58 protein-coding genes and 1 riboswitch (1 of these 59 running past the window's edge) are annotated in these 57,671 nt (G+C 36.1%); of the genes, 46 read left to right on the top strand and 12 right to left on the bottom strand.

Annotated features, from left to right (window positions below; all coding sequences use genetic code 11):
• Positions 1–788: the 5' portion of a methionine adenosyltransferase gene (metK, locus tag FJA49_RS09260; protein ID WP_140000700.1), read on the bottom strand. It extends 463 nt beyond the left edge of the window; the window shows 788 of its 1,251 coding nt (coding positions 1–788); it begins with the start codon at positions 786–788; its stop codon lies off the left edge, out of view.
• A 285-nt stretch (positions 789–1,073) separates the two neighbouring features.
• Here metK and FJA49_RS09255 point away from each other — a divergent pair, with 285 nt between their 5' ends.
• The 11 genes from FJA49_RS09255 (at position 1,074) to FJA49_RS09205 (ending at position 14,352) form a co-directional block, all read left to right on the top strand.
• The gene (locus FJA49_RS09255) at positions 1,074–1,679 is read left to right on the top strand and encodes a hypothetical protein (protein ID WP_140000699.1); all 606 of its coding nucleotides are present in this window, start codon (positions 1,074–1,076) and stop codon (positions 1,677–1,679) included.
• A 278-nt stretch (positions 1,680–1,957) separates the two neighbouring features.
• Complete coding sequence (locus tag FJA49_RS09250; protein WP_140000698.1) at positions 1,958–2,923, top strand: T9SS-dependent choice-of-anchor J family protein; 966 nt, start codon at positions 1,958–1,960, stop codon at positions 2,921–2,923.
• A 491-nt stretch (positions 2,924–3,414) separates the two neighbouring features.
• Entirely contained in the window at positions 3,415–3,837 is a 423-nt protein-coding gene (locus FJA49_RS09245) for an OsmC family protein (RefSeq protein WP_140000697.1), read from the top strand.
• 99 nt (positions 3,838–3,936) lie between these two features.
• A complete protein-coding gene (locus FJA49_RS09240; protein WP_140000696.1) occupies positions 3,937–4,461 on the top strand; it encodes a hypothetical protein in 525 nt (174 codons plus the stop codon).
• Positions 4,462–4,526: 65 nt separating this feature from the next.
• A riboswitch (SAM riboswitch) is annotated at positions 4,527–4,630 on the top strand.
• Positions 4,631–4,792: 162 nt separating this feature from the next.
• Positions 4,793–5,791 (top strand): homocysteine S-methyltransferase family protein, encoded by a 999-nt coding sequence (locus FJA49_RS09235; RefSeq protein ID WP_140000695.1) that lies wholly within the window; start codon positions 4,793–4,795, stop codon positions 5,789–5,791.
• 23 nt (positions 5,792–5,814) lie between these two features.
• Positions 5,815–8,499, top strand: a complete 2,685-nt coding sequence (gene metH, locus FJA49_RS09230; RefSeq protein WP_140000694.1) for a methionine synthase — start codon at positions 5,815–5,817, stop codon at positions 8,497–8,499.
• A gap of 73 nt (positions 8,500–8,572) precedes the next feature.
• Entirely contained in the window at positions 8,573–9,529 is a 957-nt protein-coding gene (metF, locus tag FJA49_RS09225; protein ID WP_140000693.1) for a methylenetetrahydrofolate reductase [NAD(P)H], read from the top strand.
• A gap of 59 nt (positions 9,530–9,588) precedes the next feature.
• The gene (locus FJA49_RS09220; protein ID WP_140000692.1) at positions 9,589–11,370 is read left to right on the top strand and encodes an RDD family protein; all 1,782 of its coding nucleotides are present in this window, start codon (positions 9,589–9,591) and stop codon (positions 11,368–11,370) included.
• Positions 11,371–12,471, top strand: a complete 1,101-nt coding sequence (locus FJA49_RS09215) for an acyloxyacyl hydrolase (protein ID WP_140000691.1) — start codon at positions 11,371–11,373, stop codon at positions 12,469–12,471.
• A gap of 17 nt (positions 12,472–12,488) precedes the next feature.
• Positions 12,489–13,580: an acyloxyacyl hydrolase gene (locus tag FJA49_RS09210; RefSeq protein ID WP_140000690.1), complete on the top strand. Its 1,092-nt coding sequence runs from the start codon at positions 12,489–12,491 to the stop codon at positions 13,578–13,580.
• Positions 13,581–13,602: 22 nt separating this feature from the next.
• A complete protein-coding gene (locus FJA49_RS09205) occupies positions 13,603–14,352 on the top strand; it encodes a head GIN domain-containing protein (RefSeq protein ID WP_158629475.1) in 750 nt (249 codons plus the stop codon).
• A 5-nt stretch (positions 14,353–14,357) separates the two neighbouring features.
• Here FJA49_RS09205 and gldA read toward each other — a convergent pair whose 3' ends face one another.
• Positions 14,358–15,254, bottom strand: coding sequence for a gliding motility-associated ABC transporter ATP-binding subunit GldA (gldA, locus tag FJA49_RS09200; RefSeq protein ID WP_140000688.1), 897 nt, complete (start codon positions 15,252–15,254; stop codon positions 14,358–14,360).
• Positions 15,255–15,597: 343 nt separating this feature from the next.
• Here gldA and FJA49_RS09195 point away from each other — a divergent pair, with 343 nt between their 5' ends.
• The 12 genes from FJA49_RS09195 (at position 15,598) to FJA49_RS09140 (ending at position 29,769) form a co-directional block, all read left to right on the top strand.
• The gene (locus FJA49_RS09195) at positions 15,598–16,428 is read left to right on the top strand and encodes a prephenate dehydratase (RefSeq protein WP_140000687.1); all 831 of its coding nucleotides are present in this window, start codon (positions 15,598–15,600) and stop codon (positions 16,426–16,428) included.
• 12 nt (positions 16,429–16,440) lie between these two features.
• Positions 16,441–17,625, top strand: a complete 1,185-nt coding sequence (locus tag FJA49_RS09190) for a pyridoxal phosphate-dependent aminotransferase (RefSeq protein WP_140000686.1) — start codon at positions 16,441–16,443, stop codon at positions 17,623–17,625.
• A 55-nt stretch (positions 17,626–17,680) separates the two neighbouring features.
• A complete protein-coding gene (locus tag FJA49_RS09185) occupies positions 17,681–18,763 on the top strand; it encodes a bifunctional 3-deoxy-7-phosphoheptulonate synthase/chorismate mutase type II (RefSeq protein ID WP_140000685.1) in 1,083 nt (360 codons plus the stop codon).
• Between the two features lie 97 nt (positions 18,764–18,860).
• A complete protein-coding gene (gene rsgA / locus FJA49_RS09180) occupies positions 18,861–19,823 on the top strand; it encodes a ribosome small subunit-dependent GTPase A (protein ID WP_140000684.1) in 963 nt (320 codons plus the stop codon).
• A 173-nt stretch (positions 19,824–19,996) separates the two neighbouring features.
• On the top strand, positions 19,997–20,449 hold the full coding sequence (dtd, locus tag FJA49_RS09175) for a D-aminoacyl-tRNA deacylase (RefSeq protein WP_140000683.1): 453 nt from the start codon (positions 19,997–19,999) through the stop codon (positions 20,447–20,449).
• A 49-nt stretch (positions 20,450–20,498) separates the two neighbouring features.
• A complete protein-coding gene (locus FJA49_RS09170; RefSeq protein WP_140000682.1) occupies positions 20,499–22,409 on the top strand; it encodes a DUF3857 domain-containing protein in 1,911 nt (636 codons plus the stop codon).
• Positions 22,410–22,419: 10 nt separating this feature from the next.
• The gene (locus FJA49_RS09165) at positions 22,420–24,369 is read left to right on the top strand and encodes a DUF3858 domain-containing protein (RefSeq protein WP_140000681.1); all 1,950 of its coding nucleotides are present in this window, start codon (positions 22,420–22,422) and stop codon (positions 24,367–24,369) included.
• 3 nt (positions 24,370–24,372) lie between these two features.
• Positions 24,373–24,699: a nucleotide pyrophosphohydrolase gene (locus tag FJA49_RS09160; protein WP_140000680.1), complete on the top strand. Its 327-nt coding sequence runs from the start codon at positions 24,373–24,375 to the stop codon at positions 24,697–24,699.
• Positions 24,700–24,708: 9 nt separating this feature from the next.
• A complete protein-coding gene (aroA, locus tag FJA49_RS09155) occupies positions 24,709–25,935 on the top strand; it encodes a 3-phosphoshikimate 1-carboxyvinyltransferase (RefSeq protein ID WP_140000679.1) in 1,227 nt (408 codons plus the stop codon).
• A 174-nt stretch (positions 25,936–26,109) separates the two neighbouring features.
• Positions 26,110–27,159: a tRNA preQ1(34) S-adenosylmethionine ribosyltransferase-isomerase QueA gene (gene queA, locus FJA49_RS09150; RefSeq protein WP_140000678.1), complete on the top strand. Its 1,050-nt coding sequence runs from the start codon at positions 26,110–26,112 to the stop codon at positions 27,157–27,159.
• 196 nt (positions 27,160–27,355) lie between these two features.
• Positions 27,356–28,636, top strand: a complete 1,281-nt coding sequence (kynU, locus tag FJA49_RS09145) for a kynureninase (protein WP_140000677.1) — start codon at positions 27,356–27,358, stop codon at positions 28,634–28,636.
• A gap of 44 nt (positions 28,637–28,680) precedes the next feature.
• Positions 28,681–29,769: an agmatinase family protein gene (locus FJA49_RS09140; protein ID WP_140000676.1), complete on the top strand. Its 1,089-nt coding sequence runs from the start codon at positions 28,681–28,683 to the stop codon at positions 29,767–29,769.
• 35 nt (positions 29,770–29,804) lie between these two features.
• On the opposite strand, the gene FJA49_RS09135 is transcribed toward FJA49_RS09140, so the two are convergent.
• Positions 29,805–30,452, bottom strand: coding sequence for an NAD(P)-dependent oxidoreductase (locus tag FJA49_RS09135; RefSeq protein ID WP_140000675.1), 648 nt, complete (start codon positions 30,450–30,452; stop codon positions 29,805–29,807).
• A gap of 192 nt (positions 30,453–30,644) precedes the next feature.
• Between FJA49_RS09135 and FJA49_RS09130 the strand changes: the two genes are divergently transcribed.
• From FJA49_RS09130 to FJA49_RS09085, 10 genes are all read left to right on the top strand, one after another.
• Positions 30,645–31,046 carry a GNAT family N-acetyltransferase gene (locus FJA49_RS09130; RefSeq protein WP_140000674.1) on the top strand — a complete coding sequence of 134 codons (402 nt, stop codon included), beginning with the start codon at positions 30,645–30,647 and terminating at the stop codon, positions 31,044–31,046.
• A 23-nt stretch (positions 31,047–31,069) separates the two neighbouring features.
• The gene (locus FJA49_RS09125) at positions 31,070–31,603 is read left to right on the top strand and encodes a Crp/Fnr family transcriptional regulator (protein ID WP_140000673.1); all 534 of its coding nucleotides are present in this window, start codon (positions 31,070–31,072) and stop codon (positions 31,601–31,603) included.
• A gap of 51 nt (positions 31,604–31,654) precedes the next feature.
• Positions 31,655–32,209 (top strand): DinB family protein, encoded by a 555-nt coding sequence (locus tag FJA49_RS09120; RefSeq protein WP_140000672.1) that lies wholly within the window; start codon positions 31,655–31,657, stop codon positions 32,207–32,209.
• A 149-nt stretch (positions 32,210–32,358) separates the two neighbouring features.
• Positions 32,359–33,051: a DUF4377 domain-containing protein gene (locus tag FJA49_RS09115; RefSeq protein WP_158629474.1), complete on the top strand. Its 693-nt coding sequence runs from the start codon at positions 32,359–32,361 to the stop codon at positions 33,049–33,051.
• Positions 33,052–33,282: 231 nt separating this feature from the next.
• A complete protein-coding gene (locus FJA49_RS09110) occupies positions 33,283–33,969 on the top strand; it encodes a nuclease-related domain-containing protein (RefSeq protein ID WP_158629473.1) in 687 nt (228 codons plus the stop codon).
• 86 nt (positions 33,970–34,055) lie between these two features.
• On the top strand, positions 34,056–34,493 hold the full coding sequence (locus tag FJA49_RS09105) for a hypothetical protein (protein ID WP_140000669.1): 438 nt from the start codon (positions 34,056–34,058) through the stop codon (positions 34,491–34,493).
• Between the two features lie 120 nt (positions 34,494–34,613).
• Entirely contained in the window at positions 34,614–35,183 is a 570-nt protein-coding gene (locus FJA49_RS09100) for a helix-turn-helix domain-containing protein (protein WP_140000668.1), read from the top strand.
• Between the two features lie 87 nt (positions 35,184–35,270).
• Positions 35,271–36,770, top strand: coding sequence for a serine hydrolase domain-containing protein (locus FJA49_RS09095; protein ID WP_140000667.1), 1,500 nt, complete (start codon positions 35,271–35,273; stop codon positions 36,768–36,770).
• Between the two features lie 142 nt (positions 36,771–36,912).
• Entirely contained in the window at positions 36,913–37,344 is a 432-nt protein-coding gene (locus FJA49_RS09090; protein WP_140000666.1) for a hypothetical protein, read from the top strand.
• 95 nt (positions 37,345–37,439) lie between these two features.
• Positions 37,440–37,634, top strand: coding sequence for a hypothetical protein (locus FJA49_RS09085; RefSeq protein WP_158629472.1), 195 nt, complete (start codon positions 37,440–37,442; stop codon positions 37,632–37,634).
• A gap of 54 nt (positions 37,635–37,688) precedes the next feature.
• Here the strand turns inward: FJA49_RS09085 and FJA49_RS09080 are convergent, their stop codons facing one another.
• Positions 37,689–38,567 (bottom strand): proprotein convertase P-domain-containing protein, encoded by an 879-nt coding sequence (locus tag FJA49_RS09080; RefSeq protein ID WP_140000664.1) that lies wholly within the window; start codon positions 38,565–38,567, stop codon positions 37,689–37,691.
• Between the two features lie 302 nt (positions 38,568–38,869).
• Here FJA49_RS09080 and FJA49_RS09075 point away from each other — a divergent pair, with 302 nt between their 5' ends.
• Positions 38,870–40,219: an FAD-dependent oxidoreductase gene (locus FJA49_RS09075; RefSeq protein ID WP_140000663.1), complete on the top strand. Its 1,350-nt coding sequence runs from the start codon at positions 38,870–38,872 to the stop codon at positions 40,217–40,219.
• 81 nt (positions 40,220–40,300) lie between these two features.
• On the opposite strand, the gene FJA49_RS09070 is transcribed toward FJA49_RS09075, so the two are convergent.
• Genes FJA49_RS09070 through FJA49_RS09055 form a run of 4 tightly spaced genes read right to left on the bottom strand, consistent with a single transcriptional unit; the run spans position 40,301 to position 43,865 of the window.
• Positions 40,301–41,569 carry an NAD(P)/FAD-dependent oxidoreductase gene (locus FJA49_RS09070; RefSeq protein WP_140000662.1) on the bottom strand — a complete coding sequence of 423 codons (1,269 nt, stop codon included), beginning with the start codon at positions 41,567–41,569 and terminating at the stop codon, positions 40,301–40,303.
• A gap of 41 nt (positions 41,570–41,610) precedes the next feature.
• Positions 41,611–41,973 carry a cupin domain-containing protein gene (locus FJA49_RS09065; RefSeq protein ID WP_140000661.1) on the bottom strand — a complete coding sequence of 121 codons (363 nt, stop codon included), beginning with the start codon at positions 41,971–41,973 and terminating at the stop codon, positions 41,611–41,613.
• Positions 41,973–42,341 (bottom strand): DMT family protein, encoded by a 369-nt coding sequence (locus FJA49_RS09060; protein ID WP_140000660.1) that lies wholly within the window; start codon positions 42,339–42,341, stop codon positions 41,973–41,975. The genes FJA49_RS09065 and FJA49_RS09060 overlap by 1 nt, the downstream gene beginning before the upstream one ends.
• A complete protein-coding gene (locus FJA49_RS09055) occupies positions 42,342–43,865 on the bottom strand; it encodes a helicase HerA-like domain-containing protein (protein ID WP_140000659.1) in 1,524 nt (507 codons plus the stop codon).
• A gap of 452 nt (positions 43,866–44,317) precedes the next feature.
• On the opposite strand from FJA49_RS09055, the gene FJA49_RS09050 reads away from it, so the two are divergent.
• The 9 genes from FJA49_RS09050 to FJA49_RS09005 all read left to right on the top strand — a co-directional run bounded on the left by FJA49_RS09050 (position 44,318) and on the right by FJA49_RS09005 (position 52,632).
• Positions 44,318–45,148, top strand: coding sequence for a MotA/TolQ/ExbB proton channel family protein (locus FJA49_RS09050; protein ID WP_140000658.1), 831 nt, complete (start codon positions 44,318–44,320; stop codon positions 45,146–45,148).
• A gap of 80 nt (positions 45,149–45,228) precedes the next feature.
• On the top strand, positions 45,229–45,843 hold the full coding sequence (locus tag FJA49_RS09045) for an ExbD/TolR family protein (RefSeq protein ID WP_140000657.1): 615 nt from the start codon (positions 45,229–45,231) through the stop codon (positions 45,841–45,843).
• Between the two features lie 22 nt (positions 45,844–45,865).
• Entirely contained in the window at positions 45,866–46,435 is a 570-nt protein-coding gene (locus FJA49_RS09040; RefSeq protein ID WP_140000656.1) for an ExbD/TolR family protein, read from the top strand.
• A 33-nt stretch (positions 46,436–46,468) separates the two neighbouring features.
• Entirely contained in the window at positions 46,469–47,287 is an 819-nt protein-coding gene (locus FJA49_RS09035; protein WP_140000655.1) for an energy transducer TonB, read from the top strand.
• Positions 47,288–47,533: 246 nt separating this feature from the next.
• Complete coding sequence (locus FJA49_RS09025) at positions 47,534–48,451, top strand: PstS family phosphate ABC transporter substrate-binding protein (RefSeq protein ID WP_140000653.1); 918 nt, start codon at positions 47,534–47,536, stop codon at positions 48,449–48,451.
• 20 nt (positions 48,452–48,471) lie between these two features.
• Positions 48,472–50,175 (top strand): tetratricopeptide repeat protein, encoded by a 1,704-nt coding sequence (locus FJA49_RS09020; protein ID WP_140000652.1) that lies wholly within the window; start codon positions 48,472–48,474, stop codon positions 50,173–50,175.
• A gap of 145 nt (positions 50,176–50,320) precedes the next feature.
• Positions 50,321–50,953 carry a 7-carboxy-7-deazaguanine synthase QueE gene (locus FJA49_RS09015; protein WP_140000994.1) on the top strand — a complete coding sequence of 211 codons (633 nt, stop codon included), beginning with the start codon at positions 50,321–50,323 and terminating at the stop codon, positions 50,951–50,953.
• Positions 50,954–51,005: 52 nt separating this feature from the next.
• On the top strand, positions 51,006–51,410 hold the full coding sequence (locus FJA49_RS09010; protein WP_140000651.1) for a DUF2059 domain-containing protein: 405 nt from the start codon (positions 51,006–51,008) through the stop codon (positions 51,408–51,410).
• 64 nt (positions 51,411–51,474) lie between these two features.
• Positions 51,475–52,632, top strand: a complete 1,158-nt coding sequence (locus FJA49_RS09005) for an aminotransferase class V-fold PLP-dependent enzyme (protein WP_140000650.1) — start codon at positions 51,475–51,477, stop codon at positions 52,630–52,632.
• Here FJA49_RS09005 and FJA49_RS09000 read toward each other — a convergent pair.
• Positions 52,629–53,348: a class I SAM-dependent methyltransferase gene (locus tag FJA49_RS09000; RefSeq protein ID WP_140000649.1), complete on the bottom strand. Its 720-nt coding sequence runs from the start codon at positions 53,346–53,348 to the stop codon at positions 52,629–52,631. The two genes, FJA49_RS09005 and FJA49_RS09000, sit on opposite strands and share 4 nt — an antisense overlap.
• A gap of 62 nt (positions 53,349–53,410) precedes the next feature.
• Between FJA49_RS09000 and FJA49_RS08995 the strand changes: the two genes are divergently transcribed.
• Together FJA49_RS08995 and FJA49_RS08990 are read left to right on the top strand one after the other, a co-directional pair.
• The gene (locus tag FJA49_RS08995; protein WP_140000648.1) at positions 53,411–53,905 is read left to right on the top strand and encodes a YkgJ family cysteine cluster protein; all 495 of its coding nucleotides are present in this window, start codon (positions 53,411–53,413) and stop codon (positions 53,903–53,905) included.
• Positions 53,906–53,916: 11 nt separating this feature from the next.
• Entirely contained in the window at positions 53,917–54,153 is a 237-nt protein-coding gene (locus FJA49_RS08990) for a hypothetical protein (protein ID WP_140000647.1), read from the top strand.
• Between the two features lie 10 nt (positions 54,154–54,163).
• Here the strand turns inward: FJA49_RS08990 and FJA49_RS08985 are convergent, their stop codons facing one another.
• Positions 54,164–54,388: a hypothetical protein gene (locus tag FJA49_RS08985; RefSeq protein ID WP_140000646.1), complete on the bottom strand. Its 225-nt coding sequence runs from the start codon at positions 54,386–54,388 to the stop codon at positions 54,164–54,166.
• 82 nt (positions 54,389–54,470) lie between these two features.
• Entirely contained in the window at positions 54,471–55,757 is a 1,287-nt protein-coding gene (locus FJA49_RS08980; RefSeq protein WP_140000645.1) for an exo-beta-N-acetylmuramidase NamZ family protein, read from the bottom strand.
• A gap of 6 nt (positions 55,758–55,763) precedes the next feature.
• Here FJA49_RS08980 and FJA49_RS08975 point away from each other — a divergent pair, with 6 nt between their 5' ends.
• Positions 55,764–57,017, top strand: coding sequence for an ABC transporter permease (locus tag FJA49_RS08975; RefSeq protein WP_140000644.1), 1,254 nt, complete (start codon positions 55,764–55,766; stop codon positions 57,015–57,017).
• Between the two features lie 226 nt (positions 57,018–57,243).
• Here the strand turns inward: FJA49_RS08975 and FJA49_RS18565 are convergent.
• Positions 57,244–57,671 (bottom strand): hypothetical protein (locus FJA49_RS18565; RefSeq protein WP_233590107.1); only part of this gene is annotated, 428 nt, incomplete at its 5' end.

Below are 57,671 nucleotides of genomic sequence, written 5' to 3'. Positions count from 1 at the left end.
CCGTAAGTATCAACAATAATTTTTCTTCCTGTCAATCCGGTATCACCGTGTGGACCACCAATTACAAACTTTCCAGTTGGATTAATGTGGTATTGAATCGAATCATTGAACAAGTGCGCATAGTGCGGGTTGTTTTTGATAATTCTTGGGATTAAGATTTCAATCAGGTCTTTCTTGATTTTAGCAAGCATGTTCGTCTCGTCGTCAAAATCATCGTGCTGAGTAGAAATTACAATAGCATCAATACGTACAGGTTTGTTGTTGTCGTCATATTCCAAAGTAACTTGCGACTTGGCATCTGGACGAAGGTATTTGATTTCGTTATTCTCGCGACGCAAAACAGCTAATTCCTGCAATAATTTATGAGAAAGATTCAATGCAAGAGGCATAAAATCTTCTGTTTCGTTTGTCGCATAACCAAACATCATTCCCTGGTCACCAGCACCTTGATCTTCTTTGCTGGCACGGTCAACACCTTGGTTGATATCTTGAGATTGCTCATGAATAGCAGATAATACACCACAAGAATTTGCTTCGAACATATACTCGCTTTTTGTGTACCCTATTTTTTTGATGACATCACGGGCTATTTGCTGTACATCTAAATATGTTTTTGATTTAACTTCTCCCGCCAGAATAACCTGTCCAGTAGTAACCAAAGTTTCGCAAGCCACTTTTGAATCGGCATCAAAAGCCAAAAAATTATCAATTAGTGCATCTGAAATTTGATCAGCAATTTTATCTGGATGTCCCTCACTCACAGATTCTGACGTAAATAAATAAGCCATGTTTTTTTATGTTTTTAGGAATCGGAAAAATTGCAGGGAAAGGCTAAAGAAGAGTTTTCTGCTTTAGCATTTTTATGATACTTAATCGTTAAGCATCAGAGGTTGCAATCAGTACAAATTTTTCCTCTTCTCGATTTGACTGCAAAGGTATAAAAGCATATTTAATTGACAAAATAAGGAAAGAGAGAAACAAAACTCTTATTGTACGATAAATCTTTCAAAAAAGTTTATATTTGAAATATGTATAACACTTTAAATTAAAAAACCATGAAAAAAATACTTTTAATGCTTTTGTTACCTTTTATGTTTTCTTGTACTAAAGAAGATGATACTACTGTTGCCAATGGCTCACAGAATAAAATATTAATGAAGAATAGTAATGATATTCAGAAATCTGCATTGAGCTGTTCGCAAATAGACGAACTTTCGGAAGAATTTTTGAATACATCTATTTGTACATTGACTCATAATGATCCTTTTGTCAATCCATTAAACACGTTCTCAATAGGAGGAAGCCCTAGTTATAAAAATTTTACAGAAGAACTAGTGCCCCATATTTTTTACGGAGTTAACGGATTGGTTAGGGATCAAATGCAAAGACCGCTAACACGAACATTAGTGAGTTCGTCTTCAGATAATATAAATTTAGCCCAGATTATCAATACCAGTGATATATATCCACAAATAACTTCTACTAAAGCAAATACAGTTTATTCGCATGTAGCTTGTAAATATAAAAATCAGATAGCCTCATTATACGCCTCTTCACCATTGACAAATGGAGGGTATTTTTTAGAAATAAATTATATTATGACTGATTTTTCAATGTGTGGTGGCCCTACTAATGCTGTCATGACGATAAACTATTCAATTTATATTTATACTTTTTAACGGAACACCCGTTAATTCTGCTTTATAACATAAGTGGCAGAATCTAACATTCCGAAAGTAATGGCAAGGATTGTTTGAAATTAATTAAGTTTTGTGAAATAAACATTTTTTTGTTATATTGCCTATGTATTAACTAAACTTTTATAAAGATGCTTTTGCTTGTAAGAGGCTAAACAATGAAAACTTTATACTTGAAAAAAGCCTACTTTTTTTAAGTAGGCTTTTTTTTGTTTTCTGATGCTTGAAGTGAACTTTATCTAATTTTAATTAATATACTTATGAAAAAAACGTTACTTTCAATTCTCTTTTTGTCGGCTGCATTAGGTTCAGCTAACGGACAAGTTGTATTTGGTTTTGGTTTTGATGGAACTGATCAGGCCATGGATGCAGCAGGTTGGTCAAGAACTAATCAAAGTAATCCCGCTACAACAGTAGTTTGGGGAAATGCAGACTATGACGTTCCATTGCCAGCTAATCAGGCAATTTTTGGTGGCACTTCACCTCAAGGCCAGACAGGTGGAGTAAACTCTTTTGCGGTTGTTAACTATGCAAGTACTGGGGTTTTTGACCCGGAAGAAGACGATTATGTTGGTTCGGGAAATATTAGCAATTGGCTAATAACACCGGCTATAACAGTTGCAAATGGTGATGTCGTGAGTTTTTATACCAGAAAAGGTACTGATGGGGCAAATGATTATGCTGATAGGTTAGAACTCAGAATGAGTACGGCTGCAACACATACAAACCCAAGCGGAGGAGCAACAGATGTAGGGTCATTTACAACAGTTGGAGTTACAGTTAATCCAACATTAGCAACTGGTTTTGTTTATCCTAAAACATGGACCAAATATAGTTTTACAGTAAGTGGTTTGTCAGGTGCAACAGCAGTTAAGTTTGCCTTTAGGTATTTTGTGACAAATGGTGGGCCTGAAGGATCAAATTCTGATATTATTGGAATTGATACTTTTTCTGTTGACAGAACATTAAGCACAAACGACTTCTTAGCAAATAACTTTTCAATCTATCCAAATCCAACAACTGGAATTATTAATGTGAATAGCAAGAATAATACAGCTATCAATTCAATTCAAGTTACGGATCTAAATGGTAGAGTAGTGAAAACTCTTGCTAGAGATGGTGTCCATGAAACCCAGGTTAACATTGCCGACTTAACATCAGGAATGTATTTCTTAAATGTTCAGACAGATTTAGGGTCAGGATCTTCTAAGATTATAAAAAACTAACTATCAATCAGTTATTTTTGAGAAAACGCCTGCTTTTAAAAGCAGGTGTTTTTTTGTTTCAAAATAAAATAAATGTTAAATTTTTATTTTAGGCATTGTCAATTCAAAAATAGTTCTGAAGTTTGTACCATCAAAAAGAAATAAAAATGAGAACTATTATTTGTCATACGTACTGTAAGATGTGGAAAATTTCCGCAGAGGGTACTATTGCCAAATTTTAAGTTTATTTAAAATATATAGCAAAAGCCTCTGTTGAATACAGAGGCTTTTTTTTTGAAAAAAATTCTTTTGAGAAATACAAAATAAAAAATGAACACGATAACAACGATTTTCTGTAAAAAACATATGTGGATGTATTGCCGCCTTAAACTCCATTGCCAAAAGCGAACGACATAATCTCTTTATATATTCAAGTGATAAGTCCTTTTGGTAAGCCGTCCAAAAGGACTTTTTTATTTAAATCTCAATTATCAATCTAAAAAAATAAAAATATGAAAACAATAAATGTTTTAGGATACTCAAGAAATAATGAGCAATTCGTAGTAAAGACACAGAATTCTGATGTCAGAATAAGTAGGAATGAAAAATTCCCGGAATTAGAAGGGCCAAGTCCATTCGAATATATCCTTGCAGGATTTGCAGGATGCGTAAATGCAGTGAGCCAGCAGGTTGCTGCAGAATTAGGTATAAACCTGAAATCATTACAAGTAGAAATAACAGGAGAAGCAAGTCTGGAAGAAAGAGTAGGTTTCAATAAAATCGAAATCGTATTAAAGCCAACAACTGACGCCTCGCTTTCGGTACTTCAAAAATGGTTACAATTAGTACAGCAAAAAAGTCCGGTTTATGACAATCTGGTCAATTCCACGCCGGTCGAGCTGATTTTATACAAAGAATATAATTATGCGGCATAAAGCCATATTTGTTTAGTTTGTTTTATTTGTTTGTTTGTTGAAAGACTGCTTTTGATCGCCAGTCAAAAGCAGTTCTTTTAATTTAAAATCTCCAAAATCATGTCCGTTAAAAAAATAAATATCATACTCTTTGGAATTGAAGAGATAGGAAGTTCCCTGATAACTGAAATACTTTCTAATCAGGAACCGCTTCTTGAAAACAGGAATTTCGATTTGAGATTACCCGTAATTACAAATTCCACCGTTGCTTTTTTTGAAAAGCCAACAGTAAGGAATTCTTGGGAGGCCAATTTTATCCAGTTTGCCGTTCCTTTCAAAGTGGAAGACATCATCAATTTTGTCCAAGAAAATGAACTCGAAAACCTTATCGCTGTCGACACATCAAACACAGAAGATATTCTTCCAGACTATTTCGACCTGCTCCAAAACGATTTTGATATCATTAGTGCCAATCCAAGAGTACAAGCGTTTTCAGCAGATTTTAAAATGGCACTAAATAACAGTATAAAAAAAACCGAAAAGGATTTTGTCTTTGTAAACTCAAAAGAGAAGAATCTTTCCCAAAAATTATTGGAAGAAATTCTAAGGATTGCAGCCAAGCAAAATTTCAGCATAGCGGTATAATTTCCACCGACTATTGCAAAAACCAAACATATTGCATTACTTTGCAGTGTTCTTAAAAATATTGATTGTTATCACGAAAGGCGGAGGGATTAGACCCGGTGAAGCCTTAGCAACCCTTTAAACTTTAAAGAAGGTGCTACATTCTACCATATAAATGGATAGATAACACACGGAAAAACCTCAATTTTCCCTCTCTTTTCCTGACAACATATCGATAGTATTTTTCAACCATTTATGGACTGGAATCGTTTTTTCTATACCATAGATTTTTGAAAAATACATTGGACTTCTGGATTCACCAGAATCTCGAATAATCTAATAGTATTAAAAAATGTCAGGCATACACAAAGCTATCAAAGAAAGAATCCTCATCCTTGACGGAGCAATGGGAACCATGCTTCAGCGGTATAATTTTTCTGAAGAAGATTTCCGAGGTGAAAGATTTAAAGATTTTCCTCATCCGTTGAAAGGAAATAACGATCTCCTTTCGTTAACTCAGCCCAAAGCAATACAAGAAGTACACCGCCAATATTTTGAAGCCGGTGCTGATATTGTTGAAACCAATACGTTTTCAGGAACTACAATTGGTATGGCCGATTATCATCTGGAAGAACTGGTTTATGAATTAAACTTTGAATCGGCCAGGCTGGCTAGAGAAATTGCAGACGATTTTACGGCAAAAAATCCCGATAAGCCACGTTTTGTAGCAGGTTCTATAGGTCCGACCAACAGAACAGCAAGCATGTCGCCCGATGTAAATGATCCCGGTTTCCGTGCAGTAACCTTTGATGAATTGCGCATTGCCTACAAGCAGCAGGTTGAAGCCCTGATTGATGGGGGTTCCGATATACTACTGGTAGAAACCATATTTGACACCCTGAATGCAAAAGCAGCATTGTTTGCAATCGAAGAAGTCAAAGAAGAAAGAAAACTGGATATTCCTGTCATGGTTTCTGGTACTATAACAGATGCTTCGGGCAGAACACTGTCTGGCCAAACTGTAGAAGCATTCCTTATCTCAATTTCTCACATTCCTTTATTGAGTGTAGGGTTTAATTGTGCTTTAGGAGCAGACCAATTAAAGCCTTATCTACAACGACTTTCACATAATACAACATTCAATATCTCGGCTCATCCTAATGCAGGGCTGCCAAATGCTTTTGGACAATACGATCAGACTGCAGAAGAGATGCAGAATCTGATTAGGGAATATCTTGAAGACAATCTTATTAATATAATTGGAGGATGTTGCGGAACAACACCTGAACATATTCGCCTCATTGCAGAAGTAGCAAAAGAATATTCACCAAGAATTGTAGAACCAGTTTAGATTGTAGCAAAAAGAAAAAGAAAATGGCAGATGTCGATTGTAAAAAACACTTAAAATTATCAGGTCTTGAACCTTTAATTATAACGCCCGAAAGCATTTTTGTAAATGTAGGAGAACGTACCAATGTTACCGGTTCCCGAAAATTCCTGCGTCTTATAAAAGAAGAAAAATATGAAGAAGCACTGGATATTGCCAGAGCACAGGTAGAAGGAGGAGCGCAGATTATCGATATTAATATGGATGAGGGAATGCTTGACGGTGTTCGGGCTATGACCATTTTCCTGAACCTGATAGCCTCCGAACCTGATATTTCCAGAGTTCCGGTAATGATTGACAGCTCAAAATGGGAAATTATTGAAGCTGGATTAAAAGTAGCACAAGGAAAAAGTGTTGTCAATTCCATTAGTTTAAAAGAAGGAGAAGAGAATTTTATCCGTCAGGCAAAACTGATAAAAAAATATGGTGCCGCAGTTATTGTCATGGCTTTTGATGAAGTAGGTCAGGCAGATACTTATGAAAGAAGAATAGAAATCTGCAAACGTTCCTATGATGTTTTGGTTGACAAAGTTGGCTTTGCGGCTGAGGATATCATATTTGACCCGAATATTTTTCCCGTTGCGACAGGAATGGAAGAACATCGTCAAAATGCGGTTGACTTTTTCAGGGCTACCCAATGGATTAAGGAAAATCTTCCCTACGCAAGTGTCAGTGGTGGTGTAAGCAATGTTTCATTCTCTTTCCGAGGTAACGACAGGGTTCGTGAAGCGATGCATTCCGCATTTCTATACCATGCTGTCAATCACGGTATGACTATGGGAATTGTAAATCCGGAAATGCTGGAAATCTACGACCAGATTCCTAAAGATTTGCTGGAGCATGTTGAAGACGTACTGTTGGATAGAAGAGAAGATGCCACAGAAAGACTTTTGGCATTTGCTGAAAATATAAAAGGAGATACCAAAGAAGTTTCAGAAAAACAATCACAAGAATGGCGTTTGCTTCCGCTTCAGGAGAGGCTGACACATGCTTTAGTGAGAGGAGTAGATGAATTTATCGATGCCGATATAGAAGAAGCCCGACAATTGGCCAAAAGACCTATAGAAGTTATAGAAATCAACCTGATGACAGGAATGAATGTCGTAGGAGATTTATTCGGAAGCGGAAAAATGTTCTTGCCGCAAGTAGTAAAATCAGCACGTGTCATGAAAAAAGCAGTTGCTTATCTGCTACCGTATATTGAAGCCGAAAAAGATGGAGCTTCCAGTTCTGCAGGAAAAGTTTTGATGGCAACCGTAAAAGGCGATGTTCATGATATTGGAAAAAATATTGTAGCAGTAGTTTTGGCCTGCAATAATTATGAGATTATTGACCTGGGTGTTATGGTTCCGCCAGAAAAAATCATTCAGACAGCAATTGAGGAAAAAGTAGACATTATAGGACTCAGCGGATTGATTACGCCTTCTCTTGATGAAATGGTCTATCTGGCAAAACAGATGGATAAGCAAAATGTCAAAATTCCGATAATGATTGGTGGAGCAACAACTTCAAGAGCGCATACTGCCGTGAAGATTGCTCCGGAATACAGCGAAACAGTCGTGCATGTAAACGATGCGTCACGAGCTGTTACCGTAGCAGGAAATCTTATTAATAAAAATACTAATCAGGAATATTTTAAAAGTCTTCGGACGGAATATGACGAGCTTCGTGAAGGCTATCTGAGCAGGAGTCGTGATAAAAATTTCCTAAGCATAGCAGAAGCCAGAAAAAACAAACTGCAATTGGACTGGACTAATTTTACTCCGGTACAACCCAATAACATTGGTGCAAAAGTCATCAATGTAAAATTAAATGAACTGGTCGATTATATCGATTGGACGCCATTTTTTAGGACATGGGACCTGCATGGAAGATTTCCCGACATACTAAATGATGAAATTGTAGGCGAACAGGCGAAAGTATTATTTGCTGATGCTCAAGAGATGTTGCGACAGATCATACAGGAAAATTGGCTGGAAGCAAAAGGCATTTATGGAATTTTTCCTGCTAACCAAATCAATGACGATGATATTGAATTGCGTGACGAAAATGGAAAATACCTGCAAACTTTCCTGACTTTAAGACAGCAATCAGCAAAAACAAAAGGAGCGCCAAATATTGCTTTGTCTGATTTTATAGCTCCAAAAGATTCGGAAATTACAGACTATATGGGCGCTTTTTGCGTAACGACAGGTTTTGGAGTGGACGAAAAAGCAGCTGAATTTGAAAAAAATCTCGATGATTATAATTCCATTATGATTAAGGCGCTGGGCGATCGTTTTGCCGAAGCTTTTGCCGAATATTTACATGAAAAAATCAGGAAAGAAATCTGGGGATATGCTTCTGACGAAGTGTTAAGCAATGAAGCCCTGATTAAAGAGGAATATAAAGGAATCCGTCCGGCACCGGGTTATCCTGCTTGCCCGGATCATTTAGAAAAACCGACAATCTGGAAATTACTAAATGTAGAGCAAAATATAGGTGTGACCTTAACAGAAAGTATGGCAATGTGGCCTGCTTCTTCGGTTTCCGGTTATTATTTCGGACACCCGGAAAGCAAATATTTCGGACTGGGGAAAATTAAAAAAGATCAGGTCGAAGACTATGCAAAACGCAGAAATGTCCCATACGAATATGCCGAAAAATGGCTGAACCCAAACATCGCAGATTAAATTAGTTGTAAAGTCTCAAGTCGAAAGTCATCAAGTCAAAATTCTGAGATCAAAAATCAAAAATCCAAAACAAATGAAAGTAACCGAACATATAGAAAAAGCCAATGGCAAATCGCTTTTTTCCTTTGAAATATTGCCGCCATTAAAAGGACAAAATATCCAATCGATTTTTGATAGTATTGATCCGCTAATGGAATTCAAGCCGCCATTTATTGATGTGACCTATCATCGGGAGGAATATGAATATAAGGAATTGCCTAGTGGTTTATTGGAAAAAAAGATTGTAAAGAAACGACCGGGGACAGTAGGTATTTGTTCGGCAATACAAAACAAATATCAGGTTGATGCGATTCCCCATATCCTTTGTGGTGGATTTACGAAAGAAGACACAGAAAACTTCTTAATTGATTTGGATTTTCTCGGAATTCAAAATGTAGTGGCCTTGCGTGGTGATGCTGTAAAAAATGAAACCTATTTCAAGCCGGAAAAAGAAGGAAACCACTATGCTTCAGAACTCGTAACACAGATTACTAATCTCAATAATGGTATTTATCTGGATGATGAATTGCAAAACTCTTCAGCCACAAATTTCTGCATAGGTGTGGCCGGTTACCCTGAAAAACACATGGAAGCACCAAGTTTGGATAGCGACATCTATTTCCTGAAGCAGAAAATAAAAAATGGAGCATCTTACATTATTACCCAGATGTTTTTTGACAACAAAAAATTCTTCGACTTTGTTGCCAAATGCAGAAAAGAAGGGATCACGGTTCCCATCATTCCGGGATTAAAGCCCATTTCAACCAAAAAACAATTGAATCTGGTACCACATCGTTTTAAGGTCGATATTCCGGACGAACTTATTATGGCTATCGTTCGGGCAAAAGATACAGAAGCCGTAAAACAAATCGGGATAGAATGGTGCATCAATCAAAGTAAAGAATTAATCAAACAAGGCATTCCGGTTCTACACTATTATTCTATGGGGAAATCAGAGAATATCAAAGCAATAGCAAGAGAAGTATTCTAAGCCAGGTCTTGCAAGATTGTTTTAATTGGTTATTTTTGAGTGTTATAAAAAAATAGTGTATGCTACAAAAATACCTTTCAGGAGCAAAAATTGCTTATTTCTCTATTATAATTGCACTTTTTGGGATTTTTCTTCCCTTGCTTACTGTCGATTTTCAAACGGCTCCAAAAGAAGCCGTATATACAATAGGTTTCATAAAATATATTTTTCAGTCATTACACCTTACTGTTTTTAATCTGGAAGATTGGTTTACATTCCAGATAGGAACGGGAAGAAACATGTATATATATTACAATGTTCTGAATACATTCTTTTATGTTTTGCTGATCCTGGGAGCGATATTCTATTTGAGAAGTAAGCAGAAAGAAACACGCCTCCTTCGTTTTGTTTATTCCTTAATATTCATAACGAAAATTTCTTCTTTTATCATTGGTCTTTTTTCTATCATTTTTAGGGAAAGCGCTGAACAATCCTTGGGTGCTTTCTTTTATGTATTATGGTTCTTGGATTATGCAGTTTTAGCATTATATGTTTATCTCTCTTTTTCGATACTCAAATACATTGAAAAAGGAAAAACATTCGAAACGATTGAAAGAACTTATGAAACGCATACCAGCGTTACTTTGGTTGAGTCAGGACGTTGGAGAAGATTTTTCCATCTGATTATGGATGACTTCATTATGATTCTTGTCTTTTCTGCCTCATTCGAATTTCTTATCAAGAATGAAAAAATACGACCTTTTATAGATGCTTTAGAGAGTGGATTTGGTGATAGAGGAGCTTTTATTGTAATTGTTGCGATTTTTAGGGTGTTCTATTACGGTATTTTTGAGTTAGTTTTAGGAGTGACCGCCGCAAAAACGCTTTCAGAAACCAGAGTTGCAGACGAAGAAGGAAATAAACCAGCAGTAAGTGCTGTACTAAAAAGAACATTTTTAAGATTGGTTCCATTTGAAGCGCTTACTTTTTTTATGCCTAGGGGACTTCATGACAGATGGTCGGAAACCTATGTAATTAAAGAAAAGAGAACAGGGGCACAGGGAGCATGGTATCTCTTAATCGTTCCAGCTACAATCGTAATAGGATTACTCATAGCCTTTGGGATTCATAAATATGATTCCATACAGGCCGAAAGAAAAGCGCAAGCTGTTGCGCAACAGAATAAAGAAATTTTTGCAGACAAACTGAAAAAACTATCCACAAATGATTTTATACATTTGGAACCACTTGAATATTCCTATTCTGATATCTACCTGAAAACGGAAGAAATAAAACCAGATGGAATAACATTCATAATTCTGGATGCCAAAAAAGATTATTCGCATATAAAAATAAATGGCAAAATTCTCAATGAATATAACATGCCAAACTTTTTGGAAAAGATATACGCTATTGAAAAAGAAAGTGCAAAAAAAGTTACAATTTCCAGAAGCCAGCTTCAAAAGGCAATGGAATTAAATTCAACATATAACTATTCCAATCAGGATACGATTGGCGCTTTAAATATTGGTGACTGGCAAAAATATTCTATAAAAGATATTGAAACCTATTTTATGCCGCGATTAGTTGTCCTTGACAATTATTCAGTCGATCAAATAAAAAATGTTGTGTTGGCAAACAATGGCTGGAAGGCAGAATTGATAAATGTTACAAACGCACAATTATATTCCGGGCAGCAGCTGCCAATGCCTTTAGATAAACAGGCCAACGCTATAATTACTGTTCCAAGTGATGAGAATTTTAAATTTCAGGTCAAGATAAAAGATACTTTAGGCAGAATGTTTTCTTATGAAGTATCCAAAGAAAAAGAACTAGACGCCATAATTAAAAGAACAGAGTAAGTGCTTAAGAGATTATATTTTTATATTCTTTTTATTCCTGTCACCGTTTTTTCCCAGGAAATAAATGGGAAATATACTGTTGATGTCAATTATTTTTATGGAAACATTTTACCCCACAATAATACTATTAAACACCTCATTACAGAACATCCGGAAGGCGCTCTGATAAGCTTTAACAGAAAGACATTTGGCGATAAAGAATGGGAGTCGGAATATAATTTTCCGGATTATGGAGCCTCTTTTCATTATGAAACCACTAAAAATCCCATTTTAGGTGATTTGTATGGATTGTATGCGCATTACAATTTTTATTTTTTGAATAGAAACCTAATGTTTCGAGTCGGAGAAGGAATTGCCTATATTACTAATCCCTACGATAAGGAGACTAATTTTAGGAACTTGGCTTATGGAACCCGATGGATGACTTCCACCTATCTGATGCTAAATTACCACAAAGAAAATCTTTATAAAAATATAGGTTTGCAGGCAGGTATCGGCTTTTTTCACCATTCCAACTCCAATATGGCCTCACCCAACACCAGTACAAATACATTGGCCGTAAACGTTGGAGTTAATTATTCTTTTGAAAAAAATGAAAACTTGCAAAGGCATACCAAAATATTTGATACGATTCCAAATTATAAAGAGCCTGTCAAGTATAATATTGCGTTCCGTTCTGGATTCAATGAAAGTGATATTATAGGAAGCGGAAAGTTTCCGTTTTACGTACTATCGGCATATGCTGACAAACGCCTTTCCAGAAAAAGCGCAATCCAGTTCGGAGCCGATTTTTTTATGATGAAATATCTCGAAGAATACATCAGATATAAATCGGTTGCTTATCCTAACGAACATATTGATCCTGACACTGATTATCGAAGAATAGGTGTCTTTATAGGACATGAACTTTTTATCAATAAGCTTTCTCTCGAAGCACAGGCAGGATATTATGTATATGCTCCTTTTGGATTTTTAGGCCCATTTTACCAAAGAGTCGGTATGAAATATTATTTTAGCAAAACTTTTTTTACGTCATTGACATTGAAAACTCATGCTGCTAAGGCAGAAGCCATGGAAATAGGTGTCGGTATAAGGCTATGATACATTTTTACAACTACATGAAAAACAATTTTTTTTACCTGCTTTGCCTATTGCCAATGTTATGTTTCTCACAAGAGCAAAACAGCAGATATACTCTGGATGTCAATGGTTTTTATGGCAGGATTTTAAAACATACGGAAGAAATTTCACAATTCACGGACAGAAATCCTAGTGGCTTTTTTGTAAGCCTTAATAGAAAAACCTATGGCGAAAAATCATGGGAATCGCTCTATAATTATCCGGATTATGGTCTTTCGTTCCAATATGAAAATATGAAATATGATGCTTTAGGGCATTTTTATGGTTTGTATGGTCACTATAATTTCTATTTTTTTAAAAGAAATTTGATGTTTAGAGTTGCACAAGGTGTTGCCTATAATACGAATCCGTATGATGCAAAGACCAATCCCGAAAATCAGGCTTACGGAACACATTGGATGCCGGCTACCTATTTTATGCTGAACTATAAAAAGGAAAACATCTGGAACGGATTAGGTGTTCAGGCAGGATTGTCTTTTTTTCACCATTCTAATGCCAATTTGCGAACGCCCAATAAGAGTACGAATACCTTGGCTTTTAACGTAGGAGCAGTCTATGATTTTGAAAGCAAAGAACCGCTTCATTATATTGAACATAAAGATACTGTCAGATTTATGGAACCGATACGCTATAATATGGTTTTCAGAACCGGTTTTAATGAAAGTGATTTGGTAGGCAGTGGCCAACATCCTTTTTATGTGTTTTCGGCCTATGCTGATAAGAGATTAAACAGGAAAAGTGCAATCCATGTTGGGGCAGAACTCTTTGTTTATAAATATTTGAAAGAGACCGTAAAACGGATTGCTGCAGATCCAACTTTAACAGTCAGTCCGGATACAGATTATAAAAAGGTAGGAATATTTGTTGGACATGAACTTTTTGTCAACAGGCTCTCCCTTGAAACGCAGTTTGGATATTATGCCTATGCTCCGCTAGACTATTTACCTTCAATTTATCAGAGATTGGGACTTAAATATTATTTTACGGATGATATTTTTATGGGTGTCGCTTTAAAAACACATGCGGCAAAAGCAGAAGCATTGGAATTTGCACTCGGAGTTCGTTTATAAGAGAAAAATTAATACAATCGCAATGGAAGCAAAAATGATCAAAAGAATAATTATCCTGTTTTCGATAGCTTTTTTGTCATGTGATTCAGAAAATGCAAATGATTGTTTTCAGACTTCAGGCACTCCAACGGCTAAAGAATTTACTGTTGATGACTTTAAAAAAATCAACATATCCGAAGGAATTGAATTAATCATAAAACAAGGTACAGAAAAAAAAGTAGTTGTAAAAACAGGAAAAAATCTCATCAACGGAATTACTGCTGAGGTTGTGAATGAAGAGCTTTTCCTTCGAAATTCCAACGGCTGTAATTGGGTTCGTGATTATAATACGACCCGGGTCTATGTAACAACACCTACATTAATAAACGTATATTCTTCATCACAGTTTGGAGTAAAATCCGATGGTATTTTGGATTTCCCGTCACTAAGTTTGCAATCCGGAATGTTTAATGATACGGCTTCCGGCACTTTTGAGCTTCAGGTAAATTGTAACCAACTAACAATAGAAGACAATAAGGCTTCCTATTTTGCTGTTTCAGGGACCGCTCAGGCTTTATATGTTGGCTTTTATAATGGCAATGCCAGGTTTGAAGGTTCAAATCTGACGGTAAAAGAAGTCAATGTGTTCCAGAGAAGTTCCAACGACATCATCGTAAAACCTACAGATAAAATTTCAGGGACAATATACAGTACTGGCAATGTCGTTCTAAAAAACGTGCCACCAGTAATTGAAGTTACGCAACTCTATCGAGGGCATTTAGTATATCCGTAAGAATATTATTTCTTAGTAACATCTCTGAAAATAGTTTCCAGATTTTTGTTCTTTAGGTTGAGTTGCAACGTTTTTAGTCCGTTATCATGAGCGAAGTCAAAAATTGCAGGACGCATATCTTTTGAAGTCGAAAATGTCAGCTCCCAGGTAGTATCGTGCGTATTGGTTAAAGCAGTTAAATTTGGCAACGATTTCAAAAGTTGCTCTTCCACCGGATGGTCAAATTCAACCTCAATAACCTGCTCTTCTTCATTTTTAAGATTCGTCAGTTTTTTATCGGTAACAATCTTTCCGTGGTTAATGATAATCACACGGTCGCAGATTGCTTCCACTTCCTGCATAATATGGGTTGACAAGAAAACGGTTTTGTCTTTCCCTATGTTTTTAATCAGCTCTCTGATTTCTACCAATTGGTTTGGGTCAAGCCCCGTAGTTGGTTCATCTAAAATTAAAACATCAGGATTGTGAAGTAAGGCTGTAGCCAGTCCAACACGTTGGCGGTATCCTTTTGATAGCTGTCCTATTTTTTTATGGCTTTCAGGAGTCAATCCGGTCATCGTAATCACCTCTTCAATTCTTGATTTGGCTACTTTATATACATCAGCATTAAAAGCCAGATATTCTCTCACATACAAATCAAGATACAAAGGATTGTGCTCCGGAAGGTAACCTACAGATTTTTGTACTTCCTTTTGGGCCGTAGCAACATCATTTCCATTTACAGAAGCATTGCCTTCATCAGCAGTAATAAAAGTAGTAAGGATTTTCATCAACGTTGATTTTCCAGCACCGTTTGGTCCCAGAAAGCCTACAATCTCACCTTTTTGGATAGAAAATGAAATGCTATCCAAAGCTTTTTGATCTCCGTAATTTTTTGAAATGGAAGTGACTTCGATTGACATGGTTCTTGATTTTGAACAAAAGTAATAAAATGAATAATTAAAACGCATATATGGTATTCGAATTGCATCACAAGAAAATTAATCTCCTATTATTGGATTACGAAAACGTTATAGCTGAAATTTTTCTTAAAAAAGCATCGGTTTATAAAATCGTAAAACAAAATTTTCTACTTTAGCCGAATAACAAAACAAAAAAATGCAAAACAACCGTTTTTATTTTAGCAACTCTTTTTATTTCTGGAAACAGGAAAGGGATTGTTGTGTTGTTATGTAAATAGAAATTATTTAAAATCAATATATAGTAATCCCGATGTAAATCGGGATTTTTTTTTGCCTAAAACGTATGGAAACAAAAATTGCAATACAGGGAATTCGAGGCTCATTCCACCATCAAGTGGCTAGAGAATATTTCAGTGAAAATTTCGAGCTGGATGAATGTATGTCGTTTGATGCTCTGGTAAACAGCTTGATAGAAAATAAAACACAGCAAGCTGTCATGGCTTTAGAAAACTCGATTGCAGGTTCAATCATACCTAATTATGCTTTGATTGATAGGAATGATCTTCACATTATAGGAGAGCATTATCTGAATATCAACATGAACCTGATGGTATTAAAAGGTCAAAAAATTGAAGACATAAAAGAAGTTCATTCACACCCAATCGCCTTGTTGCAGTGTAGGGAGTTTTTTAAAAAATATCCGCATATAAAATTAGTAGAAAGCAGCGATACGGCCGAAACTGCACATCGGATTCAAGAAAACCAATTGAAGAAAATTGCTGCAGTAGCAAGTCCGATTGCCGCAGAAATGTTTGGACTGGATATTTTGGCTTCGGGAATTCATACCATAAAAAGCAATAAGACCCGATTTGTGATTTTAAAAACCCAGAACAAAGTTTTGCCAAAATCGGAAATTAATAAAGCCTCGATAAAATTTGAATTGGACGATACGCCAGGCAGCTTGGCAACGATTTTAAATGTAATGAATAATTGCAAACTGAACCTGACAAAAATCCAATCAATGCCCATTATTGAAACACCATTTCAATATTCCTTTTTTGTTGATGTGACTTTTGAAAAGTACAAACATTATGAAAAAGCAAAATCGATTGTAGAATTGATGACCACACATTTTAAAGTTTTAGGAGAATATAGGAGAGGAGATACAATTTAAATCGCAAAAAAAATGATAGAAGAGATTTTAACCCTGGAGAAAGTAGGAAATAAAGGATTCGCTAACCGATTGACAACGGTGGAAGAATATTATTTTTCTACAAAATTGCGACAAGTCCGCCAAATGATTTCTGAAGGAAAACCAGTACTCAATATGGGAATTGGTAGTCCGGATTTAGCACCACCTACAAGAGCAATCGAAGCAATGGTGCAAGCCCTTGGAGATGAAAAAGCACACGAATATCAAAGCTATCAGGGATTGCCGGAATTAAGAAAGGGAATTGCGGATTTTTATAAATCTCAGTTTGATGTTGCGCTGGATGTGAATTCTGAAATCTTGCCCTTGATGGGTTCAAAGGAAGGCATAATGCATATTTCGTTAGCCTTCTTAAATGAAGGAGATGAGGTGCTGATACCGAATCCGGGTTATCCAACCTATGCTTCGGTTACAAATCTGGTAGGAGCAAAATCTGTTTTTTATGACCTTAAGGAAGAGAATAACTGGATGCCGGATTTTGAAGCATTAGAAAATAAAGACTTGTCTAAAGTTAAGCTGATGTGGATTAATTATCCTCATATGCCTACCGGAACGAATGGAAATCTGGAATTGTTTGAAAGATTGGTTGCTTTTGCAAAAAGACACCAGATTATTTTGGTCAATGATAATCCATACAGTTTTGTGCTGAATGAAAATCCGATTTCTATTTTCCAGATTGAAGGAGCAAAAAATATTGCTTTAGAGTTAAACTCTTTAAGCAAGACTTTTAATATGTCTGGCTGGCGAATAGGAATGGTTTCCGGAAAACAACAATTCATCGAAGCCATTTTGAAAATAAAAAGCAATATGGATAGTGGTATGTTTTATGGAATCCAAAAAGGAGCAATAGAAGCCTTAAAATTGGGGCAGGAATGGTTTGATTCTCAAAATAGAGTATACAAAAGAAGAAGAGAACTGATTTTCCAATTGGCCGAAAAATTGAACTGTACGTTTGATAAAGACGCTGTTGGAATGTTTGTATGGGCAAAATTGCCATTTGAAATTGTGTCATCTGAAGAATTTATCGATGCGTTTTTAATCGAAAAAAACATCTTTCTTACGCCGGGAACCATTTTTGGAAGCAACGGCGAGGGTTACATACGATTTTCATTATGTATCAAAGAAGAAAAAATTCAGGAAGCAATTGATAGGCTGGACTGATAAGCTTGAAAAATAAAATAACTAATTTTGGCATGAGCCGAAAAACTCAATAAAAATGAAAAATTCAAAAGAATTAAGAACATGGTTGGATGATTTCAAATTGTCACATCCATTAGTAATTGCGGGGCCTTGTAGTGCAGAAACGGAAGAACAGGTGTTGAAAATAGCTCATGAGCTAAAAGATTCTGACGTGAGTATTTATAGAGCAGGAATCTGGAAACCCAGAACACGCCCGGGAAGTTTTGAAGGTGTTGGAGCAGAAGGGTTAAAATGGATGCAGAAAGCCAAAGCCGAAACAGGTCTTTTGATGGCAACAGAAGTTGCAAATGTAGCACATGTCCAATTGGCTTTGGAACACGATATAGATGTTTTATGGATTGGAGCAAGAACCACCGTAAATCCTTTCGCAGTGCAAGAAATAGCAGATGCTTTAAAAGATACGGATAAGATTGTGTTGGTAAAAAATCCGGTAAATCCAGACTTAGCCTTGTGGCTTGGAGGAATTGAACGCCTTTACAACGCAGGAATCAAAAAACTGGGTGTTATCCATAGAGGTTTCTCCACTTATGAAAAAACAAAATACAGAAACATACCGGAATGGCAGCTGGCAATCGAATTGCAGAATCGTTTTCCGGATTTGCCTTTAATCTGCGATCCGTCACACATCACAGGCAAACGCGAAATGATCCAGGAAGTTTCACAACAAGCATTGGATTTAAATTACGATGGACTAATTATTGAAACCCATACAGATCCTGATAATGCATGGAGTGATGCCGCACAACAGGTAACACCAGAACAGTTAAAAGAAATCTTCAAAAATCTAAGAGTAAGAAAAGAAACAGAAGACGGTTCAGATTACAACCAGAAACTGGACAGATTCCGTGTCGAGATAGACGAATATGATGCAAAAATCATTGAGATTTTAGGAAAGAGAATGAAGGTAGCCGATAAGATTGGAGCATTGAAAAAAGAAAAAAATGTGGCAGTACTACAAAACAAAAGATGGAATGAGATTCTTGGTAAAATGATTCTTGAAGGCGAAGAAAAAGGACTGAGCGAAGAGTTTATTTTAAAGATATTCAAAGCAATCCATCAGGAAAGTATCAGCCATCAGGAAAAAATTATTAACGGATAAGCGAGACTTCTAAATTTAGATGATGAAATTACATTGTTCCATTGTAAAACAGTAATTTTGTCATCTAAATTTAATAAAATCAGGAAATCTGAAGTGAATGACAGGAACCGTTTATAAATCTACTGGAAGCTGGTATACCGTAAAATCCGAAAGCGGAGAGTTTATCGAATGCAGGATCAAGGGCAAATTCCGTATGAAGGGAATCAAAAGCACGAATCCTATTGCAGTAGGCGATATTGTAGAGTATGAACTCGATAAAAGTTCAGATAAAATTACAGGAACGATTCACACTATACAAGAGCGAAAGAATTATATAGTCCGAAAATCGGTTAACCTGTCAAAGCAAGTTCACATTATCGCATCCAATATCGATCAGGTTTTTTTGCTGATTACGATAAACAACCCTCCTACAACAACAAGTTTTATAGATCGGTTTTTGGTTACTGCAGAAGCCTATGGCATAGAAACGGTTTTAGTTTTTAATAAAATTGATACCTATGATGATGCCATGCTTGATGAGCAGCTTTATCTGCAATATGTATATTCTAATATAGGATATCAGTGTCTGAGAGTATCTTCAACAGAAGGAAAAGGAGTCGAAAAGCTGAAAGAGATGATGAAAGGCAAGGTTTCGATGTTTTCCGGACATTCTGGTGTTGGAAAGTCAACTCTTGCTAATGCCTTAGAACCATCGCTACATCTTAAGACATCCATAATTTCGGAACAAAGCAGGCAAGGGCAACATACCACCACATTTGCAGAAATGTATGATTTGTCGTTTGGAGCCAGGATTATCGATACACCGGGAATCAAAGGCTTTGGGATTGTAGATATGGAGAAATCAGAAGTAAGCGGCTACTTTCCTGAGTTTTTTGCGTTGCAGGATCAATGTAAATTCAACAATTGCCTGCATAAAGAAGAACCGCATTGTGCTGTCAAAGAAGCTCTGGAAAAAGATGAAATTGCCTGGTCACGCTACAGAAGCTATCTTCAAATACTAGAAGGCGACGAAGAGCATTATCGTACTGACGACTACGCCGACGAGAAAACAGGAAACTAAATAGTGGATAGTTGAAAGTGGATAGTCGATAGTTATGAAGTCGATTGGACATAACTTATAAAATTTCAAAAGAGTCACTTGTCATGAGGATAAAATTATCAACTACCAACTATCCATTTTCAACTATAAGCTATTCCCAACTATAAACTATCCATTATCAACTATAAACTAAAATGAAGGTTGTTATTCAAAGAGTTTCCCAAGCCTCAGTAACTATTGAAGGAGAAAAAGTAAGCGAAATACAATCAGGATTGTTGATCTTGGTTGGGTTTGAAGATTCCGATACTCAAGAAGACATCCAATGGCTTTCGGCAAAGATTGCTAACCTTCGGATTTTTGGGGATGAAAATGATGTTATGAATCTTTCGGTAAAAGATGTGAATGGAGAGGTTATTATTGTCAGTCAGTTCACACTTCATGCCTCTACTAAAAAAGGAAATCGACCATCCTATATAAAAGCATCCAAGCCGGATATAGCAATTCCTTTATATGAGAATTTTATAAGCCAGATGGAAGCAGATTTGGGCAAAAAAGTACAGACAGGAAGATTTGGTGCAGACATGAAAGTTGCATTATTGAATGATGGTCCGGTAACGATTGTTATTGATACAAAAAGTAAAGAATAAGCTAGGAAATCAGTTTTATTATTTTATTTTTGGAAAAATTTAACATTTAATGAAAAATTTGTTGTTCCCCCTCGTTATTGTTTTATTCTTCTCAACAATAGCTACTGCACAAGACATCGAGTATACTGTTGCAAACATTCCTGCCGAACTTAAAGAAAATGCAAACGCAGTTGTACGTTTAGACCAAAAAAACATTGTCATTGCTTCCAGAAAGTCAATGATAACAACGACTAAAAGCATAGTAACTGTCCTTAATGAAAACGGATTGTCCTATATGAATCTTTCCGAGTATTTTTCCGGCAGAGAGCGTATCAAATCCATTGAGGCCCAATTCTACAATGCTTTTGGAAAAGAAATAAAAAAAGTCAAAAGAAAAGATTTTAAGGAAAACTCAGTTTCTGGAAATTCAATCATTTCAGATGGAAAAATACTTTATTATGATTATACCCCTATAGAATATCCTTTCACGGTCGTTTTTTCAAGTGAAACAGAAACCTCTAATACTGCTTTTATGCCTAGATGGTTCCCAGTGCCAGGTTTTTCTGTAAGCGTAGAAAAATCGAATATAACTATAAAAGTACCCTCCGATTTAGGCTTCAAATACAAAGAGTTCAACATGCTTGACAATCCAAATATCACAAAGGAAGTTAAGAGCGATGGAGTTTCTTTTACGGCAAATAATATGGTGACTTACAAAGCAGAAGAGTATTCGCCTTCATTTGATTCCTATTCTCCTAATGTAATGATGGGATTGGATTTTTTCAATTTGGAGGGAGTTGACGGAACTGCAAAAAGTTGGGCAGAAATGGGTAAATGGTTTTCGGATAAAATTTTGGCAGGTACATCTGAATTGCCAGAAGAAACAAAAGTTAAAATTAAAGCTTTAATAGGAGATGAGAAAGATCCATTAAAAAAAGCCAAAATAGTGTATGGATATGTCCAGGAAAAAGTTAGATATATTAGTATTCAAGAAGGAATTGGCGGTTGGCGGCCAATGTTGGCAAAAGATGTAGATAGGTTAGGATACGGAGATTGTAAAGCTTTGACTAACTATACAAAATCACTTTTAGATGCAGTAGGAGTTCAGTCTTATTATGTGCGATTATATGGAGATAGAAATAAAAAAAGCGTTATTCCTGATTTAGTTTCTATGCAAAGCAATCATGTTATTTTGGCTATTCCAGACAAAGAGAAATATGTTTGGTTAGAATGTACGAGTCAAACGTTGCCTTTTGGTTTTCAAGGTGATTTTACAGATGATAGAAATGCGCTTGTTCTTAAACCTGAAGGAGGAGAAATTGTTAGGACAAACGTATATGAAACGAAAGATAATACTCAAATTACGAAAGGGAATTATAGTGTTTCAGATGACGGAATGATTTCTGGAAAATTAGAAATCAAATCCAAAGGAATTCAGTATGATAAAAAATTAAATATTAATGAGAAGTCTGTTGACGATTTAAAGAAAATTTATAAAAACTATTTTAGCCACATTAATAATTTAAAAATAATAAAGACTGATATCTTAAATGATAAAGATAATATTGAGTTTACAGAAAAGATTTCTTTAGAAGCAGCTGGATATGCAAACAAGACAGGGGATAGGCTGATTTTTGCATTGAATGCTTACAATCCGTCATCATCTGTTCCACAACGCTATCGAAATAGAACTAATCCATTTGAAATTTCAAGAGGATTTTATGACTATGATGAGGTTACTATAGATTTACCAAAAGGATTTGTTATTGAAGCAAAGCCAGAAAACACCGAAATTAAAAGCGCTTTTGGAGATTATAAAACTGAATATGTCATTTTGAATGAAAATCAATTAATCTACAAAAGAACATATCAAATAAATTCCGGGCAGTTTGACAAAAAAGACTACGAAAATTTCCGAAAATTCAAAGAGCAGATAGCAAAAAACGATAACGCAAAAATAGCACTAGTAAAAAAACAATAGACCTCCAGCCATGAAAAAAAACCTTTTAACCATTTGTTTCTTTCTCCTTACATTAAGCCTATATGCGCAAAAAAAATATGAACTGGGAAAAGTAACTGTAGAAGAATTAAATGAGAAAGCACATCCAAAAGATTCATCAGCAGTAGCAGCAATCCTGTTTAAAAAAGGGAATACCTATTTTGATTATGATTCCGATGGAAGTTGGGCGGCTATCACAGAAGTGGTAACAAAAATCAAGATATACAAAAAAGAAGGTTATGCCTTTGCAACCGAGCAAATTCCATACTATACCGGAGGTAAGCAAGTAAGACTGTTTTTTGATGATGCCGTAACCTACAATCTGGTTGGAGATAAAATTGAAAAGACAAAACTGAAGAGTGATGGCGAGTTTACAGAAAAAGTCAATGAAAACTACAGTTTGAAAAAAATAACGATGCCAAACGTCAAGGAAGGAAGTGTAATCGAATATAAATATACGATAAGAACTCCTTACCTGACTTCGCTTAGTGACTGGTACTTTCAATATCCTATACCGGCAAATTTCGTAGAATATAAAATTGCCATACCACAATACTTTAACTACAGTGTCTTTATGAAAGGCTATTTGGCGGTTTCGAAGAAACCTTCGACAATTTTAGCCGGGGCAGCTAGGAAGTTCAATGAGCTGATAACGATTTATTCTGTTGAAAACGTAAAAGCACTAAAAGAGGAATCGTATGTTAATAACATGGAAAATTATACTTCCATGTTGCAATTTGAACTTGCTTCTACAGACTTACCAAATCAAGGCCTAAAGCATTATGCCGCAGATTGGGAATCGGTAGTGAAAAATATTTATGATGATAAAGATTTTGGCGACGAGCTAAACTATAAATCGTATTTCGAAAAAGATCTTGAACCAATATTGAAAGGTATTACATCAAGAGAAGAAAAAATTAAATTGATTTTTGACTATGTAAAGACTCGAATGAATTGGAATGAAAAGTATGGCTACTATTGTAAAACAGGAGTGAAAAAAGCATATGCTGAAAAAGTAGGGAATGTAGCAGAAATCAACCTGATGCTGGTTGCGATGTTGAGATATGCTGAGCTCAAAGCCAATCCTGTTTTGATCAGTACACGTTCAAACGGTATTGCCGTATCTCCAAATAGAACAGCCTATAATTATGTTATTGCAGGCGTTGAACTCGATAACAAACAAATGGTTTTGTTAGACGCTACTTCTAAAAATGCTTTGCCTAACATTTTGCCATTCCGAACACTGAATTGGATTGGAAGGATGATTCGAAATGATAAGACATCTATAGAAGTAGACCTGATGCCACAAAATAATTCTAAAGAAATAGTCAATGTAGTAGCGGCTATAGATGAAGAAGGTAAGGTTAATGGAAAAATCAGGGGTCAATATTTTGACTATAATGCATATGGTTTTAGAGAGATTCACTTAAAAAAGTCAAAAGATAAGTATCTTGAAGAACTCGAAAAGAGATATACCGGGATTGAAATTGACGAGTATACAACCACTAATGACAATGATTTATCAAAAGCAATGATAGAAACCTTTAGTTTTGTCAATACTAATTTAGTAGAACGTATAGGAGATAAGATCTATTTCTCGCCATTGCTTCATTTTGCAAGACAGGATAACCCGTTTAAGGATGAAGTAAGAGAATATCCGGTGGATTTTATGTATCCGTCTCAGGAGAAATATTCTTATACCATTACAATTCCTAAAGGATATGAAGTAGAATCGATGCCTGCGCCTCTTGCGGTTGCTATGGAAGGCAATATCGGAATTTTCAAATATAACATCGTGAAAACGGCAAACCAGATCCAGGTGACGACACAGTTGGATATGAATTATCCTATTATCCCACCGGATTTTTACTATACGCTGAGAGATTTCTACAAAAAGATGGTAGACAAACAAAATGAAAAAGTAGTACTTAAAAAAGTATAACAAATGGAAATAAAAAACGCACAACTTCAGGTTGACAACTGGATAAAAGAACACGGAGTTCGTTATTTCAATGAGCTTACAAATATGGCACAGCTTACAGAAGAAGTTGGAGAAGTAGCCCGTATCATAGCTCGCCGCTATGGTGAACAGTCAGAAAAAGAATCAGACAAAAACAAAGATTTGGGAGAAGAATTAGCCGATGTGGTTTTTGTGGTTTTGTGTTTGGCAAACCAAACAGGAATCAATCTTCAGGAAGCCTTTGATAAAAAAATGGACCTAAAATCAGACAGAGATAAGGACCGACACAAGAATAACGAAAAACTCAAATAGCAAAACAAAATGAATCTAAGTTTAAAGCCTGCAACCTGCCATATCAAATCTGAAATTTCGATAACAGGATCCAAATCAGAAACCAATAGGTTACTGCTGCTACAGGCTTTATATCCTGCCATTACTCTCAAAAACACTTCAAATTCTGATGACTCAGAAGTGATGGATAAAGCACTTAAGACTAAAGATTCAGTAGTAGATGTACATCATGCCGGGACGGCAATGCGATTTCTTACGGCCTATTTTGCAACGAGAGAAGGACGGGAAGTTATCCTGACAGGTTCGTCAAGAATGAAAGAGCGTCCCATTAAGATTTTAGTGGACGCCTTAAACCAATTGGGAGCTGCTATCACCTATGAAGAAAAAGAAGGATTTCCGCCAATAAAAATCAAAGGACAGCAACTTTCCAAAAATAAAGTTTCACTTCCGGCTACTATCAGCAGCCAGTATATTTCAGCTTTGTTATTGATCGCTCCAAAACTTGAAAATGGACTGGAACTCCAGTTGCAAGGAAAAATAACATCAGTGCCCTATATCAAAATGACTTTGGCACTACTGGAGGAAATTGGCGTTAAAACAGATTTTAAAGAAAACACAATACATATTCAGCCAAAGAAAGAAGTTCAATCGAATCAACTCACTGTAGAATCCGATTGGAGTTCAGCATCTTATTTTTATTCAATAACGGCTTTGTCAAAAATTGGAACAGAAATAAAGCTTTCCAGTTATAAGCAGCATAGCCTTCAAGGCGATTCGGTATTGGCTGAAATTTATAAAGAATTGGGTGTAGACACTAGTTTTGATGGAAACGCTATTATTCTTAGAAAAAACTCAGACACTATTAATGAAAATCTGGTCTTGAATCTAAATGATTCGCCAGATATTGCCCAGACAATTGCTGTGACCTGTTTTGGATTGGGAATAACATGTCACTTATCGGGACTTCATACGCTTAAAATCAAGGAAACAGACCGTTTGGAAGCTTTAAAGACCGAACTTCAAAAACTGGGCGCTGCAATAAAAGTAACCGAAGATACCTTAGAATTAGGAGTGTCGGGAGAAATAAAATCAGATATTTCAATAGCCACTTATGATGATCATAGAATGGCGATGGCTTTTGCTCCATTGGCAATAAAAGTTCCAATAATCATAAAAGATGCAGGAGTCGTATCAAAATCCTATCCTGGTTTTTGGGAAGACTTAAAGAGCATTGGTTTTCAGATGGACAAAATCTAAAAACCCAATGTTTATAGGCTTCAACACTTTGCGTTATAGCCAACATAAAAATTTCTGACTAAATAAAAGCCAAAACACTTGACAACGCCTATCGCACCATCGTATATTTGCAGCCGGTTTAAAATTTAGGGCTTACCGGAAAGCCGGGTTTTTACCTCAAATCAAAATTCTATTATGAAATTATCACACTTCAATTTCAATTTACCGAAAGAACTTCTAGCGGAATATCCAGCAGAAAACAGAGACGAATCTCGTCTGATGGTTGTAAACAGAAAGACTAAAACGATTGAACATAAGATGTTCAAAGACATAATCGATTATTTCGAAGAAGGTGACGTAATGGTGCTGAACAATACCAAGGTTTTCCCTGCAAGGCTATATGGAAATAAAGAAAAAACAGGAGCCAGAATTGAGGTTTTCTTATTAAGAGAACTAAATGCAGAGCAAAGATTATGGGACGTTTTGGTTGATCCGGCACGTAAGATAAGAATTGGAAACAAACTGTATTTTGGTGACGATGATTCATTAGTTGCTGAGGTTATTGATAATACAACATCACGTGGAAGAACGTTACGTTTCCTTTATGACGGTTCTTACGAAGAATTCAGAAACAAGCTTACAGAACTTGGAGAAACTCCAATCCCGAAATACATCAACCGTGAGGTAACTCCGGAAGATGCAGAGCGCTACCAGACAATTTATGCTAAAGAAGAAGGAGCAGTAGCTGCACCAACAGCTGGTTTGCACTTTTCAAGACATTTATTGAAAAGATTAGAAATTAAAGGAATCGATTTTGCTGAAGTAACATTGCATGTTGGATTAGGAACCTTCAACCCAGTTGAGGTAGAAGATTTATCTAAGCACAAAATGGATTCTGAAGAATTGAAAATTACTCAGGAAGCTTGCGATATCGTGAATAAGGCAAAAGTAAACAAGAAAAAAATATGTGCTGTTGGAACTACTTCTATGCGTGCCATCGAAAGTTCAGTTTCTTCTGCAAAAACATTAAACCCATACGATGGCTGGACGAATAAATTCATCTTCCCTCCACATGATTTTAGTATTGCAGACTGCATGATCACAAACTTCCATACGCCAAAGTCAACACTGTTGATGATGATCTCGGCCTTTACAGGACACGATCTTATGAAAAAAGCATATGAAGAAGCTATCAAAGAAGGATACAAATTCTATTCTTATGGTGATGCCATGCTGATTTTGTAATCAGAGCTATAACATAACAAATCAAAATCTCGTCAGCAATGGCGAGATTTTTTATTTCCACCTAAATCCGCACAATCACCCTAATCTGTGGCTAAAAAAACACTTCAATTTCTATCCAAACAAATCCCCGTTCTCTTCAAGCTCTTTCCAAAATCAATCTTTTTTCCTATTTTTACGGCCATCTAAAAAACAACCAATGACCTTTCAAAATACCCGCGAATTTGCACAAGAACTAGATTCGCAAGACAAACTGCACCATTATAGAAATGAATTTCTTTTCCCACAAGTAAACGGAAGAAAAGTAATTTATTTTACAGGAAACTCTTTAGGGTTGCAGCCTAAAAGAACCAAAGCCTATGTAGATGAAGTGATGGATGATTGGGCTAAGCTGGCTGTCGAAGGTCATTTCTATGCTGAAAAACCATGGTGGGATTATCATGAAAGATTTGCCGCACCGCTAAGCAAAATCGTAGGGGCGCTTCCATCTGAAGTATCGGTAATGAATACCCTGACGGTAAATCTTCACCTATTGATGGTTTCTTTCTATCGTCCAACCGAAAAAAAATATAAAATCCTTTGTGAGGCAAAAGCTTTTCCAAGTGACCAATACATGCTGCAAAGCCAAGTGCGTTTTCACGGATATAATCCAGAGGACGCTATTGTAGAATTGCAAAGAAGGGAAGGAGAGCACAACATCCGTTTGGAAGATGTGCTTGCTAAAATTGAAGAATTGGGTGATGAAATTGCCTTGGTATTGATTGGTGGAGTAAACTACTATACCGGACAAGTTTTCGATATCAAAACCATAACCGAAGCTGGACATAAAGTTGGAGCCTATGTAGGCTGGGACTTAGCACATGCTGCAGGAAACATAAAATTGGAATTGCACGACTGGGATGTAGATTTTGCAGCCTGGTGTAGTTATAAATACATGAACTCAGGACCTGGAAATGCTTCCGGTTGTTTTGTACATGAAATGCACCACGATAATTACGAACTCAATCGTTTTGCCGGATGGTGGGGACATAACAAAGAAAGACGCTTTCTGATGGAACCAAAATTTTCTCCGGAAGCAGGAGCAAACGGTTGGCAGATAAGTAACCTTCCTATATTGTCTTTAGCGCCCTATTTAGCCTCGGTAGAAATGTTTGCTGAGGTTGGAATGGACGCCTTGATTGAAAAACGAGACAAAATCACTTCCTATTTGGAGTTTATCTTGCATGAAATAGACAAGGAAGTCGACAGTACATTTGAAATAATCACTCCTGAAAATGCTGTAGAAAGAGCCTCGCAATTATCGGTGTTCCTACATGGAGAAGGACGTGCTTTGTTTGACTATCTTATGAAAAATGGAGTTATAACCGATTGGAGAGAGCCAAACGTAATTCGATTAGCTCCGGTTCCGTTATATTGTTCTTTCGAAGATATGTACGAATTTGGACAGATATTGAAAGAAGGAATACTATCACACAAATAATAAAATAAAGAAATCGATTCGTTTCGGTTCTCAAAAAATAAATCATGACAAAAGAACAAATTATAAAAAACTTTGATCCAAGCCAGCCAGGTTTGGCAGATGCCAGCATCTTTGGACTTCCATTTTCTGCCGAAGACAGCGAAATTATTATCATTCCTGTGCCTTGGGAAGTAACCGTAAGTTATGGTTCTGGAGCTTCTGAAGGCCCTGATGCCATTTTGGATGCGTCGTTTCAGGTAGACTTGCACCATCAGGAATTTCCAGAATTATGGAAATTGGGAATCTATCTCGATACTAACGAACAGACCGAAAAATGGGCAAAAGAAAGCGAAAAATATAAAAGCTTGGCACAGCCTATTATTGAAGCCTTGGAAAATGGAGAAGTTATCGAAAGCCTTCCGGGACTGCAATCTGATTTGGACAAAATCAACAAGGTTTGTAAAAACCTGAAAGAAGAAGTAAAGGAAAGAGTATTATACTGGACTAAAAAAGGTAAAAAAGTTGCCCTTTTAGGTGGTGATCACTCTACACCATTAGGATATTATGAGGCGTTGGCTTCACAGCATAGCGAATTTGGTTTGTTGCACTTGGATGCTCATATGGATTTGAGAATTGCCTACGAAGGATTTACTTATTCTCATGCTTCTATTATGTACAATGCGTTGCAGATTCCGCAGCTTACTAAAATCGTACAGGTAGGAATTCGTGATTTCTGCCAGCAGGAAGTTGAAACTGCTTTTGAACATGGAAACCGCGTGTTAGTACATACAGACATGGATCTAAAAGCTGAAACTTATACGGGGAAAACTTGGGAACAACAGTGTGAAGCAATTATTGCAGCGCTTCCGCAAAAAGTTGCCATCAGTTTTGATATTGACGGGATGTATCCTTGGTATTGCCCAAATACAGGTACACCGGTTCCTGGCGGATTCTCTTTTGAACAAGCCGCTTACCTTTTAAGCAAGCTAGGTGAAAGTGGAAAAGAAATCATCGGATTTGATTTAGTAGAAGTAGCCCCGGGTGATGATGATTGGGACGGAAATGTCGGAGCCAGAATGCTTTTCCACATGTGTGGAGTTTTGGCAAAAAACAATGGTCTTCCGGTAGGAGAAAAGATTAAATTCAACAGATAATAATTGAAAAGCGGGCTTAATAGCCCGCTTTTTGTTTAAGGTAAATTCGCAATAAAAGGCGATTTTTTAATAAACGTATGGTCGTTAATCTGTTTGATAAGAAAATGTGCCAGAGTCGTAGCACTGATTTTGTCACCCGGACAATCTTCAAGGCTTATAGCAATTGGACATTTTTCATCAACGAGTTCAATCTGAGGAAGCCGTACCAAAGTCCAGTCGACCGCACTCTGGGTTAAAATATCATACTCCAATTGTTTGTTTGTTGTCGAAACCGGAAAGTTTTCATACATCCAATTGGTAGCAAAAGTCGCTTTTGGACCTTTTTGATCCTGCGGAGTGTTGACATTCAATCCGGTTGTTACAATATAACGTTGAACATTCCATTGTTGCATGGCCTGAAGAATGTTAGTTGTCGCTTTGCTGAATAATGTGGGTTCGCTGGGAGGAATACCCAAGCCCAAAGTGCTGATTATAGCATGGCAACCTTCTATTAGCTTCGCTATGGAATCATAATCAGAAGCATCGCCAAAGACGACTTCTACATTTGCATAATCTGATTGGAAATTTTTAGGATTTCGTACCAAAAGCTTGAATGTAAAACCTTGGTTGATTAATTCTCTGACGAGGTATTGGCCAGATTTTCCGGTACCGCCAATGACGGCAATTTTTATATCTTGTTTCATTTTGTTCTTTATAAAATTATTGAAAATAGTATCTTAGTCCTGATTTACTTGATAGAAGTAAATTGGACCGGCAGAAGCTTGAGGCTTTTGCAAAATCAATATTTTTATAAAGAGATTTTAATAAGACAAATGTAAAAGGTAGCGATAACTTATACAAGTAAATTAAAAACTTTTGCCCTAATACTCAATAAAATGGAAATCATAGAAAACAATATCCCATTAGAAATCTACAGAGAGCTTCGCACAAAATCAGGTCTTTCCAGTAAAGACATAGAAGCCGCCACAATAGGACTTCAAAATTCGGTTTATTCGGTAATGATAAAAAAAGGAGGAACAATTGTAGGAATGGGACGCATTATAGGTGATGGAGGATGCTTTTGTCAAGTTGTCGATATTTGTGTGCTTCCGGAAAACCAGGGACTGGGTATCGGAAAAGTGATCATGCAGCAAATATCCAATTTTATACAAACCAAATTGCCAAAATCGTGCTATGTAAGTCTATTAGCCGATGGTGATGCCAACCACTTGTATGAAAAATTTGGTTTTAAGGATACTTTGCCACATTCCAGAGGCATGGCTCTAAAAGTTGTGTAGTACTACCATTTTTGCAGTATAGCATGAGTAAAGCAATAATCATAAATAAGTTCGATATAGGCAGCCTGTTTGAAAAAACGATGACCGTCGAAAGAAACCAATTTTTAAAAACAGGTGGTAGTATTGATAGTAACATCTACTTTGTAGAAAACGGAAGCCTGAGGATTTTTATCACAGATGGTCACGAAGAACGCATTATTCGTTTTGGATACCAGAATAATATTATTGTTGCACTCGATTCCTTCTTTACACAAAAGGCATCGGATTTCTACATACAGGCAATAAAGAAATCCACAGTCAGAGTTATTTCTAAAGAAACGTTCATGACCTATATTAATAACAGTCCCGAAAACCTTAAGATTTGGCTTGAGATATTGGAAGATTTAGTACTGCAGCAAATCGAAAGAGAAAAAGACCTTTTGATTCAATCGCCACGAGAGCGCTATGAAAGGGTTCTGAAACGAAGCCCGCAACTCTTTCAGGAAATTCCCAACAAGCATATTGCAAACTACCTGCGCATGACACCTGAAACCTTATCCCGACTCAAAAAATCTTGAGTTCAATCAAGGATTTTTTTTCTGATTCGTGAGAACTTTGCAAGAAAAAAAATGAAGATTGAATCACAACTGTTGCTACAAGAGCTCACTACACAAGTAAAAAGCCATATCGAATATGCAACATCACTTGAAAAACAAACAGAAAAACCGCTTAATGCCAGAATAACACCAGATAGTTGGAGCGTCCTGGAGTGTATCGAACATCTTAACCGTTATGGCAATTTCTACCTGCCTGAAATTGAAAAACAAATCAATTCATCAAATTCTAAGTCGGAAGCAGAATTTAAAAGTGGCCTGTTAGGAAATTATTTTGCAAAAAGCATGCTCCCAAAAGCCAAGCTGAACAAGATGAAGACTTTTAAAAACATGAATCCCATTAATAGCAAGTTAGACAAAAGTGTACTTCAAACATTTATCAGCCAACAAAATAAACTGCTCCTATTGCTTGAAAATGCGGGAAAGGTCAGCCTTAATAAGACTAAAACCAGTATCAGTATCTCAACTTTGATTAAGTTAAAATTAGGTGATACGTTTCGATTTCTTATTTATCACAACGAAAGACATATCCAACAGGCGCAAAGAGTTTTAAAGGCCACATGGTTCTAAATTTTGATTTTTGGAAAAGTTATAAAAAAGTATAATAAAAAGTTAAAATCAATATTTTTTCATTTGCTGTGAAATTACGGTATGAAGTTTGCCTTAAGTGTTGCAAAATAATATAAACAGTTATGAAAACATTTAAAAGCTCAAACAAAATGAAACAAATTTTCTCTCTAAAAGCACTTATGCTATTGATAGGATTCACTTTCCTTTCAACGCAAGCCAATGCAGATACGGTACGAATGACGATAAAAGAAGAATTGGCTGGCTGCACAGGTGTTGCCCCACAAAATTGCTATCAGGTAAAATATAAAAAGAGTAAAGACTGGGAATTTTTCTACAGTCAGATCGAGGGATTTGAATACACGCCTGGTTACCGATATGTAATTGACGTTAAAAGAACCAAAAGAAAAAATATTCCGGCTGATGCCAGCGCCTATACCTACAAACTAAAAAGAATCATCAAAAAGGAAAAAATAGCGAATGAAGCAGCCACAGAATTGGCCTTCATCACAAAATACAAATGGAATCTGATCCAAATAAATGGAACTATGCCATCGGCTTCGTCAGCCTACCTTATTTTTCAGGCCGATGGTAAAAGAATGGCAGGTTCTGGAGGCTGCAACCGAATAGGAGGTGGATTTGAATTGACAAAAGACAAAATCTCTTTCTCAAAAATTGTAAGCACGATGATGGCATGCCCGGACGAAAACAAAACCAAATTAGAAGGAACTTTGCTGAAAATGCTGACTGATGGTACTTTCAGATATGATATAGCAGACCAAACCCTAAATTTATACCAAGGTGATAAACTGGTATTGATGTTTGGATTGTCACCACTAGAATAACAAACCCTTTTTGCACAAATACGATATAAACCTCCTGGAGCTTAAGTTCTAGGAGGTTTTTTTATTGGAAGGATTCCATTGTGTGATTTTGTGTATAACGACACTTAATTTCTAGAATTAACTGCCTATGCGGAAAGTCGTAATGAACTAGAATGAATTACTTATATGTTTGTTCTGAAACAAATGCTTGCAAACAATTATAAATGTTTGTAATCAGAAATGGAATGCTTTATGGAAATTCTTATAATTCTATTTTTCGTTGTAGTCTTTTTTGTTGCTTTTATAAGAAAAGGCAGTAGCACATTTGAAATAAGTCCGGAACCTAAACGAGGCACAAGAGCAGAAAGGAATTTAGTCTCCATACTCAAACATTCGGGAATACCGGAACAGGCTATTTTTCATGATCTGTATGTGAAAAAGCACAATGGTAATTTTTCTCAGATTGATTTGGCTGTTACAACCAAAGCCGGAATTATTGTCTTTGAAGTACATGATTATAACGGCTGGATTTTTGGCACAGGTTATCAGTCACAATGGCTCCAGATATTAGCAAACGGGCAAAAGAAATACAGATTCGATAATCCTATTCTGCAAAACAATAAACATATTTCTGACCTAAGAAAAAAACTCAAGCAGTTTGAATATATACCTTTTTATTCCATAATTGTATTTTATGGCGACTGCGAATTAAAAGATATCAGTTTTGTGCCCAAAGGAACGTTTTTGGTAAAACCAGAACGTGTAATCGAGGCCATGCGAATCATTATTGCAAACAATGAATCAGCACCCTATACTGATAAACACGAAGTGGTAAGAATTCTGGAAGAAGCTGTACAAAATGGAGAAAGCCCGGAAGTTCAATGGCAGCATATTGAAAATGTTCGTGATATGTTGGGTAAGGATAGGATATTCGAGTGAAAGGAGACTACTCTTTATGGCAAACCGTAAAGAATTGGCAAAGATTACATAATATGTTTGTTTAACCATTGATAAATAAACCTACTATGCAAACATTTCCAAGTGAAAAAATACTGATGATTTCGGATGATAATTCCGTTACGCTTACTACGCATCGGATATTTCAAAGAAAAGCAGATACAAATAAAGATTTGCTTCTTAAACATATTATTACGCATCAGGTTATTAAGCGTAGAAAATTGTACTACAAACTTCTTACCGTCTTTTTTCTGATAATGACATTTATAGCTTATCAGAATTTAGATCCGAGATATGATGAAAAAGTGTTTGTTATGGTGCTTATTCTGGTTGGTTTAAGTGTAATTTCGGCTTGTTTTTTATTTGTGGTTCAAAATAGATATTTAAAAATTGTTAGCTGTTTTGGTGAAATAGAGTTTTCATTGTCTAAAATGGATCAGAGCAGCCTGAATAAATTTTTGAATAAAATGTATGACGAAATAGAAAAACGTAAAAAAGAGGAGTAAAGAAATTTTATTATAAAAACTTTCCGAAAATCCTAAATCTCCTATTTTCAATTTGCCTGATCACATGTCATGTCTGAAAGTTAATTATATTTATCGGCGCTTATATAATTACTAAATGATATGCCAAACCTAAAACTCATACGAGAAAACCAAAATCTCACCCAGGAAGAACTTTCTGAAAAATCAGGAATCTCTGTCAGAACCATACAACGTATCGAAGCCGGGACTTCACCCAAAGGTTATACGCTGAAAACATTGGCAAAAGTTTTAGATGTTCAGGAAAGTGAATTGACAGATAAAAGCACAAAAACGGAAAAAGTAAGCGAAGAAGAAAAAACACCAGTTCCCCAGGAGTTTACTATTGACTATTCCAAAATCAAAATAGTGAATCTTTCTTCCATACTATTTATTGTGCTTCCGCCTTTAAATATTTTGGTGCCTTTAATTTTGGCAGGCATTTTTAAGCAGAAAAGCACATTAGTTAAACAAATCGTTTCCGTCCAGATTCTTTGGACTATTGTAGCGCCTATTGTTTTTATGTTGGGCATATTTTTAAAACTAGGCAGGAAATTCACTTTGATACTGATAATTGCAATTGTGCTGTCAAATGTATTTATCATACTTCGTAATGCGGCAGAAATTGATAAGAATAAGAAGTTGTATTGTCGTCTGAAATTCAATATGATATAATATTGTCAGGTAGATTGTCGGGTTTTTGACGGGTTGATTTTTAGGGCATAATGCAACTAAATCCAATCTTTGTCAAAAATTTCTACAATGACCAGATCCATTTATTTTCTATTCTTTTTTCTAGGTGCCTTTTTGCAAAAAGGACAAGCGCAGGTTGAAAAAAACAGCGAGTTGTATAAGACCATCATGTCAAAAGACAGCCTGCTGTTTAATGTAGGTTTTAATACCTGCGATATTTCACAATTTGAAAACCTGATGAGTGAAAAATTAGAGTTCTTTCACGACATCGATGGAATGTCTGATAAAAAGAAATTTCTAAAAGATTTTAAAGGCGGTTTATGCCGTGACACAAAAAACTATCAGGCAAGAAGAGAACTACTCCCAGAAAGCACAGAAGTTTATGCCTTGTATGACAAGACAAACGGAGGAAAAGTATATGGAGCGCTTCAGGTCGGAACACATCAGTTTTTTGAAAAACAAACCGGACAACCTGAAAAGTTTGGCAGTTCTGCCCGATTCAGTCATCTCTGGCTTTTGGAAAATGGCGAATGGAAATTGGTAAAATCCTATAGCTACGAACATGTTACTAAGCAATTGGAATCGGTTACTGCTCCAACATTCGACAATGATATGGCTATTGAAAAGTGGCTAAAAGAAAACAAAGTGCCTACGCTTGGCCTTGGGATAATCGAAAACGGGAAACTACAACAAGTAAAGGTTTTTGGAGAAATTAAGCCGGGTGTTTCAGCACCTTACAATACCATCTTTAATGTCGCCTCCTTAACCAAGCCAATGACGGCAATAGTAGCACTCAAATTAGTCAGTTTAGGGAAATGGGATTTAGACAAGCCAGTTTACAATTATTGGACTGACCCTGATATTGCTAAGGATCCGAGAAGTAAAAAAATCACGACCCGCCAGATTTTAAGCCATCAGACAGGTTTCCCGAATTGGCGTTGGATGAATGCTGATAAAAAATTAAACTTTCAGTTTGATCCGGGTACAGCTTATCAGTATTCTGGTGAAGGATTAGAATACCTGAGAAAAGCCTTAGAAAATAAATTCCATAAAAGTCTTCAGCAACTGGCTTCTGAATTGATTTTCCAACCGCTGAAGATGAATGAGACCAGCTATGTTTGGAATAAAAATAGTGACATTTCAAGATATGCAATAGGCTATGACAAGGATTTAAAGCCCTACGAAGTTGAAAAGAATACTACACCCAATGCTGCAGATAATTTGTTGACGACTATTGAAGATTATGGGAAATTCTTGGTAGCTGTAATGAATGGTGAATTACTACAGGAATCCGTTTTTAAAGAAATGACCAGACCGCAAATAGCCAGTGAAAGAGGCAAGCATTTTGGCTTGGGATTTGAAATCTATACTCTGGAAAATGAAGAATATGGCTTGTCACACGGTGGAGCAGATGTGGGTGTTCGGACTATTACATTTATTCTCCCAAAAACAAAACAAGGACTTTTGATTTTTACCAATTCCGATGTTGGCGGTAATGTTTATGAAGCCTTAGTAAAACATTATCTTGGCAAAAATGGAGAAAAAATTATAGATATTGAGACGAAGTAAATCAGTTTTTTGCAGAAATAAAATTCCAAAAATTTTGCGGCTCTGCGTCTTTGCGTGAAAATAGTTGCTCGCAAAGGCACAGAGTCGCAAAGGTTAAATCTGTGTAATTATTCTAATCTGTGGCCAAAATAAAAAAATGTTTTTGAGAGAAAAGACAACAATAATCTCCGGTAAAATATATCTTTGCTTTGAAATGAATTGGAAACAGCTTAAATATCAAAAGAATAGACTGCTTAGAGCCGCATTGGCAATATTGTTATTGTTTACGGTTTCTTTTAGTCATACTTATGCAGACACGGTTAGGCAAGCCTTCCAGTCTGAAGCATTCTATTCTAAAAATAATAATTCCGAACGTAAGGCAATTTCATATAAAGGAGCCATACGATTTGGTGTTTTAGATATCAAATCCGGGACAGGTATTGTCAGCAGCACAGATTTTAGTGCGGTTCATACTGCCCAAGCCAAAGTAAAAGCCAATCAAAAACACAAAGAATATTGTTCGTTCAAATCAAACGTTCAATTTTTTAGAACAGAGTCAATTCCTGCCTTCGCAGAAGAAATTCCTATATCATAAACTGCCAGGCTTTTACTGCCTATATTCCTTAAAGATTTAATTTATTAAGTAAGCCATTGTTTTTAATCCAATGGCATAAAAGCATGCAGTAAATTATGAAAAGTTTCATGAAAAAGTTGAAACTTCTGGGCTATGTCATATTGATAATTTTAGCCTCCTTAGCAGCAGGAATTAGTGGAGCTCCAGTTCCAATGCGAGGTAAAAAAGAAGAACGCAACGAGATAAATATTGAAATGGTTGATTTAAAAGAGGATTCAACCGAATCAGAAAATATAGAAATTAAAAAATAAAAATCCTGCAGCAATTTGTGCTGCAGGATTTCTTTTTTAGGGAAAAACAGTGTATTATTTTTTCGCTAATTTGATTGTATTTAATTTACGTCCTTCAACTTCAGGAACTAAAAGATAAATCCCTTGCTGCCATGAAGAAGAATCGATAATGATATTTTGCGAAACATCATTGGCGGCATACGATTGGGTGAAAACTTCCCTGCCATCAATTGAATAAATATGCAATGCAGTATCACCAGGTTCATTCAGCTTTAAAGTCAACGTTTCTGTAAACGGATTTCCTAACACAGAAATTCTTTTAGTAAAAAGAAAATCTTGGGTGTCAAGGTCAAAACCTGTACTAAAAATAATTTGCCATGAATTTAAGCTTCCCGTATCTTCTTCTCCATTGTCATATAAGGTCATTGTCCAATTGCCATTCACAGCCACACCATTCAAAAAAGTAGTGAGGTTGCATAAAGGAATGTCGGTTGGGAAAGAGGAGGTGGTGCCGCCAGTTGGGGCATAAGATCCTGCAGGAATACTTTGAGTAGAGCCAGGAGTGGCAAAGTTGATAGTTGTTGTATTGGCCGAATTAAAGCTCAGGATATTACCTGAAGCAAAATCCGAACTATCTCCACAGCTAGTATCACTAGTGGCGCCCAATCTTTTAATTAATGCACAAGAAGTACCGCCCGGAGTTCCTAATTTTGCCACAACATCACCAAGCCAGGTGTGTACCAAATCCAGGTTGATTGTCACCTTGGTAGGATCCGTAATTGCTGCTGTAATTGGTACATTAATGGTTGTTACTACGTTACCAACAGATGTAGCGCCTGAAGCGCAGCTTGATCCGACTCCATCAGGGATGGGCGTTACCGTGTTAAAGGAATACGTCTGTGCGTTAGTTAGCCCGCACGACATCAAAAAGAAAAAAAGTAGTTTTGTTTTCATAGGTACAAAATTTAATTAATAATAAAACTCATTACATCGGTGTTTATGTAATAATAGGGAGAATTTTAGCATCTCACAGAAAGGTGGTATTTTCTGTGTTTAAATATTTGTTTTAGGAAATTAGGACAAAGATAACCCAATTTGCTGCTAATTAACAAAATAAATATATTAAGTACCTGATTAATATGCTTTTAGTGTATTTTATTCAATAGAATTTGCAAGATGGAAATAAATGCCTGCTTTTATGATAATTATGATCTTATTTCCTTAAATTTGAAATCTTTAAATTCATTCTACACTTAATGCAAAATCCCTTAAATATTGCAATTGTAGGCTCTGGTCTTGTGGGTTCGCTTTTGGCAATATACCTTAAAAAAGCAGGTCATTCTGTTCATGTATATGACAGAAGTCCCGATATCAGAAAAATCCAATTTTCTGGACGATCGATAAATCTTGCCATGTCTCATAGAGGATGGAATGCTCTCGATAGAGTTGGTGTTGGAGATGCTGTGAGAGCCATTTCAATTCCAATGGATAAAAGGGCGATTCATTTAACGGATAAGCTCAATTTTCAACCCTATGGAAAAGAAGGCGAAAGTATTTATTCCATTTCAAGAGGAACTCTGAACAGAAAGATGATCGATCTGGCTGAAGAAGCCGGTACAGAGTTTTTCTTTGAAAAGAAAATCTGGGATGTTACACTTGCAGATGCCACATTGCACATAGGAGAGACAGAAAGAGGAGAGTGGGAAGCTGTAAAATATGATGTAGTTTTTGGTGCAGATGGTGCTTTTTCCAGAATCCGTCACAGAATGCAACGTCAAAGTATGTTTGATTATTCTCAGGAATTTCTTCAGACTGGATATAAAGAATTAAACATACCGGCAAATCCAGATGGTACACACAGATTGGATAAAAACTCTTTCCATATTTGGCCAAGAGGTGATTATATGCTTATTGCACTTCCTAATTTAGACGGAAGCTTTACCTGTACGCTCTTTATGCCATTTGAAGGCGAAAATTCCTTTGCGTCACTTACAGACAGGAAGAAAGTAGAAGACTTTTTTGAAAAGCATTTACCGGATACCGTTGATGTAATACCAAACCTGGCAGAAGATTTTTTCAAGAATCCAACGAGTACGCTGGTAACTATGAAATGTTATCCGTGGACTTATGATGACAAAGTAGCGCTGATTGGAGATGCCTGTCATGCAATTGTTCCGTTTTACGGACAAGGAATGAATGCAGGTTTTGAAGATATCACCGTATTGAATGATTTCATGGAGCAATACGGAAACGATTGGGAACGCATTTTTAAAGAATATGAAAAGAGCAGAAAGCCTAATGCAGACGCTATAGCCGAATTATCTTATAGGAATTTCATGGAAATGAGTTCTAAAACTGCCGATGAAAAATTCCTGCTGCAGAAAAAAATAGAAAAAAGATTTTCAGATAAGTATCCTGAAAAATGGTTGCCATTATATAGCAGGGTAACATTTAGTCTTGACCCGTATTCTCAAGCCTTGGATGTGGGTGATTTTCAAAATCAGATCATGGAAGAAGTCTTGAAAATGGACAATATAGAAACAAAATGGGATAGTCCTGAAATTGATGAAAAAATTTTAGAACTGCTAAACAGAAAAAGAAAATAATACGTTATCGTCTTATTATAAATAAAAACAGGGATTAATCATTACGACTTAATCCCTGTTTTATTTTATATATCTAATAGATCAATTGTCTACTTTTTTAGTAACGGGTTTGATAAGTACCCTAAGTGTTGAGTCGTTGTTGAAATAACTAAAAGCCCAATTCACAAAAATAGTCAGCTTGTTTTTGACACTCAATATCAACATAAGGTGTACAAACATCCACGTAAACCATGCGAAACGGCCTTGGAAGCTAAAACTTGGCAGATCAACCACCGCTTTTCTTTTTCCAATAGTTGCCATAGAACCCTTATCGTGATACTCATATTCCTTTAAAGGTTTGTTTTTTGCCAGAAGCTTGAAGTTTTTCGCCAGAACTTTTGCCTGTTCGTTTGCTACGGCGGCCAATTGCGGATGACCATTTACGTATTTAGGAGTAGTCATATAAGCAATATCTCCAATAGCAAAAACATCCTTTAGGTTTTCTATTTCATTAAAACGATTTACAATAAGTCGGTTGCCACGTGTAATAGCAGTTTCCGGAACGCCTTCAATCTGGTTACCGGTTACGCCTGCAGCCCAGATTACGTTTTTAGCTTCTATTGTTTCACCATTTTTCAATCGAACGGTACGTCCGTCATAATTTTCAACAACGGTTCCGGTTTTCACGATGACACCAAGTTGCTCCAGATATTTTCGGGATGCTTTTTTAGAGTCGTCACTCATGGCGTTTAAAACGTTGGGAGAACCTTCCAATAGGTATACGGTAAGTTTTGAAAAATCCTTATCAGGATAATCTTTGGGCAAGATGTTCTTTTTCATCTCTGCCAAAGCTCCGGACAATTCAACTCCTGTTGGTCCACCGCCAACAATTACAAAGTTGAGTATGTACTGCAGCTCTTCAGGGTTTTTTGTGATAACAGCATCTTCAAATGTCTGAAGGATACGGTTTCGGAGTTGGATAGCTTCAGGAACCGACTTCATTGGAAAAGCACAATGCTCTAAGTCTTTATTTCCAAAATAATTAGTTCGGCAACCGTAAGCCAATACCAGATAGTCATAAGAAAACTCTCCAATAGAAGTTTTCAGGAGTTTTTTATCAGCCTCTACAGACAAGACATCTGCAATTCTGATTTTTACGTTTTTAGAACGTTGGAAAACTTTTCGGAGCGGGAAAGAAATACTTGCCGGCTCGAGCCTTGCTGTAGCCACTTGATATAACAATGGCTGGAATTGGTGATAGTTATTTCGATCGATTAAGTAAACTTCGTAGCCGGTATTTTCAAGGTCTTCTGCAAGGGTAAGACCTGCAAATCCGGCTCCTACAATAATGATTCTTTTTTGGGTTTCCATACAGGTTTCATTTGTATGTAAAGTTACCAAATTTAAAGGGTCTAGTCCTCTCTATTAACTTTTTCTAAAGAAAAAGCAGGCAGGCAAACCGACAGGTATTCGCAAGGCTCGTCAAAAGGATTGGAATACTGTACTCTTGCATTTTTTTCAATCTTGATGGATTGTCCGGCTTCCAGAATTATAGTTTCGCCTTCGATGATAAATTGTTTTTTACCTTTTATTATATAGGTATACTCATCAAATTCTGGAACTTGATAGGGTTCGCTCCATTTTGGAGGTGCAATCATATGTGCGATTGAAACATCAGAATTGTTATTGGTAGCATTCCCGAAATGCTCTTCAATCACTTTGCCGTCGTTTGTAGGGACAACAAAGGGACTTTTTTGTAAGGTGTATTTTTTCATTATTTCTTAAATATAAAGTAGACAGCCAGAATCAGAAAAACAAAACCTACGGCATGATTCCATCTGAAAGTCTCGTTTTTGAAAAACAGTAGAGAGAAGATTACAAAGATTACCAAAGTAATAACTTCTTGTATGACTTTGAGCTGCATTAAAGAAAATGGACCGCCATTTCCGTTAAAGCCTATTTTGTTAGCGGGAACCTGAAAGCAATACTCAAAAAAAGCAAGTCCCCAGCTCACCAATACGATTGTTATTAGTCCGGCATTCTCGAACCATTTCAATTCCTTAAATTTCAAATGCCCGTACCAGGCTAAAGTCATAAAAATGTTAGATAGCACCAGCAGTCCTATCGTAATAAAACTCTTCATTTATTTTTTGAATATTTTGGTCAGTACTCCAAAGAAGCCTCGTATAAAAGTAGCGCTGGTTACTACCTTAATGATGCTTTTTGTAGTCTGGCTCATTGGTTCGTTTGCTGCTTTCTTTTCTTGTTTAGCTTCTTGTTCTTTTTGTTCGGTTTGGGCAGCTTCCTGTTGAATGTCCTGTATTTTTTTAGTTAGGATTTCATAAGCACTTTCCCTGTCAACTATTTCGTCATATTTCCTAACTAGCTTAGAGTTGCTGTTAATTTCTCCAATTTCGCTATCTGTCAGGACATCCATCCGGCTCATAGGTGCTCTCATCATAGTAGCCGCCAGTGGAGTCGGAATTCCCTTTTCATTTAATGCTGTAACCAGAGCCTCTCCGGTTCCAAGAGAAGTCAGTAATTCGTCAGTTTTGTAATACTCGGAAATAGGATAGTTTTCAGATGTCATTTTAATAGCCTTTCTGTCATTGGCAGTAAAAGCTCTCAAAGCATGTTGAATCTTCAATCCGAGTTGCGCCAAAACAGAACTTGGAACATCCATTGGATTCTGGGTTACAAAGTAAATCCCAATTCCTTTGGAACGGATCAGTTTTATGATGGTTTCAATCTGATCAAGTAAGGCCTTGCTGGCCTGGTTGAAAATTAAGTGGGCTTCGTCAATAAAAATAACCAGTTCTGGCTGTCCCGAATCGCCTTGTTCCGGCATGACATTATATATTTCGGCCAAAAGGCTCAACATAAAAGTAGAGAAAAGCTTCGGCTTGTCCTGAATATCGGTCAGGCGGATAACGTTTACATAACCTTTGCCATTTTCATCAATTCGCATCAGGTCGTTGACATCAAATGAGATTTCTCCAAAAAAGATGTCGGCACCTTGTTGCTCAAGCTCGATAATTTTTCGGAGTATAGTACCGGTTGTTGCAGTTGAAATCTTGCCATAATGCTCTTCGATTTCAGCTTTACCTTCCTCAGTGATATAATTGATAACCTTTTTGATGTCTTTTAGGTCAAGAAGTGGCATCTGCTTATCGTCACAATATTTAAAGATGACGGAAACCACACTGGCCTGCGTGTCATTCAGGTCTAATATTCTTGAAAAGAGGACGGGTCCAAATTCAGAAATAGTAGCACGTAAGCGAACACCATTCTGTTTCGATAATGTCATCAATTCAACAGGAAACCCTGATACCTGATAAGGAATATTTATTTTGGCCTGACGCTCCGTGATAAAAGGCTGTTCTACGCCAGGTTTGGCAATACCGCTAAAATCTCCTTTGATATCCATCATCAAAACCGGTATACCTAATGAGGAGAGCTGTTCAGAAAAGACCTGTATGGTTTTTGTTTTTCCTGTTCCTGTTGCTCCGGCAATAAGGCCGTGGCGATTCAACGTTTTTAAGGGGATTTTAATAAGTGCATCTGGGAGTGCTTCTCCATTAAAAATAGCGCCACCAAGCGTGATGCTTTCTCCTTTTGTAGCATAACCCGTGTTAATATGACTGACGAAGTCTTCTTTAGAAGCCATGAGCAAAAAAATGTTTAGGATGAATAGAAATGAACAAATATTTACAAATTTAGGATTGTTTTTATTTATTGACACAAATTATGCCTTAAATAATTGGCATATAATTTTAATATTAGGGAGTGTAATAAAATTATCATTATTGAGTTATAATTCAGCTCAATAAAATAGACTTTGTTAAGGATAAAACATACTGTTTTTTTAATGAAATTAACTTAAATGGTTTTAAACCAGTGGGATATCTCCTTTTTTGAAACTAATTATTTTAAATTTCTTATTATTTATTCGTTAAGATTGTAATAATATATAGTTAAGACGGAATAAAAAACAGCAATTTATTTTTTTTTATCCACTAAAAATATAAATTTGTCGTTCTTATAAAATATCTAGGGTAAATAAATATTATCTATTACCAAAATTAAATTCTAAAAATTAAAAAACTAAAATTAAAAAAAATGGCACAGGCATCAAACGCAAAGGTTCAAAACAATGCAGGAAGCAAAAGCTCTAACGTATTTGCAGGATTGACGATTTTAATTTGTATTCTTATCGGGTACCTTGTATGGGAATTCGTAATGGGATCTCCATCAAACTTCCAACATGATAACCCAGCAGGTCAACCTTTACAAGGAAACTACCTAGGAATGGTTTACAAAGGAGGATATATCGTTCCTGTATTGATGGGATTACTATTGATGACAATCGTATTCTCATTCGAAAGATTTTTTGTTATTTCTAAGGCTGCAGGAAAAGGGGATGTTGAGAAATTTGTAAAAAGCGTTCAAGGTCAAATTTCATCTGGAGATATCCAAGGTGCATTAGACGCATGTGATAAACAACAAGGTTCTGTTGCAAACGTTGTGAAAGCAGGTTTGATTAAATACCAAGAGGTTAAAAGAGAGAACTTCGATACTGAAAAAGCATCTGAAGTAATCCAAAAAGAAATAGAGCAGGCTACTTCATTAGAAATGCCAATGCTTGAGAAAAACTTAACTATCCTTTCTACATTGGTATCTTTAGGTACATTATTAGGATTGATGGGAACTGTATCGGGGATGATTAAAGCGTTCGCTGGATTGGCAACTTCTGGAACTCCAGATCAGGCTGAATTGGCAAACGGTATCTCTGAAGCACTTATCAACACGTTGACAGGTATTACAACTTCAGCTCTTGCAGTTGTTGTTTACAACTACTTTACTTCTAAAATTGATACATTGACTTATTTTATCGATGAGGCTGGTTTTACTATCACTCAAGCTTACAGAAGAGCTACAAACCGTGACTAATTAAAATAAGTTTCATAATATATTAAAGCTATGAGAAGGAATGTTTCTCCTTCTCAGCTTTGATTAAAAAAGTAAAAACAATGGCTAAAATAAAATTGTCAAAGAAAAGTTCAAGAATTGACATGACTGCGATGTGTGACATGGCATTCCTTCTTCTGTCCTTTTTCATTATGACAGCTACAGCAAAAGTCCCTGAAGCTTTGCCAGTAGAAACTCCGGCCTCAACGGTTCAGACCAAATTACCAGAAGAAAATCTTGCTACCCTAACAATTGGTAAAGAGAAAGTGTTTTTTGGAGTGACTGGAAGAGAAACTAGAGCGGAAACTCTAAAAAGAATGGGAGATAAATACAAGATCCAATTCTCGGATGCTGAACAAAAGAAATTCTCACTTATTGATGGTTTTGGTGTAGATATCAGAAACATGAAAAAACTGATTGAAATGCCAAATGAGCAGAGAATGAAAGAGGGAGTTCAGCCAGGAATTCCTTTCGATTCTATCAATAATCAATTAGCTGACTGGGTAAAAACTGCCAGAGAAGTAGCTAAAGATATGGATGGTAAAGATTTAGATATCGCTATTAAAGGTGATGCTAAAGAAGAATACCCTACAGTAAAAAAAGTTTTAGATATTTTGCAAAAGCAAAGTAAGAATAACTTTTTCTTGGTTACTGGTCTAAGAAGTGATGATTTTTAATAAAATAATATATTCGTAAGAAATGGCAGAATTAAATACTGGCGACGGCGGTGGTAAAAAAGGCGGTGGCAAAGTAAGAAGTAAAAAAGCAAATCCTTCGGTTGATTTAACAGCCATGGTGGATTTGGCATTCTTATTGATTACCTTCTTTATATTAACGACTACGTTGTCAAAGCCTCAATCGATGAATTTGGCAATGCCAGATAAACAAAAAATCGAAGATACTCCAACTGAAACACCAGCCTGGAGAACTTTAACTCTAGTTTTAGGGACAGGTGATAAATTGGTTTGGTATAGTGGAAGAGCTGACGGACCGCCATTAGACGGGCCAGTTGCTACCACATATGGAAAGACTGGCGTAAGAGATTTGATCCTTAACAAAAAGGCAGGTGTTGATGCAAGAAACAAAGCAGAAGGTGCCGATCTTGAAAAAAGCGGTATTACCGTTATCATAAAGCCAAGTAAAAAATCAAATTATAAAAATTTGGTTGATATTTTGGATGAGATGGCTATCACAAAGGTGAAGAAATACGCAATTGTTGACATAACAGATGCAGACATTAAGTTTTTGGAAGACAATAAAATTTATTAGTCTGATTCATTAAAATCTATAAAATATTAAAATATGTCAAATTCAAAATTAGACTTATTCGAACAAAGCTGGATTGAAAATGTTTTTGAAGGTAGAAACAAAAGCTATGGTGCGTATGAATTGCGTACTAACAGCGGAAAAAGAACCTTAAAAGCATTAGCAATTGGTGCAGTCATATTTTTGTTCATGGTTTGCATTCCAATCATCTCCAAATTCATCTCTGACAATATGGTCAAAGAGGATAGAACCATTGATGAGCAGGTTACTCTGGTAAATGTCCAGGAACCTATAAAAAAGGAAGAGATTATTGTTGAGCCGGTTGTTCAAAAACAGACTCAGAGTAATGTGGATATCCAAAAATATGTACCGCCTGTTATTGTTGATAAACAAGTCGTAAAAGAAGAAGTAGCCGTAGTAGCTGAACTTAAAAAAACAGGTTCTGAAACTGTAAAGGCAAAAGAAGGTGGGGAAGTAGTTCTTGATGGAACACAAAGTGAAATCAAAGTTGATGCTGAAGTAATTGAAGAAGATCCAAATAAAATTTATACATCTGTACAAGTTTTACCGGAATTCCCAGGAGGTATCACAGGTTTCTACGCTTATGTAAAAAAGAATTACAGAATCCCTGAAGTAGATGACGATGTGAGTGGTAACGTAATCGTAAACTTCGTTGTTGAAAGAGATGGTAGTCTTACAGACATCAAAGTTGTAAGAGACTTAGGTTACGGAACAGGTAAAGAAGCTATCAGGATGTTAAAATCAGCTCCAAAATGGAAGCCTGGTATCCAAAATGGTAAAGCGGTACGTGTTTCTTACAACCTTCCAATCAAATTAGTGATCAAATCTAATTAATGAACGGTAGTAAGTATAGGACCAATAAAGATCAGAAATCGCTCCTCGGGCGATTTCTTCTTATTTTAGGAATGCTGTTTTTTTTGATGTATTTCGTTATGGGCATGGCTATTATCTTTTGGAAAGACTTACCAATCGAAATGCCTAAACCTTATAGAATAGCTTTCGGATTACTGCTAATCGTATATTCTTTTTTTAGATTTATACGTTTTATCAAAAAGGACCAACAATAAAACTAATTTAGAAATGCCAAAATATCTAAGATTTTTATTATTTTCTTTTGCCTTTGTACTGACAATTTTCTTTATTGATTCCTGTGCAGACAAGAAGAAAAAAGAAGACGAAACAGCAACGATTTACGTTGATGAAACAGTCATGCCAATGATGGAAGATCAGCTAGTTGTTTTTCATAGCCAAAGACCAGAAAAAATAAATCTTATTCCTAAGACAGAAGTTGCGATTCTGGACTTGTTGAAAAATGACTCGACAAGATTGGTCGTTATGTCAAGAACCTTGTCAAAAGGGGAAGAAAAAAGATTTACAGATAAAGGCATTGTTCCAAGAATAACCCAAATCGCCATTGATGGGGTTGCCCTTGTTGCAAATACTAAGGCAAAAGATACGGTAATTGATTTACAGGACATCATTGATTTTATGAACGGGAAATCTGTAGCTACTATCAAGGGACTTGTTTTTGATAATGCCAACTCAAGCACAATTGATTTTTTAAGCAAGAAAGCATCCGTAACAAAAGTGGATAGCAAAAATATTTTTGCCTTGAAAACAAGCAATGATGTTATCAAATACATTGGCGAAAATGACGGTTATATTGGAGTTGTTGGGGTGAATTGGATGACACAACCTATGCCTGATATGTTGAATTCCACAAGTAATGTCAAGGTTTTGGCTGTCAAAAATGTTAAAAGTGAACCAAATTCAACAGAATACTATAAGCCTAGCCAATCCAACCTGGCAGAGGGTTTATATCCTTTAACACGAAAGATCTTTATGTTAAATTATGAAGGATCTGTTGGTTTGGGTATGGGTTTTGCCACTTTTGTGGCAGGAGACGTTGGACAGAGAATAGTTTTAAAATCCGGACTTGCTCCTGTTAGGTTAGCTTTACGAGAAGTGAAAGTTAGAGAAGACATCGAAAATAAATAAAAATTATAAAGAACGAAGAAATGAAAAAAATTAAGTTTATCAGTTTGTCGCTATTGTTTTTTGGAACTGCTGTCTTTGCACAAGACTTAGAGCAAGCCAAAAAAGCAATCGATGCCGAACAATATCAAAAAGCCAAAACAATCCTTAAATCATTAATTGCATCAAGTCCTGATAAAGGGAAGAATTATTTTCATTTAGGAGAAGTATATCTTGCTTTGGATAATGCAGATTCTGCAAAGATTTATTTTGACAAAGGAATCGTTGCCAAAGACAATGGCAATTTCAATTATATTGGACTAGGTGAAATCAGCCTGGATAACGGAAACACAACAGAAGCAGAAGCTAATTTCAACAAAGCTATTGCTAATCTGAAAAAGAAAGATGCTGAAGAATTTTTATACATAGGTAAAGCCTATATTAATTCAGAAAAGCACGATTATAAAAAAGCGATAACTTCTCTTAAGAAGGCAATCGCTGTTGATGCAAAATATGCACAGGCTTTCTTAAGTTTGGGTGATGCTCAATTTGGTGATGCCGATGTAAACAGTGCTTACAGTTCTTACAGAACAGCATATGATTTGGATAACTCTTTGTTGCGTGCAAAAATGCAATTGGGTGTTATTACCAAAAATGCTAAAGCGTTCCCTGAAGCGATTTTAGCTTTTAATGAAGTAATCAAATTAAATGCAAACTATGGTCCTGTTTACCGTGAGTTGGCAGAAACGTATTATTTCTGGAGTACAAGCGACACATCAAAACGTGCAGAGTATATCAAGAAAGCGTTAGAGTATTATGAGAAATACATGAGCCTGACCGATTATTCTCTAGATTCAAGAATGCGTCATGCTGACTTCTTGATTCTTGCTAAAGACTACGAAGCTTTGCAAAAAGAAGCACAGGCAATGCAACAGTTGGATAAAGTAAATCCTAGAATCTTCAGATATTTAGGATATGCAGCTTATGAGAATAAAAACTATGATGAAAGTATCAAAGCGTTAAATGACTTCTTAGCAAAAGTAGATCCAAAAAGAATCAGCGCAAGAGATTACCTTTTCTTGGCTAAAGCAAAATTAGGGAAAGCAATTTCTGCTGAGGGTACTATTGCAGATAAAGCTCAATTTGACAGTGCAATGATTGACTTAACAAAAGCTACAGAAATTGATCCAGCAATCGGATCAGAGTTCAGTGATTTAGGAGTGTCATTATACAAGCAAAAACTATATATAGAATCGACTAAAGTTTTTGAAGCTGCTACAAAAGCACCAAATTCTAAAAATGCACTTCTTGATAACTTCTATCTTGGAAATGCAGTTTTGTTCTATGTGGCAAACGACCTAAAAACAGATGCAGAAAGAAACAAGCCAGAAGTACAGGAATTGCTTAAAAAAGCAGATGCAGCTTATGCAGCAGTAGTAGCTGGTTCGCCAACAACTCAAGATGCACACCTGAACAGAGCAAAAATCAACAGATTTATTGTTGGGCCAGAAGCTAAGGAAGCTGCTGTGGCAGCATACCAAAAATATATTGAAGTTGTACATGCAAAAGGTGAAGCAGAATTAGCTAAGGATAATGTAAAATCAGGATTGATTGGAGCATATTCTTACATAGGTTCACACTATGCAATATCTGACAAAGCAAAAGCAAAAGAATATTTTGAAAAAGCATTGGTATTAGATCCAACTAGCCAGTACATCAAAGAATCTCTTGATGTATTGAAAAAATAAAAATCAGAAGTTTTAAAAACCGACACATAGTGTCGGTTTTTTTTATGTCCTAACCGGAATAATCATAAACTTTATTTAAAGCCTTATTTTTAAAAACTGCAATACGAAATCAAATCCTTATCTTTGCAGACTATTTTTAAAGATGATGTTGAAGAAAGAATTACAAATCGCTGTTGAAAAAGGAGTAATGCTTCCGTTGATGGAAGAATTTTATACCATTCAGGGTGAAGGATATCACACAGGTACAGCAGCGTATTTTATCCGTGTAGGCGGATGCGATGTAGGATGCCATTGGTGTGATGTCAAAGAAAGCTGGAATGCAGAATTGCATCCGCCAACAGCAATCGAGACAATAGTGGAGAATGCAAAAAAATATGCCAATACTGTTGTTGTGACAGGAGGCGAACCTTTGACTTGGGATATGGGGCCGCTTACGCAGGAACTGAAAGAAAAAGATTTAAAAGTACATATTGAAACTTCCGGAGCCTATCCGCTTTCCGGTACCTGGGATTGGATTACGCTTTCACCAAAAAAGAATAAGCTTCCTACCCAGACGGTTTATGACAATGCAAACGAATTGAAAGTAATTGTCTATAATAAGCACGATTTTATCTTTGCCGAAGAACAGGCAGAAAAGGTCAATAAAAATGCAATATTGTTTCTGCAACCTGAATGGAGCAAGAAAGAAGCAATGACCCCATTAATTGTTGACTATGTAATGAACAATCCAAAATGGAGAGTATCGTTGCAAACGCATAAATATTTGAATATTCCATAAATTTGGAATTATATTTGCTAATAATTAAACCAACATAAAAAACAAATAACAAATGAAAAAATTAATAGTAACATTCGCTTTCGTATTGGCAACTCAAGTTGGATTTGCTCAAGATGCAGCTTTTAAAAATGATGTAAAAAAAGTAATAGAAATGACTGGAGCTTCAGCTCAAATTGATGTGGCAAAAAAGCAAATTCTAGGAATGATCCCTGAAGCAAAGCAAGCAGCATTCTTAAAAGATTTTGATGCAACAATGCCATCTTATTTTGATAAAGTTGCTGATGTTTACATGAAAGAATATACACATGCGGAGATTAAAGACATGATTAAATTCTACGAAACTCCACTAGGTAAAAAAATAACTTCTAAAGCAGGAGTCCTGACTGAAAAAACAATGGAAGCGGCTCAAGCTTGGGGTGTAGAATTGCAAGGTATTATGATGAAATACATGCAATAATAAAAACATCTTTTTATATACAAAACCCAAATTGTAAATTTGGGTTTTTTTATACCTTCTAACTATGAAACAGCTTTTTCTTCTAGATCCATCCATAACTTTTTTAAACCATGGTTCCTTTGGTGCTTGTCCAAAACCAGTATTTGACGAATATCAAAGACTCCAACTGGAACTGGAAAATGAACCAGTTTATTTTATTCAGAAAAAAGCAGCGGTCTATTTGAAAAAGGCAAAAGAAAAACTGTCAAAATATATAGGTTGTCAACCAGAAAACTTCTTTTTTACACCCAACCCTACGGTTGCCATTAATACGGTTATGAGAAGTTTGAACCTCCAGCCAGGTGATGAAATCCTGTCAACAAATCATGAATATGGAGCAATGGATAGGACATGGGCTTATTTCTGTAAAAAAACAGGAGCAAAATATGTCCGACAGACAATCTCCATGCCCGTAGTTTCAAAAGAACAGTTACTGGAAGATTTCTGGAAGGGCTATAATTCCAATACTAAGGTTATTTTTATAAACCAGATTTCCAGCGCAACGGCACTAATATTTCCGGTGATGGAAATTTGCAAGAAAGCACAGGAACTAGGATTGATAACCATTGTTGATGGTGCTCACGTTCCGGGACATATTTCTTTAAACATTGAAGAAATGAATGCCGATTTTTATACAGGAACCTTACACAAATGGATGTTAGCACCAAAAGGGAGTTCATTTCTATATGTAAAAAAAGAATTTCAGGATGATTTGGATCCGCTTGTTGTGAGTTGGGGCTATGACAATGAGTTTATTGCCCAAACACAATTCTTGGATTATCATGAATACCAAGGCACAAGAGATATTTCTTCTTTTTTATGCACTCCAAAAGTTATTGATTTTCTGGAAGAAAATAATTGGAAGGAAATAACAGAAAATTGCAAACAGATAGTTTTAGACAACTACCAGCGTTTTTGCGATTTGCTAAGCACAACACCTATATGTCCAATCACAAAGGAATTTTTAGGACAAATGGCAAGTATTCCGGTCAGAACCGATGAACCTCAAAAGCTAAAAGAATTGCTTTTTGAAAAATATCAGATCGAAATACCGGTTATGCCTTTAAATGGAGACTTTTATATACGATATTCTATCAATGCCTATAATTCTCAAGAGGAATTGGACAGGCTTTATGAAGTCTTAAAAGAAATCATAGCCTCAACCAATTTGATAAAAATCTAAAGAGTCAATCTGGCGAGATAGTCATAATGGTCACCTTCTGAAACGAGTTTGCATTGGAGGCCGTTGGCAATAGCGGCATTCTGTAGTGTATTGTAGTCAACATACAGCCAATCAAACGGTTTTTCTTCTTCTTTTTTATAATAGATCGTAAATGTAATCTCTCCATAATAGTCCCTTTCGGTTGGAATCCATTTTCCGCCATCTTCATCCTCGTCAAACATATAAATGATATCGGAAGAATCAATAAGGATTTGGCCAGTTGGTGTCAGCAAAGATTTCAGCTGTTGCAAGAAAGAAGAAAGGTTTTTCAACTTGCCGCAGATACCGGTGCCGTTCATCAAAAGCAATATTGTATCAAATTTGTTTTCAGGATTAGAAGAATCCAGTTCCATCATATCTTGAACTATTGCATTGTCAAGACCTCTTAAACGGCAAGCTTCAATAGCATTCTCAGAAATATCAATAGGAAGAACCTCTAGTTTTTTATTATTTCGAAGATATAAGCTGTGGCTTCCGGCTCCGCAACCCACATCCAAAACCTTTCCTTTAGCCAGAGTCATTGCTTTTTTTTCAATTTTTGGCATGGCTGAATAATTCCGGAACAAATAAGCAACGCTCATTTCATCAGCTTCGGAAATTGAAGTTTCGGTAATGAGGTTTTCCCACGAATTGTTTGTCTGATAATCCAATATGGCTTTTCCAAAAAGGTCTTTCATGATTTATGGTATATTTTAAAAAGATAAAGAAGAAAGTGTAACTTTGTCCGCAAATAAATGAAGTGGAACAAGTAATCAAAAATCTTCCAAAACTGGCCAAAGATAAGCATAACGAAAACAAGAAGTATTTCGATAAGCTTAAAAAGAAAGCGCCGAAGAATATCGATTATATCATGCAGGAATTGCATGATCAGGAATTTAAAAGAACAGATTGCCTGAAATGTGCCAATTGCTGCAAGACAACAGGGCCACTTTTTACCCTTGCCGATATCGAGAGGATATCTAAACATCTTCGCCAAAAGCCACAACAATTCATCGATCAGTATCTTAGGGTCGACGAAGAAAACGATTATGTGCTTCAAAGTGTTCCCTGCACATTCTTAGATACAGAGAATTATTGTATGATTTATGATGTCAGGCCAAAAGCATGTCGTGAATATCCACATACGGACAGAAAAAAATTCCAGCAAATTTCAAACCTGACATTGCAGAATGTAGCAATTTGTCCGGCAGCCTATAATATTGTAGAAGAAATGAAAAAAAGAATGCCTTTATAAACAATTGCTGTATGAAACACAAAAGAAATTTATTGTACATCTTCCTGGCATCTGCCATCATCTCAGTTTTGTTGGTTTTTGTCAACCAGGATATAGTTGTCAGAAGCCTTTTCGATAAAGTTATGGAAGCTGTGATTATGACAGCTCTTATCTACATCGTTCTGGTAGTGCTTTATTTTTTGATGTTTGTTGCAAAGTCAGGTGCCAACAGAATCGCTAAAAAGCAAAAAAAAGACCTTACAAAGTAAGGCCCTTATATTAGACAAAAATATAATCTTCTGGGAGTTCGATTGATTCATCGAATCGGCCGCCTATGGCATCAACAACATAATCAATCCCTCTTTTGATATATTCTAATATTTTTTCAACCCATTCCTTTGCGTTATGAAATAATTCAATGGCTTTCTCTACATAAGAATCAATCATTTCGAAAAATTCCTGTAGTTTATCCATATAATTCAAAAGTAGTTGCGATGTATCCATTTGTAGCTATTTTATTAAGATTTAAATGCGACTGATAAAAAATAGCCGCATCTAAAAATACGTATTTTCAAGAAAATTCCAATTAATAAATTTCATATTTTTTTCTTATTTTTTTGAAATCTTCAATTCCTTTTTCCCAGCTTTTTTTGATGTCTGCTTCAGACATCCCAGCTTCAATCTGTTCCTGTAGCTTTTTAGTTCCTGCCAATTTTGTAAAGAATGGAATAAAAAACTTCGATTTGTCGGCTGTAGTCGCATAGGCTTTCAAAAGCCATTTTAGTTCGATACCCTTTACTCTCGGAGCATTCGAAAGATCTTCACCATAGCACACTTTACCATTATGCATCGGATCTTTTGAACCCAAATTTGGTTTAGGAGTAAAACTGAAGTCGGTTTTTGGTAAAAAAGGAGAGCCATATATCTGAAATTGCTTATCTGTTCCTCTTCCCAGGCTTACATTGGTACCTTCAAAAAAACATAAACTGGCATACAGATTTATGGATTGGTCATTCGGTAAGTTTGGAGAAGGTCTTACAGGAAGTGAATAGCTCATGTCTTTTGTATAATTTACACAAGGAACAACGGTCAATTCACATTGAATTCCGTTTTTAAGCCATTTTTCGCCATTGATCATTTTTCCATATTCGCCAATAGTCATGCCGTGGAGTACAGGAATAGGGTGCATTCCAATAAAACTTGAATTTTCTTTTTCCAGGACAGGGCCATCCACAGTATTTCCCTTTGGATTTGGTCGGTCTAAAATCAATAACTTTATTTTGTTTTCGGCACAAGCTTCCATTATATAATGTAGAGAAGATATATAGGTATAAAAACGAGCGCCCACATCTTGAAGGTCAAAAACCAAAATATCTATACCAGCCAATTGTTCCGGTTTAGGTTTTTTATTATCACCATAAAGAGAGATGATAGGAATTCCGGTTTTGGTGTCTTTTCCATCTTTTATTAGTTCTCCTGCATCAGCAGTTCCCCTAAATCCGTGTTCAGGAGCATAGATTTTTGTGATATTTAGCTTGTTCTCTACTAACCAATCCACCAGATGCATCGATTTAGTTGCAGGTTCCGTACGAAGTTCGTCCCTGTTTTTTGCATTAGGGTTATAATTAACAATACTGGTTTGGTTGGCAACAACACCAATGTTTTTATATTTTTTTAAAAAGGGCAGGTAAGTTATCCAATCGTCAGCGCCTGTTTTTATTTCAGCAATAGCCGTAGAAGATTTAGAACTCTTGACGGTGTCCTGAGCTTTCGTTTTTTCAGTTCTTGCTTTTGGGTTATATGAATTTCCACAGGAAAGAATTGACAAAACCAAGAATAAAGCTGTATTTTTGAAAACCATATTTGATATCATACAAAATTGAATTTAGAATATTTTATAGCCAAAAGACTGATTGCTGCTAAAAATCATAAAAGTAGTATATCTGCACCAATTATAAAAATTGCGATCGCTGCCATTGCAATAGGTATGATCATGATGATTGTGTCTGTAGCGACAGGAATCGGTCTGCAGCAAAAAATACGTGAAAAGGTTGCGGCTTTTAACGGACATATTATTATAACTAATTATGATGATAACCAATCGCAGGTAAGTATCAGTCCAATTTCTACCAATCAGGATTTTTATCCGAAGTTTAAAAATGTTGAAGGCATAAGCCATATTCAGGCTGTAGCTACAAAAGCAGGAATCATCAGAACAGAAACTTCTTTTGAAGGTATTATATATAAAGGAGTAGGAAAAGATTATCAATGGAAGAATCTGGAAGAATATCTTGTACAAGGAAAACTGCCAGATGTAGAACATAAATTGACGCCAGATGTTTTGATTTCAAAATATCTTGCAGATAGACTGAGTTTGAAAGTGGGCGATAAGTTCAATACTTTCTTCATGAAAGATAATAGTAATCAATTGCCTAATCTGAGAGTATTTGTTGTGGCAGGGATTTACAATTCCGGATTTCAGGAATTTGATGCTACCTATATAATAGGAGACATTCGCCATTTACAACGAATCAATAAATGGAAACCAGATCAGGTGGGTGCTTTTGAAGTTTTTATTGATGACTTTAATCAGATTGAAGAGAAAGGGCAACAGGTTTATAACAATACCCAAAATAAAGAAGACGCATCAAAAACGCTCGACACCCAGACAATTTCCGAGAAGTACTATAATATATTTGAATGGTTACAGCTGTTTGACTTTAATATAATAGTCATTATAGTAATAATGATTATCGTGGCTACCATTAATATGGTAGTTGCATTGCTAGTTCTAATCCTGGAGAGAACTCAAATGATAGGAATACTCAAAGCAATAGGAGCAAACAACTGGTCAGTACGCAAGATATTTTTATACAATGCCTTCTATTTAATAGTTCGTGGATTGCTTTGGGGGAATTGTATTGGGATTGGTCTTATTATTATTCAGCAGCAATTCGGCATTATAAAACTAAATCCAGATAGTTATTATGTAAATGTAGCGCCTGCTCATTTGGATTGGTTGTATATTTTATTGCTCAACATTGGAACATTGGTTATCTGTTTGGCTGTTCTTTTGATTCCTTCCTATATAATAACGAAGATTTCTCCGGTAAAAGCGATCCGTTTTGAATAGCCTTATATAGGTAAAAGGTGTTTTTCGGGAGGTTTCTGAAAGATTTTCTCTCTTATACCTTATATATTCCCTTTTTTCAGGTGTGTTTTCAGGGTACTTTACCAGTTATTTCATACACTTTCTAATTCTCTTTCCTTGATTTTATAGGCTTCGGACATTATACCTTGAAAAAGGGAAAAAAAAGTTTGCCTGCACGGACCTGTTTTCCAGTACCTTGCGAAAAACTTCAAAAAAAAGTTACCATAAAGTTTGCGAAAGCGGAAAAAGGTGCTACTTTTGCACCCGCAATAAAGGCGAAGTTCATAGGTAAATACTGACAGGAAGCGGATTTTGAAAGGGGATAAAAATTTCCAAAAATAAATTTGCGAGAATCAAAAAGGTTTTTTACTTTTGCACCCGCAATCAGGGCAACGTTCATAGACAAAATGCAGTACCGGCTTAGATGAAAAAAAAATTCTGAAAAGCTTGCGGGAAACGGAAAAGGGTCATATCTTTGCCGTCCGCAAAAACGGTAAGGGCTTAAAAAGGAAAGAAAATTTTTTTTCAAAAAAAGCTTGCAGGACTCGAAAAGAGTGTTACCTTTGCAGCCGCTCCGAGAGGGGCGACAGAAAACAAGAAGAACACGTTCATAGACATATTGGATTGACAGCAAAT

This window comes from Flavobacterium microcysteis (genome assembly GCF_006385255.1).
GTDB lineage: Bacteria > Bacteroidota > Bacteroidia > Flavobacteriales > Flavobacteriaceae > Flavobacterium > Flavobacterium microcysteis.
This window is presented reverse-complemented; position numbering and strand designations above follow the sequence as displayed.

Bases quoted from the DNA above. Each gene is read 5' to 3' on its own strand.
- FJA49_RS09210 (WP_140000690.1), top strand. From the start codon at position 12,489: ATGAAAAACAATTTTTTTTACCTGCTTTGCCTATTGCCAATGTTATGT.
- FJA49_RS09070 (WP_140000662.1), bottom strand. From the start codon at position 41,569: ATGGAAACCCAAAAAAGAATCATTATTGTAGGAGCCGGATTTGCAGGT.
- aroA (WP_140000679.1), top strand. From the start codon at position 24,709: ATGAATCTAAGTTTAAAGCCTGCAACCTGCCATATCAAATCTGAAATT.
- FJA49_RS09045 (WP_140000657.1), top strand. From the start codon at position 45,229: ATGGCTAAAATAAAATTGTCAAAGAAAAGTTCAAGAATTGACATGACT.
- FJA49_RS09085 (WP_158629472.1), top strand. From the start codon at position 37,440: ATGAAAAGTTTCATGAAAAAGTTGAAACTTCTGGGCTATGTCATATTG.
- FJA49_RS09240 (WP_140000696.1), top strand. From the start codon at position 3,937: ATGTCCGTTAAAAAAATAAATATCATACTCTTTGGAATTGAAGAGATA.
- FJA49_RS09075 (WP_140000663.1), top strand. From the start codon at position 38,870: ATGCAAAATCCCTTAAATATTGCAATTGTAGGCTCTGGTCTTGTGGGT.
- rsgA (WP_140000684.1), top strand. From the start codon at position 18,861: ATGACAGGAACCGTTTATAAATCTACTGGAAGCTGGTATACCGTAAAA.
- FJA49_RS09255 (WP_140000699.1), top strand. From the start codon at position 1,074: ATGCTTTTGTTACCTTTTATGTTTTCTTGTACTAAAGAAGATGATACT.
- FJA49_RS09190 (WP_140000686.1), top strand. From the start codon at position 16,441: ATGATAGAAGAGATTTTAACCCTGGAGAAAGTAGGAAATAAAGGATTC.
- FJA49_RS09080 (WP_140000664.1), bottom strand. From the start codon at position 38,567: ATGAAAACAAAACTACTTTTTTTCTTTTTGATGTCGTGCGGGCTAACT.
- FJA49_RS09165 (WP_140000681.1), top strand. From the start codon at position 22,420: ATGAAAAAAAACCTTTTAACCATTTGTTTCTTTCTCCTTACATTAAGC.
- FJA49_RS09205 (WP_158629475.1), top strand. From the start codon at position 13,603: ATGGAAGCAAAAATGATCAAAAGAATAATTATCCTGTTTTCGATAGCT.
- FJA49_RS09060 (WP_140000660.1), bottom strand. From the start codon at position 42,341: ATGAAGAGTTTTATTACGATAGGACTGCTGGTGCTATCTAACATTTTT.
- FJA49_RS09040 (WP_140000656.1), top strand. From the start codon at position 45,866: ATGGCAGAATTAAATACTGGCGACGGCGGTGGTAAAAAAGGCGGTGGC.
- FJA49_RS09095 (WP_140000667.1), top strand. From the start codon at position 35,271: ATGACCAGATCCATTTATTTTCTATTCTTTTTTCTAGGTGCCTTTTTG.
- FJA49_RS09235 (WP_140000695.1), top strand. From the start codon at position 4,793: ATGTCAGGCATACACAAAGCTATCAAAGAAAGAATCCTCATCCTTGAC.
- FJA49_RS09120 (WP_140000672.1), top strand. From the start codon at position 31,655: ATGAAGATTGAATCACAACTGTTGCTACAAGAGCTCACTACACAAGTA.
- FJA49_RS09050 (WP_140000658.1), top strand. From the start codon at position 44,318: ATGGCACAGGCATCAAACGCAAAGGTTCAAAACAATGCAGGAAGCAAA.
- FJA49_RS09250 (WP_140000698.1), top strand. From the start codon at position 1,958: ATGAAAAAAACGTTACTTTCAATTCTCTTTTTGTCGGCTGCATTAGGT.
- FJA49_RS09020 (WP_140000652.1), top strand. From the start codon at position 48,472: ATGAAAAAAATTAAGTTTATCAGTTTGTCGCTATTGTTTTTTGGAACT.
- FJA49_RS09170 (WP_140000682.1), top strand. From the start codon at position 20,499: ATGAAAAATTTGTTGTTCCCCCTCGTTATTGTTTTATTCTTCTCAACA.
- kynU (WP_140000677.1), top strand. From the start codon at position 27,356: ATGACCTTTCAAAATACCCGCGAATTTGCACAAGAACTAGATTCGCAA.
- FJA49_RS09000 (WP_140000649.1), bottom strand. From the start codon at position 53,348: ATGAAAGACCTTTTTGGAAAAGCCATATTGGATTATCAGACAAACAAT.
- queA (WP_140000678.1), top strand. From the start codon at position 26,110: ATGAAATTATCACACTTCAATTTCAATTTACCGAAAGAACTTCTAGCG.
- FJA49_RS09010 (WP_140000651.1), top strand. From the start codon at position 51,006: ATGAAAAAATTAATAGTAACATTCGCTTTCGTATTGGCAACTCAAGTT.
- gldA (WP_140000688.1), bottom strand. From the start codon at position 15,254: ATGTCAATCGAAGTCACTTCCATTTCAAAAAATTACGGAGATCAAAAA.
- FJA49_RS09140 (WP_140000676.1), top strand. From the start codon at position 28,681: ATGACAAAAGAACAAATTATAAAAAACTTTGATCCAAGCCAGCCAGGT.
- FJA49_RS09065 (WP_140000661.1), bottom strand. From the start codon at position 41,973: ATGAAAAAATACACCTTACAAAAAAGTCCCTTTGTTGTCCCTACAAAC.
- FJA49_RS09220 (WP_140000692.1), top strand. From the start codon at position 9,589: ATGCTACAAAAATACCTTTCAGGAGCAAAAATTGCTTATTTCTCTATT.
- FJA49_RS08985 (WP_140000646.1), bottom strand. From the start codon at position 54,388: ATGGATACATCGCAACTACTTTTGAATTATATGGATAAACTACAGGAA.
- FJA49_RS09105 (WP_140000669.1), top strand. From the start codon at position 34,056: ATGCAAACATTTCCAAGTGAAAAAATACTGATGATTTCGGATGATAAT.
- FJA49_RS09110 (WP_158629473.1), top strand. From the start codon at position 33,283: ATGGAAATTCTTATAATTCTATTTTTCGTTGTAGTCTTTTTTGTTGCT.
- FJA49_RS09195 (WP_140000687.1), top strand. From the start codon at position 15,598: ATGGAAACAAAAATTGCAATACAGGGAATTCGAGGCTCATTCCACCAT.
- FJA49_RS09185 (WP_140000685.1), top strand. From the start codon at position 17,681: ATGAAAAATTCAAAAGAATTAAGAACATGGTTGGATGATTTCAAATTG.
- FJA49_RS09160 (WP_140000680.1), top strand. From the start codon at position 24,373: ATGGAAATAAAAAACGCACAACTTCAGGTTGACAACTGGATAAAAGAA.
- FJA49_RS09130 (WP_140000674.1), top strand. From the start codon at position 30,645: ATGGAAATCATAGAAAACAATATCCCATTAGAAATCTACAGAGAGCTT.
- metF (WP_140000693.1), top strand. From the start codon at position 8,573: ATGAAAGTAACCGAACATATAGAAAAAGCCAATGGCAAATCGCTTTTT.
- FJA49_RS09015 (WP_140000994.1), top strand. From the start codon at position 50,321: ATGTTGAAGAAAGAATTACAAATCGCTGTTGAAAAAGGAGTAATGCTT.
- FJA49_RS09125 (WP_140000673.1), top strand. From the start codon at position 31,070: ATGAGTAAAGCAATAATCATAAATAAGTTCGATATAGGCAGCCTGTTT.
- FJA49_RS09245 (WP_140000697.1), top strand. From the start codon at position 3,415: ATGAAAACAATAAATGTTTTAGGATACTCAAGAAATAATGAGCAATTC.
- FJA49_RS08980 (WP_140000645.1), bottom strand. From the start codon at position 55,757: ATGATATCAAATATGGTTTTCAAAAATACAGCTTTATTCTTGGTTTTG.
- FJA49_RS09005 (WP_140000650.1), top strand. From the start codon at position 51,475: ATGAAACAGCTTTTTCTTCTAGATCCATCCATAACTTTTTTAAACCAT.
- FJA49_RS09035 (WP_140000655.1), top strand. From the start codon at position 46,469: ATGTCAAATTCAAAATTAGACTTATTCGAACAAAGCTGGATTGAAAAT.
- FJA49_RS09055 (WP_140000659.1), bottom strand. From the start codon at position 43,865: ATGGCTTCTAAAGAAGACTTCGTCAGTCATATTAACACGGGTTATGCT.
- FJA49_RS09135 (WP_140000675.1), bottom strand. From the start codon at position 30,452: ATGAAACAAGATATAAAAATTGCCGTCATTGGCGGTACCGGAAAATCT.
- dtd (WP_140000683.1), top strand. From the start codon at position 19,997: ATGAAGGTTGTTATTCAAAGAGTTTCCCAAGCCTCAGTAACTATTGAA.
- FJA49_RS09115 (WP_158629474.1), top strand. From the start codon at position 32,359: ATGAAACAAATTTTCTCTCTAAAAGCACTTATGCTATTGATAGGATTC.
- FJA49_RS09025 (WP_140000653.1), top strand. From the start codon at position 47,534: ATGCCAAAATATCTAAGATTTTTATTATTTTCTTTTGCCTTTGTACTG.
- FJA49_RS08990 (WP_140000647.1), top strand. From the start codon at position 53,917: ATGAAACACAAAAGAAATTTATTGTACATCTTCCTGGCATCTGCCATC.
- FJA49_RS09100 (WP_140000668.1), top strand. From the start codon at position 34,614: ATGCCAAACCTAAAACTCATACGAGAAAACCAAAATCTCACCCAGGAA.
- metH (WP_140000694.1), top strand. From the start codon at position 5,815: ATGGCAGATGTCGATTGTAAAAAACACTTAAAATTATCAGGTCTTGAA.